60 protein-coding genes (2 of these 60 only partly in view) are annotated in these 54922 nt (G+C 62.6%); 20 read left to right on the forward strand and 40 right to left on the reverse strand.

The features are described from left to right. The 10 genes from ACODTY_RS07220 to coxB all read right to left on the reverse strand — a co-directional run. Positions 1-478, reverse strand: partial view of a homoserine kinase gene (locus ACODTY_RS07220; protein ID WP_488993615.1) — the start only. 488 nt of this gene lie to the left of the window's left edge; 478 of the gene's 966 nt are visible here — the first part of the coding sequence; the start codon lies at positions 476-478; the stop codon falls past the left edge of the window. A 3-nt stretch (positions 479-481) separates the two neighbouring features. Continuing rightward, positions 482-1516 carry a 4-hydroxy-3-methylbut-2-enyl diphosphate reductase gene (gene ispH / locus ACODTY_RS07225; RefSeq protein ID WP_488993712.1) on the reverse strand — a complete coding sequence of 345 codons (1035 nt, stop codon included), beginning with the start codon at positions 1514-1516 and terminating at the stop codon, positions 482-484. Positions 1517-1583: 67 nt separating this feature from the next. Continuing rightward, entirely contained in the window at positions 1584-2339 is a 756-nt protein-coding gene (locus ACODTY_RS07230; protein ID WP_488993616.1) for an SURF1 family protein, read from the reverse strand. Next, complete coding sequence (locus tag ACODTY_RS07235) at positions 2336-2722, reverse strand: DUF983 domain-containing protein (RefSeq protein WP_488993617.1); 387 nt, start codon at positions 2720-2722, stop codon at positions 2336-2338. Before ACODTY_RS07235 ends, ACODTY_RS07230 begins: the two co-directional genes overlap by 4 nt. Positions 2723-2806: 84 nt before the next feature. Further along, positions 2807-3691 (reverse strand): cytochrome c oxidase subunit 3, encoded by an 885-nt coding sequence (locus ACODTY_RS07240; protein ID WP_488993618.1) that lies wholly within the window; start codon positions 3689-3691, stop codon positions 2807-2809. A 1-nt stretch (position 3692) separates the two neighbouring features. Then, positions 3693-4319: a cytochrome c oxidase assembly protein gene (locus ACODTY_RS07245; protein WP_488993619.1), complete on the reverse strand. Its 627-nt coding sequence runs from the start codon at positions 4317-4319 to the stop codon at positions 3693-3695. Positions 4320-4326: 7 nt separating this feature from the next. After that, positions 4327-4485: a hypothetical protein gene (locus ACODTY_RS07250; protein WP_162249064.1), complete on the reverse strand. Its 159-nt coding sequence runs from the start codon at positions 4483-4485 to the stop codon at positions 4327-4329. 5 nt (positions 4486-4490) lie between these two features. Then, entirely contained in the window at positions 4491-5435 is a 945-nt protein-coding gene (locus ACODTY_RS07255; protein ID WP_488993620.1) for a heme o synthase, read from the reverse strand. 81 nt (positions 5436-5516) lie between these two features. Then, the gene (ctaD, locus tag ACODTY_RS07260) at positions 5517-7163 is read right to left on the reverse strand and encodes a cytochrome c oxidase subunit I (RefSeq protein WP_488993621.1); all 1647 of its coding nucleotides are present in this window, start codon (positions 7161-7163) and stop codon (positions 5517-5519) included. Positions 7164-7218: 55 nt separating this feature from the next. Further along, positions 7219-8088: a cytochrome c oxidase subunit II gene (coxB, locus tag ACODTY_RS07265; RefSeq protein WP_488993622.1), complete on the reverse strand. Its 870-nt coding sequence runs from the start codon at positions 8086-8088 to the stop codon at positions 7219-7221. A 343-nt stretch (positions 8089-8431) separates the two neighbouring features. On the opposite strand from coxB, the gene ACODTY_RS07270 reads away from it, so the two are divergent. Beyond that, positions 8432-8947 carry an invasion associated locus B family protein gene (locus ACODTY_RS07270; protein ID WP_056245204.1) on the forward strand — a complete coding sequence of 172 codons (516 nt, stop codon included), beginning with the start codon at positions 8432-8434 and terminating at the stop codon, positions 8945-8947. Positions 8948-9031: 84 nt separating this feature from the next. After that, entirely contained in the window at positions 9032-10444 is a 1413-nt protein-coding gene (gene tldD, locus ACODTY_RS07275; protein ID WP_488993623.1) for a metalloprotease TldD, read from the forward strand. 135 nt (positions 10445-10579) lie between these two features. On the opposite strand, the gene ACODTY_RS07280 is transcribed toward tldD, so the two are convergent. From ACODTY_RS07280 to aroC, 11 genes are all read right to left on the reverse strand, one after another. Continuing rightward, entirely contained in the window at positions 10580-11092 is a 513-nt protein-coding gene (locus ACODTY_RS07280) for an RES family NAD+ phosphorylase (RefSeq protein ID WP_488993624.1), read from the reverse strand. Beyond that, positions 11085-11456: an antitoxin Xre/MbcA/ParS toxin-binding domain-containing protein gene (locus ACODTY_RS07285; protein ID WP_056245802.1), complete on the reverse strand. Its 372-nt coding sequence runs from the start codon at positions 11454-11456 to the stop codon at positions 11085-11087. The genes ACODTY_RS07280 and ACODTY_RS07285 overlap by 8 nt, the downstream gene beginning before the upstream one ends. 76 nt (positions 11457-11532) lie before the next feature. Beyond that, positions 11533-12774: a class I SAM-dependent RNA methyltransferase gene (locus tag ACODTY_RS07290; protein WP_488993625.1), complete on the reverse strand. Its 1242-nt coding sequence runs from the start codon at positions 12772-12774 to the stop codon at positions 11533-11535. Further along, positions 12771-13535: a TlyA family RNA methyltransferase gene (locus ACODTY_RS07295; protein ID WP_488993626.1), complete on the reverse strand. Its 765-nt coding sequence runs from the start codon at positions 13533-13535 to the stop codon at positions 12771-12773. Before ACODTY_RS07295 ends, ACODTY_RS07290 begins: the two co-directional genes overlap by 4 nt. Before the next feature lie 122 nt (positions 13536-13657). Further along, positions 13658-15571 (reverse strand): 1-deoxy-D-xylulose-5-phosphate synthase, encoded by a 1914-nt coding sequence (gene dxs, locus ACODTY_RS07300; protein WP_488993627.1) that lies wholly within the window; start codon positions 15569-15571, stop codon positions 13658-13660. 96 nt (positions 15572-15667) lie between these two features. After that, positions 15668-16588 (reverse strand): pirin family protein, encoded by a 921-nt coding sequence (locus tag ACODTY_RS07305; RefSeq protein ID WP_488993628.1) that lies wholly within the window; start codon positions 16586-16588, stop codon positions 15668-15670. Between the two features lie 111 nt (positions 16589-16699). Continuing rightward, complete coding sequence (locus ACODTY_RS07310; protein ID WP_056245226.1) at positions 16700-16951, reverse strand: exodeoxyribonuclease VII small subunit; 252 nt, start codon at positions 16949-16951, stop codon at positions 16700-16702. Positions 16952-16954: 3 nt separating this feature from the next. Then, complete coding sequence (locus tag ACODTY_RS07315; RefSeq protein ID WP_488993629.1) at positions 16955-17881, reverse strand: histone deacetylase family protein; 927 nt, start codon at positions 17879-17881, stop codon at positions 16955-16957. Positions 17882-17951: 70 nt separating this feature from the next. Then, on the reverse strand, positions 17952-18935 hold the full coding sequence (locus tag ACODTY_RS07320; RefSeq protein WP_488993630.1) for a hypothetical protein: 984 nt from the start codon (positions 18933-18935) through the stop codon (positions 17952-17954). A gap of 80 nt (positions 18936-19015) precedes the next feature. Beyond that, positions 19016-20113: a 3,4-dihydroxy-2-butanone-4-phosphate synthase gene (gene ribB / locus ACODTY_RS07325; RefSeq protein ID WP_488993631.1), complete on the reverse strand. Its 1098-nt coding sequence runs from the start codon at positions 20111-20113 to the stop codon at positions 19016-19018. A gap of 130 nt (positions 20114-20243) precedes the next feature. Then, positions 20244-21341, reverse strand: a complete 1098-nt coding sequence (gene aroC / locus ACODTY_RS07330; protein ID WP_488993632.1) for a chorismate synthase — start codon at positions 21339-21341, stop codon at positions 20244-20246. Positions 21342-21525: 184 nt separating this feature from the next. Here aroC and ACODTY_RS07335 point away from each other — a divergent pair, with 184 nt between their 5' ends. Further along, entirely contained in the window at positions 21526-21789 is a 264-nt protein-coding gene (locus ACODTY_RS07335; RefSeq protein ID WP_056245241.1) for a DUF1344 domain-containing protein, read from the forward strand. A gap of 12 nt (positions 21790-21801) precedes the next feature. Here the strand turns inward: ACODTY_RS07335 and ACODTY_RS07340 are convergent, their stop codons facing one another. The 4 genes from ACODTY_RS07340 to ACODTY_RS07355 all read right to left on the reverse strand — a co-directional run bounded on the left by ACODTY_RS07340 (position 21802) and on the right by ACODTY_RS07355 (position 24856). Continuing rightward, entirely contained in the window at positions 21802-22389 is a 588-nt protein-coding gene (locus ACODTY_RS07340; protein ID WP_488993633.1) for a histidine phosphatase family protein, read from the reverse strand. A gap of 48 nt (positions 22390-22437) precedes the next feature. Beyond that, a complete protein-coding gene (gene fabI, locus ACODTY_RS07345) occupies positions 22438-23256 on the reverse strand; it encodes an enoyl-ACP reductase FabI (protein WP_056245811.1) in 819 nt (272 codons plus the stop codon). A gap of 99 nt (positions 23257-23355) precedes the next feature. Beyond that, positions 23356-24291: a DnaJ C-terminal domain-containing protein gene (locus ACODTY_RS07350; protein ID WP_488993634.1), complete on the reverse strand. Its 936-nt coding sequence runs from the start codon at positions 24289-24291 to the stop codon at positions 23356-23358. Positions 24292-24394: 103 nt separating this feature from the next. After that, the gene (locus ACODTY_RS07355) at positions 24395-24856 is read right to left on the reverse strand and encodes an RT0821/Lpp0805 family surface protein (protein WP_488993635.1); all 462 of its coding nucleotides are present in this window, start codon (positions 24854-24856) and stop codon (positions 24395-24397) included. Positions 24857-25134: 278 nt separating this feature from the next. On the opposite strand from ACODTY_RS07355, the gene ACODTY_RS07360 reads away from it, so the two are divergent. The 3 genes from ACODTY_RS07360 to pdxH all read left to right on the forward strand — a co-directional run bounded on the left by ACODTY_RS07360 (position 25135) and on the right by pdxH (position 26577). Then, positions 25135-25569, forward strand: coding sequence for a hypothetical protein (locus tag ACODTY_RS07360; protein ID WP_488993636.1), 435 nt, complete (start codon positions 25135-25137; stop codon positions 25567-25569). Between the two features lie 2 nt (positions 25570-25571). Continuing rightward, positions 25572-25751: a hypothetical protein gene (locus ACODTY_RS07365; protein WP_488993637.1), complete on the forward strand. Its 180-nt coding sequence runs from the start codon at positions 25572-25574 to the stop codon at positions 25749-25751. A 220-nt stretch (positions 25752-25971) separates the two neighbouring features. Next, on the forward strand, positions 25972-26577 hold the full coding sequence (pdxH, locus tag ACODTY_RS07370) for a pyridoxamine 5'-phosphate oxidase (protein WP_488993638.1): 606 nt from the start codon (positions 25972-25974) through the stop codon (positions 26575-26577). Positions 26578-26611: 34 nt separating this feature from the next. On the opposite strand, the gene ACODTY_RS07375 is transcribed toward pdxH, so the two are convergent. Further along, complete coding sequence (locus ACODTY_RS07375) at positions 26612-27367, reverse strand: crotonase/enoyl-CoA hydratase family protein (RefSeq protein ID WP_488993639.1); 756 nt, start codon at positions 27365-27367, stop codon at positions 26612-26614. Between the two features lie 28 nt (positions 27368-27395). Beyond that, positions 27396-29171: an acyl-CoA dehydrogenase family protein gene (locus tag ACODTY_RS07380; RefSeq protein WP_488993640.1), complete on the reverse strand. Its 1776-nt coding sequence runs from the start codon at positions 29169-29171 to the stop codon at positions 27396-27398. Positions 29172-29694: 523 nt separating this feature from the next. Between ACODTY_RS07380 and ACODTY_RS07385 the strand changes: the two genes are divergently transcribed. After that, positions 29695-30837 carry a glycoside hydrolase family 25 protein gene (locus ACODTY_RS07385; RefSeq protein ID WP_488993713.1) on the forward strand — a complete coding sequence of 381 codons (1143 nt, stop codon included), beginning with the start codon at positions 29695-29697 and terminating at the stop codon, positions 30835-30837. On the opposite strand, the gene arsC is transcribed toward ACODTY_RS07385, so the two are convergent. Then, positions 30834-31247, reverse strand: coding sequence for an arsenate reductase (glutaredoxin) (arsC, locus tag ACODTY_RS07390; RefSeq protein ID WP_488993641.1), 414 nt, complete (start codon positions 31245-31247; stop codon positions 30834-30836). The two genes, ACODTY_RS07385 and arsC, sit on opposite strands and share 4 nt — an antisense overlap. Continuing rightward, a complete protein-coding gene (purD, locus tag ACODTY_RS07395) occupies positions 31244-32524 on the reverse strand; it encodes a phosphoribosylamine--glycine ligase (RefSeq protein ID WP_488993642.1) in 1281 nt (426 codons plus the stop codon). The genes arsC and purD overlap by 4 nt, the downstream gene beginning before the upstream one ends. Before the next feature lie 138 nt (positions 32525-32662). On the opposite strand from purD, the gene ubiA reads away from it, so the two are divergent. After that, positions 32663-33646: a 4-hydroxybenzoate octaprenyltransferase gene (ubiA, locus tag ACODTY_RS07400; RefSeq protein WP_488993714.1), complete on the forward strand. Its 984-nt coding sequence runs from the start codon at positions 32663-32665 to the stop codon at positions 33644-33646. Between the two features lie 150 nt (positions 33647-33796). Here ubiA and ACODTY_RS07405 read toward each other — a convergent pair whose 3' ends face one another. The 3 genes from ACODTY_RS07405 to ACODTY_RS07415 all read right to left on the reverse strand — a co-directional run bounded on the left by ACODTY_RS07405 (position 33797) and on the right by ACODTY_RS07415 (position 36957). Continuing rightward, positions 33797-34363, reverse strand: a complete 567-nt coding sequence (locus ACODTY_RS07405) for a DUF6101 family protein (RefSeq protein WP_488993643.1) — start codon at positions 34361-34363, stop codon at positions 33797-33799. Positions 34364-34544: 181 nt separating this feature from the next. Beyond that, positions 34545-35975, reverse strand: a complete 1431-nt coding sequence (locus tag ACODTY_RS07410; protein WP_488993644.1) for an FAD-binding oxidoreductase — start codon at positions 35973-35975, stop codon at positions 34545-34547. A 10-nt stretch (positions 35976-35985) separates the two neighbouring features. Next, positions 35986-36957 (reverse strand): L-threonylcarbamoyladenylate synthase, encoded by a 972-nt coding sequence (locus ACODTY_RS07415; RefSeq protein WP_488993645.1) that lies wholly within the window; start codon positions 36955-36957, stop codon positions 35986-35988. 153 nt (positions 36958-37110) lie between these two features. On the opposite strand from ACODTY_RS07415, the gene ACODTY_RS07420 reads away from it, so the two are divergent. Together ACODTY_RS07420 and ACODTY_RS07425 are read left to right on the forward strand one after the other, a co-directional pair. Then, complete coding sequence (locus tag ACODTY_RS07420; RefSeq protein ID WP_488993646.1) at positions 37111-37653, forward strand: hypothetical protein; 543 nt, start codon at positions 37111-37113, stop codon at positions 37651-37653. 84 nt (positions 37654-37737) lie between these two features. Further along, positions 37738-38121, forward strand: a complete 384-nt coding sequence (locus ACODTY_RS07425; protein ID WP_488993647.1) for a hypothetical protein — start codon at positions 37738-37740, stop codon at positions 38119-38121. Between the two features lie 23 nt (positions 38122-38144). On the opposite strand, the gene glyS is transcribed toward ACODTY_RS07425, so the two are convergent. Together glyS and ACODTY_RS07435 are read right to left on the reverse strand one after the other, a co-directional pair. Beyond that, positions 38145-40487 carry a glycine--tRNA ligase subunit beta gene (glyS, locus tag ACODTY_RS07430; RefSeq protein WP_488993648.1) on the reverse strand — a complete coding sequence of 781 codons (2343 nt, stop codon included), beginning with the start codon at positions 40485-40487 and terminating at the stop codon, positions 38145-38147. Continuing rightward, entirely contained in the window at positions 40488-41414 is a 927-nt protein-coding gene (locus ACODTY_RS07435; RefSeq protein WP_488993715.1) for a glycine--tRNA ligase subunit alpha, read from the reverse strand. On the opposite strand from ACODTY_RS07435, the gene ACODTY_RS07440 reads away from it, so the two are divergent. Beyond that, positions 41415-41882 (forward strand): hypothetical protein, encoded by a 468-nt coding sequence (locus ACODTY_RS07440; RefSeq protein ID WP_488993649.1) that lies wholly within the window; start codon positions 41415-41417, stop codon positions 41880-41882. Positions 41883-41915: 33 nt separating this feature from the next. Here ACODTY_RS07440 and ACODTY_RS07445 read toward each other — a convergent pair whose 3' ends face one another. After that, a complete protein-coding gene (locus ACODTY_RS07445) occupies positions 41916-43691 on the reverse strand; it encodes a tetratricopeptide repeat protein (protein WP_488993650.1) in 1776 nt (591 codons plus the stop codon). Positions 43692-43976: 285 nt separating this feature from the next. Between ACODTY_RS07445 and ACODTY_RS07450 the strand changes: the two genes are divergently transcribed. Next, on the forward strand, positions 43977-45416 hold the full coding sequence (locus ACODTY_RS07450; RefSeq protein ID WP_488993651.1) for an FAD-binding oxidoreductase: 1440 nt from the start codon (positions 43977-43979) through the stop codon (positions 45414-45416). Positions 45417-45465: 49 nt separating this feature from the next. On the opposite strand, the gene ACODTY_RS07455 is transcribed toward ACODTY_RS07450, so the two are convergent. Continuing rightward, entirely contained in the window at positions 45466-46284 is an 819-nt protein-coding gene (locus ACODTY_RS07455; protein ID WP_488993652.1) for a cation efflux transmembrane domain-containing protein, read from the reverse strand. A gap of 66 nt (positions 46285-46350) precedes the next feature. Between ACODTY_RS07455 and ACODTY_RS07460 the strand changes: the two genes are divergently transcribed. Then, positions 46351-46782, forward strand: coding sequence for a MerR family transcriptional regulator (locus tag ACODTY_RS07460; RefSeq protein WP_488993653.1), 432 nt, complete (start codon positions 46351-46353; stop codon positions 46780-46782). Positions 46783-46797: 15 nt separating this feature from the next. On the opposite strand, the gene ACODTY_RS07465 is transcribed toward ACODTY_RS07460, so the two are convergent. Further along, positions 46798-47814, reverse strand: coding sequence for a polyprenyl synthetase family protein (locus ACODTY_RS07465; protein WP_488993654.1), 1017 nt, complete (start codon positions 47812-47814; stop codon positions 46798-46800). Between the two features lie 183 nt (positions 47815-47997). On the opposite strand from ACODTY_RS07465, the gene ACODTY_RS07470 reads away from it, so the two are divergent. From ACODTY_RS07470 to moaB, 7 genes are all read left to right on the forward strand, one after another. Further along, positions 47998-49644 carry an alpha/beta hydrolase gene (locus tag ACODTY_RS07470; RefSeq protein WP_488993655.1) on the forward strand — a complete coding sequence of 549 codons (1647 nt, stop codon included), beginning with the start codon at positions 47998-48000 and terminating at the stop codon, positions 49642-49644. A 69-nt stretch (positions 49645-49713) separates the two neighbouring features. Then, positions 49714-49938, forward strand: coding sequence for a putative signal transducing protein (locus ACODTY_RS07475; protein ID WP_488993656.1), 225 nt, complete (start codon positions 49714-49716; stop codon positions 49936-49938). Then, positions 49935-50729: a tRNA1(Val) (adenine(37)-N6)-methyltransferase gene (locus ACODTY_RS07480; protein ID WP_488993657.1), complete on the forward strand. Its 795-nt coding sequence runs from the start codon at positions 49935-49937 to the stop codon at positions 50727-50729. The genes ACODTY_RS07475 and ACODTY_RS07480 overlap by 4 nt, the downstream gene beginning before the upstream one ends. 59 nt (positions 50730-50788) lie before the next feature. Next, entirely contained in the window at positions 50789-51646 is an 858-nt protein-coding gene (locus ACODTY_RS07485; RefSeq protein ID WP_488993658.1) for a S49 family peptidase, read from the forward strand. Between the two features lie 83 nt (positions 51647-51729). After that, complete coding sequence (locus ACODTY_RS07490; protein ID WP_488993659.1) at positions 51730-51915, forward strand: hypothetical protein; 186 nt, start codon at positions 51730-51732, stop codon at positions 51913-51915. A 17-nt stretch (positions 51916-51932) separates the two neighbouring features. Continuing rightward, positions 51933-52832, forward strand: a complete 900-nt coding sequence (locus ACODTY_RS07495) for a 4-(cytidine 5'-diphospho)-2-C-methyl-D-erythritol kinase (protein WP_488993716.1) — start codon at positions 51933-51935, stop codon at positions 52830-52832. Beyond that, positions 52819-53367: a molybdenum cofactor biosynthesis protein B gene (gene moaB, locus ACODTY_RS07500; protein WP_488993660.1), complete on the forward strand. Its 549-nt coding sequence runs from the start codon at positions 52819-52821 to the stop codon at positions 53365-53367. The genes ACODTY_RS07495 and moaB overlap by 14 nt, the downstream gene beginning before the upstream one ends. Before the next feature lie 36 nt (positions 53368-53403). On the opposite strand, the gene ACODTY_RS07505 is transcribed toward moaB, so the two are convergent. From ACODTY_RS07505 to ACODTY_RS07515, 3 genes are all read right to left on the reverse strand, one after another. After that, complete coding sequence (locus ACODTY_RS07505; RefSeq protein ID WP_488993661.1) at positions 53404-54264, reverse strand: C40 family peptidase; 861 nt, start codon at positions 54262-54264, stop codon at positions 53404-53406. 25 nt (positions 54265-54289) lie between these two features. Next, positions 54290-54640 carry a MarR family transcriptional regulator gene (locus tag ACODTY_RS07510; protein WP_488993662.1) on the reverse strand — a complete coding sequence of 117 codons (351 nt, stop codon included), beginning with the start codon at positions 54638-54640 and terminating at the stop codon, positions 54290-54292. A 175-nt stretch (positions 54641-54815) separates the two neighbouring features. After that, on the reverse strand, positions 54816-54922 hold the end of the coding sequence (locus tag ACODTY_RS07515; protein ID WP_488993663.1) for a leucyl aminopeptidase family protein. 1258 nt of this gene lie beyond the right edge of the window; the window shows 107 of its 1365 coding nt (coding positions 1259-1365); its start codon lies off the right edge, out of view — the gene reads right to left on this strand; it ends in the stop codon at positions 54816-54818.

The following is a 54922-nucleotide window of genomic DNA, read 5'->3' on the forward strand; positions in this document are numbered from 1 at the left end:
CGGCGCGATCACGCGCCTTTTCCCACAAAGGTCGCCAGCCATCCACTGTGAGGCCGTTCTTGCGCCGGAGCGCAAAGTCCTGTCCGGCCAGATGCATCGCGGCAAGGGCTGCTCCAACTTCACGACAATGCTCAACCGTTGGCCGCCGCATCCACATACCTTCGAGGAAAGTGACGATCGCGGCAGGGCGTCCAGCCAGTTCCCCGATGATTTCGCCGTCGCTGCGCTTGACCGGCAAAGGGCAGCGAATGCCCTTGTCGGAAAGATGCTGCATCAGCCCAAGAAAGAAGGGCAGATCGTCGCGATTTACCCGCTTCTCGTAAAGCGTCAGGATGTAGGCCGCGCTGGTGGCATGGAGCAGGAAGTTCGAGTTTTCGACGCCTTCGGCGATGCCCTTGTAGGAGAGCAATTCGCCGATGTCGTATCTGGCGATGAACGCCGATAACTCGACTTCGGAAATGTCGGTATAGACCGCCATCGGCTAGCGGGTCCCGTTGACGAAAGCCATGTCGGCCTTGGTCAATTCGACATCGCGCAGAACGCGCATCACCGGGAAATCCTCCGTCTCCGTTGCCGTTATCGCGAGTTCGACGGATACGTCGAAACGTGCGCGAAATGCGTCGATGATCTCGTCGACGATGATCTCCGGAGCCGATGCGCCAGCTGAAAGTCCAAGCGTCGAAATGCCCTCGATCTCTTGCCACGGAATGTCCGTCGCGCGCTGTACGAGAAGCGACATGCGCGCGCCGGCCCGTTCCGCGACCTCGACCAGGCGACGCGAGTTGGACGAATTGGGAGCACCAACCACAAGATAAAGATCGGCACCCGAAGCCGTCTCTTTCACAGCCTCCTGCCGGTTCGTGGTAGCGTAGCAGATCGATTCCGCGGCAGGCGCCTGCAAAGCGGGAAAACGCTCCTGCAACGCCTCGATAACATGAGCCGTGTCCTCGACCGACAACGTCGTCTGCGTAACGAAACCGAGCGCATCGGGATCAGCCGGCTCGAAACTTCGCGCATCGTCCGCCGTTTCGACCAGGGTCACCGCCCCGTCCGGTAACTGGCCCATTGTGCCGATCACTTCCGGATGTCCGGCATGACCGATCAACAGCACATGGCGGCCGAGGCGCTGGTGGCGCATGGCCTGCTTGTGAACCTTCGAAACCAGCGGACAAGTGGCGTCGAGATAAAACAGGTTTCGCGCCACCGCATCGGCTGGAACAGACTTCGGCACGCCGTGAGCGGAAAACACCACAGGGCAATGATGATGCCCGTCGGGGATTTCGGAAAGCTCTTCGATGAAGACCGCGCCAAGGTTTTGCAGCCCCTCGACCACATAGCGATTATGCACGATCTCGTGGCGCACATAGACGGGGGCACCGTACTTCTTCAAGGCAAGCACGACGATCTGGATCGCCCGATCGACGCCGGCGCAAAAGCCGCGTGGCTGGCAAAGCCTGATTGTCAGCGGTGGCTTGGTCTCGGTCACGTCGGTCTCGGCAAGTCTCTTCTGCAGCATGAATTCCGTATCATCTGTGATGCCCGACATGGGGCGTGCATCCCTGCCCTGTCAAGGTCAGTGGGTTTCACTCCACCTTTTTCGGCCGCCGCAGCGAAAAGAGCAGAACCCCGGCCAAAGCTGCCGCTAGTCCATACCAGGTGATGGCGTATTGCAGGTGGTTGTTGGGCAAGTCGATGAGCGTGACGCCACCCATCGGCAAATGGCCGGGATTGGGCGTGGCGTCGGCATCGATGAAGATCGGCACCATTTGGTAGCCTGCCGGCAGGCCAGCACTCGCCGCCATGGCATCGCGATCCTTCCAATAGAAGATGTTCTTTGCCGGATCGTTGTCGGGCAACATTCCCGATGGCTTCACCGCAAGTGGATTTCGAGCAAGGCCGGTCAGGGTCACAATGCCCGCAACCTGCCCTTCAGGGCGCTTGGCCGGATCCTTCATGTCGTAAGGGACGAAGCCGCGATTGACGAAGACAAGACGCCCATCGTCCAGCTTCAGGGGCGTGAAGACATCGAAGCCTGACTGCCCCTGCCAGGTGGCAAAGAAGTGACGTTCCGCCTCATGCAGGAATGTCCCGGTCACCGTTACCGGGACGTAGTCGACGTCGCCTTCCGCAGCGAACTTCTTCTCGACATCAGCCAGCGGCTGGGGTGCCGCGTGCATGCGCTGGTCGATGGTCTGTAGGATCGCTTCCTTCCAGTGAAGGCGCTGCACCTGCCAGGTTCCAAGCGCCAGGAGGACGGCTATGCCGGCCAAACCCAGCACGAGCGCGAAAACGGTGCGGCGGCGCGACGGCGCGCCAACCGATACTGACTGATCTGTCATTGGCTATTGTCCAGCCTGCCTTCGGCGGCCTTGTTGCGGTACTGCAGGGTCAGGAGCACGCCCTTGATCAATCTGAGCGCAGTCAGGCACAAGACAATGAGCAGCGGTACCCAAAGGGTGAAATGCAGCCACAGCGGTGGGCCGTAGGACACTTCAGTCCACAACGCCAATCCGACCACGACAAATCCGATGATGAGGATGACGAAGACGGCGGGACCATCGCCTGCATCCGCATATGAATAGTCCAGGCCGCAATTGTCGCAGCCCGAACCCACGGAAAGAAAACCGGAAAACAATCGCCCTTCTCCGCAGCGCGGGCACCTGCCGGCGAGGCCGGCCTGGATCGGATCGATGGGCGGCCAGATGGCCTTGTCATCATTCATGGGCGTCACACTACCAGCAAGCAGCCCCAAAAGATAAGGCGGCCACGTTGCCGCAGCCGCCTCATTTCTTATTCGAAACCCGGATCAGTGGCCGGCGGCGATCGTTGCCCCGGAAGATGCCCAAACGTAGATCGAGGCAAAGAGGAACAGCCACACCACGTCGACAAAGTGCCAATACCAGGCGGCGGCTTCGAAACCGAAGTGCTGCTTCGGCGTGAAATCGCCGCGAACCGCGCGGATCAGGCAGACGATCAGGAAAATCGTGCCGATCAGGACGTGGAAACCATGGAAGCCGGTAGCCATGAAGAAGGTCGCGCCGTAGATGGATTCCTTGAACGCAAACGGCGCGTGCATGTACTCGTAAGCCTGCACGAAGCTGAACAGGATGCCAAGGCCAACGGTCAATGCCAGGCCGTTGATCAGGCCCTTGCGGTCACCGTGGATCAGCGCATGGTGCGCCCAGGTCACCGTCGTGCCGGAAAGCAGCAGGATGATGGTGTTGTAGAGCGGCAGGTGGAAGGGATCGAGCACTTCGATGCCCTTCGGCGGCCACACGCCACCGGTGAACTCGGTGCGGGCGTACTGGTGCACCTCGTTGGGGAACAGGCTGGCGTCGAAGAAAGCCCAGAACCAGGCAACGAAGAACATCACCTCGGAGGCGATGAACATGATCATGCCGTAGCGCAGGTGCAGCGAGACAACGCGCGTATGGTGGCCTTCATGCGCTTCCTTGATGGTGTCCGACCACCAGGAGAACATCGTATAAAGAACGATCAGCAGGCCTATGAAGAATATCCACGGCGTCGCCAGGTTTATGCCGAACAGGTGGAACTCGTTGCCCTTGAGGTACTGCATCCAGCCCACGCCACCGATAGCCATGACCAGCGCGCCGACCGAGCCGATGAACGGCCACGGGCTAGGATCGATGATGTGGTAGTCGTGTTGCGGTTTTGCGTGCGCGTCTGCCATGTCAGCCCCCGAGTTTCCCTTCGGTATTCGAAACTGTCTTGCCGTCGTCTTCGACCGGTGCCGAGGCCACCGGCTTGTCTCCCTCAGTCGGGAACATCGTATAAGACAGCGTGATCGTCTTTACATCTTTCATTTCCGGCAAATCGACAATGTCGGGATCGACATAGAAGACCACCGGCATGTCCAGCGTCTCGCCGGGCTTCAGCGTCGTATCGGTGAAGCAGAAACACTCGACCTTGTTGAAGTACGCGCCGGCAAGCTCCGGCGTGACGTTGAACGTGGCCCGGCCGGTAACCGGCTTGTCGGATAGATTGGTTGCCGTGTAGTGCGCCTGCGCCGTCTCGCCGATCTTGATCGTCATGGCGCGGGCAACAGGCTCGAACTGCCACGGGATACCGGCCGTATTGGCATCGAAGCGGATGGTGATGTCGCGGTCGAGCACCCGGTCGGAATACTGCGTCGTGCGCTGGGTGGTGCCGCCATAGCCGGTCACCTGGCAAAACAGCGAATACAGCGGAACCGCGGCATAGGCCATTCCAACCATCCCGCCAAAGAAGGCCACGCAAACCGCCGCGACAACGCGATTGTTCTTCTGCCTTGCCCTGTCTATGTCAGGATTGACGCTCATCGCCTCCTCACATCGGCCGGTTGAGGATGGCGGGACCGAACTTCGCGATGGTCGCCACGTAGAAGATGACGACAAGTGCCGCCAGAGCCAGCCCGATCGCGATGGAACGGTTGCGCCGGGCTTTTCTCTGGCGTTCGGTAAGGGTCACAAGTTCGAGATCGTCCATCGCCGTCACACTCCGCCAAGGTTCAAGGCGTGTTCGACGAGGCGATCACCCAGATAGACAGCAAAGATCGCGAACAGATAGAGCAGCGAATAGCCGAACAGCGCCTTGGCAGGCTTCATCGCACGGTCGGCATCGCTCATGCGCAATACCTTCCACGAGTACCAGACAAAGCCAGCGCCGAGCAGCAAGGCAACAATGCCGTACACGGCGGTCGTATAGCCAAGACCCCAGGGCAGCACGCCGATCGGCGCAAGCACCAGCGCATAGGCGAATATCTGCCGGCGCGTCGACGCCTCGCCTGCAACGTTCGGCATCATCGGAACGCCGGCGCGCTGGTAGTCGTCGGACTTGAACAGGGCAAGCGCCCAGAAATGCGGCGGCGTCCACAGGAAGATGATCAGGAACAGGATCACGCTTTCAAGGCTGATCGAACCAGTAGCGGCAGCCCAGCCGATCATGGGCGGGAAGGCGCCAGCCGCACCGCCGATGACGATGTTCTGCGGGGTCCAGCGCTTCAGCCACATCGTATAGATGACGGCATAGAAGAAAATCGTAAAGGCGAGCAGCGAGGCCGAGAGCCAGTTGACCAGCACGCCGAGCGTCATCACCGAAAGCGCCGAAAGCACAAGCCCGAAGCTCAGCGCCTCGCCGGGCGTTACCTTGCCAGAGGGCACAGGCCGGGTGGCGGTGCGGGTCATGACGGCGTCGATATCGGCGTCATACCACATGTTGAGGGCGCCGGAGGCTCCTGCGCCAATGGCAATCGACAAGATGGCGATCACCGCGATGAACGGATTGATCGTCACCGGCGCAGCGATCAGGCCGACGAACGCCGTGAACACGACCAGCGACATCACGCGCGGCTTCAGAAGCGCGAAGAAATCGCCAGCCGTCGCTTCCGACATGCGGAAGTCAGCGTCCTCGATGCTTGTATGGTCAACCAGGGCCATGCGTACTCAAAAGTCCGATCATTCCGTTTGGCCAAAACCGCCGGCCGTAGCCGGCGATTTCGATTTCAATTGCCTACCCGCCTACTTGATGCGGGGAAGCTGTTCCCACTGGTGGTAAGGCGGCGGCGAAGGAAGCTGCCATTCCAGCGTCGTCGCACCTTCACCCCACGGGTTGGCGCCGGCGATGCGCTTCTTCGAAAACGCCTCGAAGACGCCCACGAGGAAGATCAGCACGCCGAATGCCGAGATGTAGGATCCGTAGGAGGAAACCATGTTCCAGCCGGCGAACGCATCCGGATAGTCGATGTAGCGGCGCGGCATGCCCGACAGGCCAAGGAAGTGCTGCGGGAAGAACACCAGGTTGACGCCGATGAACGTGACCCAGAAATGGGCGCGCGCGATGAACGGCGAATACATGTAGCCGGTCATCTTCGGGAACCAGTAGTACCAGCCGGCGAAGATGGCGAACACCGAGCCCAGCGACATCACGTAGTGGAAGTGGGCGACGACGTAGTAGGTGTCGTGCACCGCGCGGTCGAAGCCGGCATTGGCGAGCTGGACGCCGGTAACGCCGCCGACCGTGAACAGGAACACGAAGGCGATCGCCCACAGCATCGGCGTGCGGATGGTGATGGAACCGCCCCACATGGTGGCGACCCAGGAGAAGATCTTCACGCCCGTCGGCACCGCGATCACCATGGTGGCGAAAGCGAAGTAGCGCTGGGCGTCAAGCGAGATGCCGGTGGTGAACATGTGGTGAGCCCACACGACGAAGCCGACCGCGCCGATCGCGACCATGGCGTAGGCCATGCCGAGGTAGCCGAAAACCGGCTTCTTGGAGAAGGTCGAGATGATGTGGCTGATGATGCCGAAGCCCGGCAGGATCAGGATATAAACTTCCGGGTGACCGAAGAACCAGAACAGGTGCTGGAACAGGATCGGATCGCCGCCGCCGTCCGGCGTGAAGAACGTCGTGCCGAAGTTGCGGTCGGTGAGAAGCATGGTGATGCCGCCGGCGAGAACCGGGAGCGACAGGAGAAGCAGGAAGGCGGTGATCAGCACCGACCAGGCAAACAGCGGCATCTTGTGCAGCGTCATGCCAGGAGCGCGCATGTTGAAGATCGTGGTGATGAAGTTGATCGCGCCAAGGATCGAGGAAGCACCCGCCACGTGGACCGAGAGGATGGCCAGATCCATCGCCGGACCGGGCTGGCCGGTGGTCGAGAACGGCGGATACATCGTCCAGCCGCCGCCGATACCATAGGAACCGGGAGCGCTCGGCACGAAGAAGGACAGAAGCAAAAGGATCAGCGCCGGAGGCAGCAGCCAGAACGAAATGTTGTTCATGCGCGGGAAGGCCATGTCCGGCGCACCGATCATGATCGGCACCATCCAGTTGGCAAACCCACCGATCAGGGCAGGCATGACCATGAAGAAGATCATGATCAGGCCGTGCATGGTGGTGAAGGCGTTGTACATCGCCTTGCCGCCGTCGACGGCAGCGTCGCCCTCGAAGCCGTAGACCATCTGGGCAAAGCCCGTGAAGATCTGGATGCCCGGCTCGGCAAGCTCCATGCGCATCATGACGGACAGGAAGCCGCCGATGATGCCCGCGATGATTGCGAATATCAGGTAGAGCGTACCGATATCCTTGTGATTGGTCGAATAGACCCAACGCACCCAACCTTGCGGGTGATGATGATCGTCATGTGCTGCAGCGTGTGCCATGTTCGGTTCCGTTGCCTTGAATTCCCTGGGTATAAAGCCTTAGGCCTGCGACGAATTAGTTTCCAGCCGAAGCTACGTTCTGCTTGGCAGCGATTTCGGCCATCAGCGCCTTGTTGGCGCCCGGCAGATCGGCCTTGGCCGCTGCAAACCACGTATTGTACTGCGCTTCGGAAACGACCCGGATGGCGATCGGCATGAAGGCATGGTCCTTGCCGCACAATTCGGAGCATTGGCCGTAATAGATGCCTTCCTTCTCGACCTTGAACCAGGTCTCGTTGGTGCGGCCCGGCACCGCGTCGGTCTTCAGCCCGAATGCCGGCATCGCGAAGGCATGGATCACGTCGGAAGCCGTGACCAGGACCCGAACCATGGTGTTGACCGGAACGACGAGTTCGTTGTCGACAGCGAGAAGACGCGGGTAGACCGCCTTGTCTTCCTTGCCGAGAGCGGCGCGGTCCGCGTCGCCCAGAACGGCGGAGTTGAAGGAAAGCGGCTCTTCGGTCTGGTATTCGTAGTCCCAGTTCCACTGGTTGGCCGTCGCCTTGAGCGTCAGCTTGGCCTCTTCCGGCGGCGAATACTGAGCCGTCAGGAGCTGGAACGAAGGCACGGCGATGAACAGCAGGATGAGGACCGGACCGACGGTCCAGATCACTTCGATCAGCGTGTTGTGGCTGGTGCGCGAGGCAGTCGGGTTCACGCTCGCACGGAACTTCATGATGCAGTAAGCGAGCAGGAACAGGACCAAAAGCGTGATCGGGACGATGAACCACAGCGTGTAGTGCTCGAACCAGGTTATCTGGTGCATTATGCCTGTGGCGGCAGGCTGGAAGGTCATTTCCCAATCCTGCGGCTGGGCTGCCTGGGCGGATGCCCCAGCAAGCAAAGTAGCGGCAGCGCTGAAGCCCCCTGCAACGATCTTTCTCATCGCCCTTATCATCTCCCCTGCCTCGCAGCGCGGCTGCGAGAATATCCAATGCGCGCCGGGACGGGAATCCCGGACACTCCGTTGCTGGTTCAAACCATACTCTTTGTTCTACCGCAAGGAAGGAGGTCCGCCAATCATGCGGCATTTTTGCGCGCAACGGGGTGCGGTTGGGCACGGAACCATCGGTGGAATATGAGGCCCGCACCCACAAGCGACACCCCGGAGCGCAAATTTCACTTGAAAAACCCCAATATCGCCGCAGTCAAAAGCAATTGAACGCCGTAGCGTCCTTTTCCTTGGCTTCGGCGCGGCCTAAAGTGTCGTGATTCGTAGTGGAGTCGTCATGAACTCTTGGGTTTCGAGAACCTTGGCAAAGGTCATCTTTCTCGCCGCCTTGTTGTGCGCCGGCTCAAGCCTTGCCGCACAGCCAAGCGGCAGCGTGAAGTCCACCCACGGGGCGTGGTCGATCATCTGCGACACGCCTGCGGGCGCCAGCGCCGAACAATGCGTGATGATGCAGAACGTCGTCGCCGAGGATCGCCCCGAAATGGGCCTTTCGGTCGTCGTCCTGCGCACCGCAGACAACAAGGCCGAAATCCTGCGTGTCCTGGCCCCCTTGGGCGTGCTGCTTCCGAACGGCCTCGGCCTCAATGTCGACGGCAAGGACATCGGCCGCGCCTATTTCGTGCGCTGCTTCCAGGACGGCTGCTACGCCGAGGTCATCCTCGAGAAATCCCTGCTCGATACGCTGAAAACGGGCACCGCCGCCACCTTCATCATTTTCCAGACGCCGGAAGAGGGCATCGGCATCCCGGTCGACCTCAAGGGTTTCGCCGACGGCTTCGCTGCGCTGCCCTGAGTATCGTTTCAGCAAGGTGCATTGCCGAGCGGCCCTTGCGCGCCTACATCGGGTGCAAAGATTTGCCTCGAAGGTAGCCGCGTCATGACCAGCCTCATCAGCCAGTTCGATATTTCCGACGACCGCATCAAGAATATCGTCGCCGACACGCTGAAAGGCGCCGACGACGGCGAGCTTTATCTCGAATACAGCGAGAGCGAAGCGCTGATGTTCGACAATGGCCGGTTGAAGACGGCGAACTTCAACACCGACCAGGGCTTTGGCTTGCGCGCTGTAGCCGGCGAAGCGACCGGCTATGCGCATTCCAGCGAATTGTCCGAGACAGCGCTCCTGCGCGCCTCGGATGCCGTATCGGCGGTAAAGGGCGGCTATTCGGGAACGCTCGCTGCAGCGCCGCAGCGCACCAACCGCCATCTCTACAGCGACGAGAACCCCATTCCCTCGCCGTCGTTCGAAGCCAAGTCGAAGCTCCTGCAGGAAATCGACGCGTGGCTGCGCGCGGAGGACCCGCGCGTGCGCCAGGTCACCGCCTCGCTGGCATCGTCGTGGCAGCATGTCGAGATCCTGCGCGGCGACGGCCAGACGGTGCGCGACATCCGCCCGCTGGTCAGGATCAACGTCTCTGTCGTCGTCGGCGATGGCGACCGCCAGGAAAGCGGCTCCTTCGGCATGGGCGGCCGCAAGGGGTTCGGCGAATTCCTGGTCGAAGACAGCTGGAAGCAGGCTGCGAAGGAGGCGCTGCGGCAAGCATTGGTCAATCTCGAGGCCATCCCCGCCCCCGCCGGGACCTTCGATATCGTGCTCTCAAGCGGCTGGCCGGGCGTCATGCTGCACGAAGCGGTCGGCCACGGGCTGGAAGGCGACTTCAACCGCAAGAAGACCTCCGCCTTCGCCGGACTGATGGGCCAGCAGGTTGCGGCGAAGGGCGTCACCGTCGTCGACGACGGCACCATGGCCGAGCGGCGCGGCTCGCTCACCGTTGACGACGAAGGCACGCCCTCGGCCCGCAACGTGCTGATTGAGGACGGCAAGCTGGTCGGCTACATGCAGGATAGGCTCAACGCGCGCCTGATGGGCATGGCCGCCACCGGAAACGGCCGGCGCGAAAGCTATGCCCACCAGCCGATGCCGCGCATGACCAACACCTACATGACCGCCGGCGACATGGAACCGGACGAGATCATCGCTTCTGTGAAGAAGGGCATCTACGCCGTCTCCTTCGGCGGCGGCCAGGTCGACATAACTTCCGGCAAGTTCGTGTTCGGCTGCACCGAAGCCTACATGATCGAGGACGGCAAGGTGACCCAGCCGATCAAGGGCGCCATGCTGATCGGCAACGGGCCGGACGCGATGCATCGCGTCACCATGATCGGCAACGACATGAAGCTCGACACCGGCATCGGCATGTGCGGCAAGGCCGGACAGGGCGTGCCGGTCGGCGTCGGCCAGCCGCATCTGCGCATGAACCAGATGACGGTCGGCGGCACACAGGTCTGACCGAAGCAGCTTCCCGAACTGATTCACCGAAAAGTGCCAACCGATTGTTTTCGCGAGCAATCGGTTGCACTTTGGTTCCTTGATTTCATGCATGTCTTTGTCCCGAAACCGGTGTCCACTTTCGGGAGACACGCATTAGACCCACGAAGCCGGCGACTTAGGCAATCTGTGGTCGGGATCGATGATATCGAGGCGCGGGCCGTCCTTGTCGTTCCAGCGCCACAGCGCAACGCAGGTACCGCCCGGCGACATGAAGGACGGGTAGACAACGCCGTGCGATCCGTCCTTCATCAACCGCTTGCGCAGCTTGTGGGTTTGCGGAACTTGCTTGCGATCGAGCGCATCGCGCCACTCGCATTTGTGGACTGTTTCGCTGACACCCAATTTGGCAAGCGCCTCTTCGTCGGTCAGGTCGGCCAAGCGAGCGCCCGACAGTTCCAATTGCGCGATCAGGGCCGGGTGCTGGACGAAACCCTGATTGTACTCCGCCCACGCCGTGGAAAGCTCGCGGGCCGCGTAGATAGTCGGCGCGCCGACAGGATTCCAGCGCCCGCCGAAGCGCGCAGCACCCTCGCCCGACAAAGGCAGATGCGCCCACTGCGGCACGAAGGCGCGCCACAGCGTCAGCTTGGAAGGAGCGTCAGGCATAGACGCCGGAACGCACAGCCTCCAGATAGGCAAGCACCTTGTCGGCCTTGCCCTCGCCTACGAGATCGTAGGCGGTCTTGCCCGCCCAGCCGGGGATCGGCTGGTGCTTGAACCAGATCGCCGCGCGCTGCTCATCGCCCGCCATTTCGCCTGCCATCGCCAGGATGCGGACGACAGGGCTCAGTGCGGCGTCAACCTTGCGCGCGCCGGCCTTCGCCGCCAGCGTGTTGCGGGCGACGCCGATCAGGCCGGCCAGTTCGCTCAGGTTCACGCCAAGCAGTTCGGCCACGCGCCGCGCCGACAAGAATGGCGACTTGCCTTCGCCAAAGCGCGAGGCCGGAATTTCAAGGACTGCGGAGGTCATGACGACATCTCAATGCTCAAATTGACAATATAGTGTCAAAATATGCGCAAAGCCCGCTCAATTCAAGCGCAAGCGCTTATCTTCGCTTCCTCGGCTTTTCCAAGAGCGCCACCGCCTCGACATGTGGCGACCATAGGAACTGGTCGATCGGCGTCACGCTCTTCAACTGGTAACCGCCGGCGATGAGGATGGAGAGGTCGCGAGCGAGCGTCGTCGGATTGCACGATACGGCGGCAACGAAGGGCACATCCGACCGCGCAAGCTGCTTCGACTGGTCTTCCGCTCCGGCACGCGGCGGATCGAAGACGACGCCATCGAAAGCGTTCAATTCCTTGAAGGTCAGCGGTCGCCTAAACAGGTCGCGGCGCTCCCCGGTCACGCGTTTCAACCCAGAGGCAAACCGGAATGCCTTGTCGAGCGCAGAAAGGGCGGCCGCATCGCCCTCCACCGCATGCACCTCCGATTTCGCAGCAAGGCGCAGCGCGAAGCTCCCGCAACCGGCAAAGAGGTCAGCAACCTTCTTCGCCCGCGAAAGGTGTGGGCCAACCAGATCAATCATCGCCTGCTCCGCCGGCTCGGTCGCCTGCAGGAACGAACCTGGCGGGACGGCAACGGCGACGGTGCCGAACATCACCACCGGCTTCTTCGGCTCGACGATGATTTCGCCTTCAACCGATAGCCGCGCCAACCCTGACCGAAGGACAAAGTCCGATGCCGAACGGCGTTGGCGCTCATCCATCTTGCCCGATCCTGCAGCCGCGACATCGAGCCCGGAGGCCGTCGCAGTGACGGACATGTGGAACGAGCGCGGCGTGGCGCAGATTTCTCCCGCCAATTTGCGCAGCATGTCGAACGCGCCAACGATCTCGGGCAATGTCACCGGGCATTCGTCCAGCGGAACGATCTCCGCCGACAGATGGCGGTTGAAGCCGAGCAAAATGCCCTTTTCGGTGCGGCGCGCACTCAGCGTCACCCGGCGGCGCGTGTGTGGAGAGCATGGCACAAGTTCGCCAACCTCGCAGTCGATCCTCACCGCCTTCAGCGCCTGAACAACCTTCTCACGCTTCCATGCGCGATAGGCGCTTTCTTCCAGATGCTGGAGAGCACAACCGCCGCACTCGCCGAAATGACGGCAGGCCGGCTCGACCCTCAGCGGCGACGGTTCAAGCAGCGCCATCAGTGTTGCGCGATCGCGCTCACGCGCAGCGGTTACCACCTCGCCCGGCAAGGTGAAGGGAATGAAGACGTGACCGCCGTCCATCTCCGCAACGCCATCGCCTTGCGCGCCGAGCCTCTGAACCGTGAAGCGCGTGCTCATCTGTCCTTGATGCCCCCAAGCAGGAATTCGCGGTTGCCGTCACCGCCTTCGATGGGTGACGGGCAAAGCCCCAGCGCGCGCCAATCCGGCAATGTGTCCAGCCACGCCTGCAAATCCGCAGCCACCCGCCCGGCATCCGCCGCATCCTTCAAAAGCCCGCCCTTGCCGATGGCGTCTTTGCCGGCCTCGAACTGCGGCTTGACCAGAAGCAGCGCCCGCGCACCGGCCTTGGCCAAGGAAAGCGCCGGCGGCAGCGCCAGTTTCAGCGAAATGAAGCTGACATCGGAAACAATGAAATCGGGTGTCCGACCGCCAAGTTCAACCGAGGTCATGTCGCGCGCGTTCAGACCCTCGATGGATGTCACACGCCGGTCATTGGCGATGCTTTCATGCATCTGGCCGTGGCCGACATCTATCGCCGTGACATGGGCCGCGCCGCGCTCCAGCAGCACCTGCGTGAACCCACCGGTCGATGCGCCGACATCAAGCGCCTCGCAACCCGAAACATCGAAGCGGAAATGATCGAGGCCGGCGATCAGCTTCAGCGCAGCGCGCGACACATAGGCCTGCGCGGGATCGTCCACGGAGATCGGCACGTCGGGCAAAACAGCTTGGCCCGGCTTGCGAACCACCGAGCCTTCCACGCTCACCGTGCCGCGCTCGACGGCGTCGCGGGCACGCGAGCGACTGGCGAACAGCCCACGATTGACGAGCAGTTCGTCAAGCCGCTGGCGCGCACTGGCTGGCTGGAAAGGCTTCATCGGCCTTCATTGGCGAAAGCCGACGACGAAGGCAAGCGCCATCTCAATGGAACAAAATCGATTCGAACCAGAGGCTTAGATTGCCGTGCTGGGAAACCGATTCACCGGCTTAATCCGGTGAATCAGGCACGCTGCGCGCCAACGGAACGTCCAAGCGCTGCAAACACGGCCTGCACGATGCCCGCCGCGTCAAGGCCGGCTGCGGCATACATCTTTTCCGGCTTGCCGTGGTCGGTGAACTCATCGGGCAGCACCAGCGGGCGAACCTTGAGGCCGCTTTCGAGCAATCCTTCATGCGCGAGGAAGTGCAGCACATGGCTGGCGAAGCCGCCAATGGCGCCCTCCTCCACCGTCACCAGCACATCGTGCGAGCGGGCAAGCCTGCGCACCAGATCCTGATCCAGCGGCTTAGCGAAACGCGCATCGGCAACGGTGGTCGAAAGCCCTGCCGCACCCAGTTCCTCGGCTGCCAGCAGGCAATCGGCAAGGCGCGTTCCGAACGACAGCAGCGCAACCCTGGTGCCTTCCTTGACGATACGGCCCTTGCCGATTTCCAGCACCGAACCGCGTTCGGGCATCTCGACGCCGACACCATTGCCGCGCGGATAGCGGAAAGAAATGGGGCCTTCGTCATAGCTCGCGGCGGTGCGCACCATATGACGCAGTTCGGCTTCATCCGCCGCAGCCATGACGACGAAGCCCGGCAACGACGCCAGGAAAGTCGTGTCGAACGCGCCGCAATGCGTCGCGCCATCGGCGCCGACATAGCCGGCCCGGTCGATGGGAAAACGCACCGGCAGTTTCTGGATCGCCACGTCGTGGACAACCTGATCGTAGGCGCGTTGCAGGAAGGTCGAGTAGATGGCGGCGAACGGCTTGTAGCCCTCAGTCGCCAAGCCGGCGGCAAAGGTCACCCCGTGCTGTTCGGCTATGCCGACATCGAAGGTGCGGCTTGGGAAGACTTCGCCAAACAGGTCGAGGCCGGTGCCGCCCGGCATGGCGGCGGTCACGGCGACGATGCGCTCGTCCTCGCGCGCTTCCTGGATCAGGCTTTGGGCAAAAACCTTGGTGTAGCTCGGCGCATTGGCCGGTGCCTTGGCCTGCGCGCCGGTGATGACGTCGAAGCGGTTGACGCCGTGATACTTATCGGCCGCTGCCTCGGCCGGCGCGTAGCCCTTGCCCTTCTGGGTCACGACATGGATCAACACCGGTCCCGTGCCGTGGTCGCGCACGTTCTTCAGCACCGGAACGAGGTGTTCCAGATTGTGCCCGTCGATCGGGCCGATGTGGAAGAAGCCCATCTCCTCGAACAGCGTGCCGCCGGTGACATAGCCGCGCGCATGTTCGACCGCGCGGGTGATCGCCCTGTCCGCACGCTCGCCGAGATAGCCCGTCAGCTTCTTGCCAAGTTCGCGAAAGCCTTGATAGGTCCGACCCGACGCGAGCCGCGCCAGATAGGCGCTCATCGCGCCCACAGGCGGTGCAATCGACATCTCGTTGTCGTTCAGGATGACGATCAGGCGCGAACCCAATGCACCGGCGTTGTTCAAGGCTTCATAGGCCATGCCCGCCGACAGCGCGCCGTCGCCGATGACGGCGATGACATTGTTCTTGCCGCCGGAAAGGTCGCGCGCCACCGCCATGCCGAGACCGGCAGAGATCGAGGTGGAGGAATGGGCCGCGCCGAACGGATCGTAGTCACTCTCGTCGCGCTTGGTGAAGCCTGACAGGCCGCCCTCTTGCCTCAGCGTGCGGATGCGGTCACGCCTGCCGCTCAAAATCTTGTGCGGATAGGCCTGGTGGCCGACATCCCAGATGATGCGATCCTGTGGTGTGTTGAAGACGTAGTGCAGCGCCACCGTCAGTTCGACGACACCCAGGCCCGCGCCGAGATGGCCGCCGGTCTGGGAGACCGCGTCGATCATCTCCGTGCGCAATTCGGCGGCCAGTTGCGGCAACGCAGTTTCAGGCAGGCCACGCAAATCCGCCGGAACGCTCACCTTGTCCAGAAGCGGGGTGTCGGGTCTAGGGTTCACGTCGGCAGCCCATCCATATTCCTGTCGATGACAAGGGGGATATGCCGTGCGGGCTGCAATGTAAATGCGCCGTGACGTCTCGCGGCGCTGAACGCCTCAGCCTTCCGGCAGCGGTATATATTCCTCTTCGTCACCAGGCACGATGTCGAAGCGTCCGGTTTTCCATTCTTCCTTGGCCTGCTCGATGCGTTCTTTCGAAGACGACACGAAATTCCACCAGATATAGCGCTTGGAACCGATCGAAGCGCCGCCGAACAGCATGAAATGCGCACCGTGTTCCGAAGATATCACGATCTCGTCACCCGGCTTGAACACCAGCAGCCGTTCGCCCGGAAAGCGGTCGCCTGAAATCGAAACTTCGCCTTCCAGCGTGTAGATCGCGCGCTCCTCCGCATCGGCGGGAATCTGCACCTTCGCTCCCGGCGCAAGCCTGATGTCGGCAAAAAGCGTTTCGGATGCCGCATGGACCGGCGATTTCAGGCCGGAAAAGCCGCCGATGACTATGCGCCCGCTCACCCCGTCGGCATCGAATTGCGGCAAGGCTGCGCTGGCCGTGTTCTCAAACAGCGGCGCAACCTCTTCCTTGCCATCCGGCAGCGCAAGCCATGTCTGCAAGCCGGACACCGACATCGGCGCGCCGCGCAATTCCTCCGGCGTGCGCTCGGAATGGACGATGCCGCGGCCAGCCGTCATCAAGTTCACGTCGCCCGGCTGGATCACCATCTCCGTGCCGAGTGAATCGCGGTGCCTGATCTTGCCGTCGAACAGGTAGGTCACCGTCGAAAGACCGATATGCGGATGCGGGCGCACGTCGAGCGCCTGCCCCGCCCTCAGGATTGCAGGCCCCATGCGGTCGAAGAAGATGAAGGGACCGACCAGCCGCCGCTTTGCCGTCGGCAAGGCCCGGCGCACCTGAAAGCCGTCAATATCGCGGGCGTTCGGGATCACCATCAGTTCGATGGCGTCGCAGGCGAAGGCATCGCCGATATTCGGATCGTTTCCGGGAAAGAAGCTCATCGTGCGGCTCCCTGTTTCAGCACATGCAAGCCACTCTATGCGCCATGTGCGACCCGGGAAAGCAGCAAAGCCGCGACGGACTGTTTACCCGCCGTAGCTTGAAAAATCGCTCTACTCGCCGTCCAAAGGTTCGGTGCCCACGGCCTTGCCGTCGCGGGACAGGCGGATTTTCTCGACCTTGTCCTCGGCTGCCTTCAGCAAGCGGTCGCAATGCGCCTTCAGCGCCTCGCCGCGTTCATAGATGCGGATCGACTGGTCGAGCGCGACATCGCCGCGCTCCAGATCGACCACGATCTTTTCCAGCGCATCGAGCGCCTGCTCGAAGCTCATCGCCTTGACGTCCTCGTTCGCCTCGCCGGCCATGTCCTATCCCTTCATCAAGCGCGCGACATGGGCCGCGGTCGAAAATGCCAGTCCCTGCAGATCGTAGCCGCCTTCCAGCAGGCTGACGAGACGGTTGCCGCTGTAACATCCCGCGCGTTCCATCAACTGGCCGGTTGCCCAGTCGAAGTCGTCCTCGTCCAGGTTGATCTCGGCCAGCGGATCACGGTGATGCGCGTCGAAGCCGGCGGAAATGATGATCAGGTCAGGCGCGAATTTGTCCAGCGCGGGCAAGACGCGCGTGTCGAACGCCTCTCGGAAGGTCTCCGATCCGGTTTGCGGAGCAAGCGGTGCGTTGACGATATTGCCAGCACCCGTCTCATTCTTCGCGCCGGTGCCCGGATAAAGCGGCATCTGGTGGGTCGAACAATAGAGCACGCTCGGATCGTCCCAGAAGATGTCCTGCGTACCATTGCCGTGATGCACGTCCCAATCGACGATAGCGACGCGCTCCGCGCCATGCTTCTTCTGCGCATGGCGAGCAGCAATGGCGGCGTAGTTGAAGAAGCAAAAGCCCATCGCCGTGGTCTTTTCGGCATGGTGCCCCGGCGGCCTTGCCGCGACGAACACATTGGCAGCCCTGCCCTCGAACACATCGTCCACGGCAGCGTTTGCCGCGCCAATCGCCGTCAGCGCGGCCTGCCAGCTTTTCGGGCTGGCCGTGGTGTCGGCATCGATGCGGGCGATACCGGTGTCCGGAATGGCGGCCCGCACCCTGTCCACGAAGTCGGCTGGATGCGCGTAGAGAATTGTCGCATCGTCGCCCTCGGGCGCCTGCACGCGATCGAGTGCGGCAAAGGCCTCGTCGTCCAGCGCACGCTCAATGGCGCGCAGCCGGTCGGGGCGCTCCGGATGACCGGGCGGCGTTATGTGCTCAAGATAGATCGGATGAGTATAAAGGCGCGTGACCATGCCCCGATATAGGCGCGAAGGCTGCTCATTGCCACGCCTTCACGCCGTTACGGCGCAACGATCAACAGAATCAGATGCCCTGCGCGGGTCTCGTCCCCGATCCGGCTCCGAACGACCCCATCGCCTTGTCCTTCAACTGCCGGAACTTCGAGGAGGCGTCCGCCAGTTTGCGGTCCCATTCGGGATTGGGCACCTGCCCTTCTATCGTGCGGAAATAGACCTGCATCAGCGAGGCGATGGCAAACGGCTCGATCAGTGCTGCCTTGAACGCCCATGCGAACACGATGGCGAAGACAAACGCCCAGCCGCCAAGCTGGCCCGGCATGAAGTAGAGGAGCGCTCCCGCCGGCGCGATCATGAACAGGAAGACGAGGAACGACACCACCCACATGATCACCGCCAGCCAGATGGCATTCTTCAGCATCACCTTGCCGTTCTGCGCGTAAAGCACGACGCCCTGGCGCGCGCTTTCGAAGGGAGACGAAGAATTCACGCGGATGTTGTAGCCAAGGATGATCTCGTCGACATAGGTCAGCGAAATGCGCACCACCGTGTTGGCGAAACGCACCAGCCCGTCGAGGCCGGGTATCGGCAGAAAGGCCGCAATGCCGCCGATCAGGCCGGTGATTGCCCGGATCGCCCCCTTCACAAGCTGGTCCACGACAAAAAGCACGTTTGCCTCGGCAAAGCGCTGCGTGACCACTCCCCTTGCGTAGCTGATCTGGCTCTGGCCGCCCGGAACCTCGCGCCCGTCAACCAGATGCACCATCACGGCAATATGGCCCGCCTTGACGATATAGAGAATGTATTCGCGGACCCAGTAGACGGCGATCGACACAAGGCCAAAGCCGACAATGCCGCCCCATACGGCAAAGGAAGTCGGCCCGTCAGGGTCGGAAGAGATATGGCCGACGCCATAGCCGACGCCAGCGCCCGATCCCGTCGCCAGAATATAGGCCAGCGTGATGCCGAAATAGACGACCATGCGCAGCAGGATGAACGGCCACGTCCGCGCCATGATGGACAGTGAGGTACCGACGCTGAAATCCCACATCGACCGATTCTCTCCTCGCCAGCGGCGGGAGGATGAAGACAATGCTATTGCGGGTCAACAGGCCGGCGCTGGGCTGGCCTTTACGCGATCTCGGTGCTGGCGATGTGGATGCCGAAGCCTTCCAGCCCGACATAATGCCGTTCGCGCGACGCGATCAGCTTGATCGAGGAGATGCCGAGATCCTTGAGGATCTGCGCGCCAAGCCCGATCTCGCGCCATTCGTTCTCGCGGCGGCGGGCTTCCTCATGATCCTCATGGTCAGCCGAAGGCCGCTTGCGATCCTGATGCGCAACGCCGACCGAACCCTCGCGCAGATAGACGATGACGCCCCGCTTCTGCTCGCCCATCGACCGCATGATGTCGTCCAGCCGATGGCGGGTGCCGAAAACATCGGTCACCACATCTTCGGGATGCAGGCGAACCGGCACGTCCACGCCGTCGCGGATATCGCCGAAGACAATCGCCAGATGCTGCATCGGGTCCCACGGCAGCGTATAGGCATATAGCTTGGCCTTGCCGCCGGTCGTGTCGATATCGGTGCAGGCAACGCGCTCGACCAGAGTTTCCTGGCGCTGGCGATAGGCAATTAGATCGGCCACCGACACCTGCTTCAGCCCATGCTGTTCCGCAAAAGCCGCCACCTGCGGGCCGCGCTTGACCGTGCCATCGTCGTTGACCAGCTCGGAAATCACGCCCACCGGTGGCAGACCGGCAAGCTTGCAAAGGTCCACTGCCGCCTCGGTATGGCCGGAACGCATCAGCACGCCGCCTTCGCGAGCGATCAGGGGGAAGATGTGGCCGGGGCGGACGAAATCCGCGCCGCCGACATTGCCATTGGCCAAATTGCGCACGGTCAGCGTGCGGTCATCCGCCGAAATGCCGGTTGTGGTGCCATGCTTGAAATCAACGCTGACCGTAAAAGCGGTGGTGTGCGCGGAATCGTTGTCCGCCACCATCGGCGCAAGGTTCAGCCGCTTGGCATCTTCGCGCAGCATCGGCGCGCAAACGATGCCCGAGGTATGGCGCACGATGAAGGCCATCTTCTCCGGCGTGCAGTGAACGGCCGCAACGATCAGGTCGCCTTCGTTCTCGCGCCCGTCATCGTCCATCACCACGACGATTTCTCCGCGCTCGAAGGCGCGCAAGGCTTCAACGATTTTCTTCTGGTCGTAAGGCATGGTGCGCTCGCTTCGCTCGCAGGGCAGTAAGGGAACAGGGCAGTAGGGCAATAGGAAATTGGAGCGCGGGGAGCAAGTACCAGCAGTCGCTTACCGCCTTACCGCCTTACTGCCCTATTCCCCTAATCCCTTATCTTCCCGTCTGGCCGCGATGGCGCAGATAGTGATCCGCGATGGCGCAGGCAACCATCGCCTCGCCAATCGGCACCGCCCTTATGCCGACGCACGGGTCATGCCGTCCCTTGGTCATCACGTCGACGTCGTTGCCGTCCTTGTCGATCGACTTGCGCGGCGTCAGGATCGAGGACGTCGGCTTGACCGCGAAACGCGCAATCACCGGCTGGCCGGTCGAGATGCCGCCAAGAATACCACCGGCATGGTTCGACAGGAACACAGGCTTGCCGTCATTGCCCATGCGCATCTCGTCGGCGTTCTGTTCGCCGGTGATGGTCGCCGCCTCGAAGCCGTTGCCGATCTCGACACCCTTCACGGCGTTGATCGACATCAGGTTCGACGCAATGTCCTGGTCGAGCTTGGCATAGATCGGTGCGCCAAGGCCTGCCGGAACGCCGTCGGCGACGATCTCGATCACCGCGCCGACCGACGACCCGGCCTTGCGGATGCCGTCGAGATAGGCCGTGAAAACCGGCACCGAAGCAGGGTCCGGCGTGAAGAACGGATTTTCGGCGTCGCCAATGAAATTCCAGTTCCAGTTCGCACGGTCGATCTTCTTTTCGCCCATCGAAACAAGCGCGCCGCGCACCACCAGCCCGGGCACCACCTTGCGGGCCAGCGCTCCCGCCGCCACGCGCGCCGCCGTCTCGCGCGCCGAGGAGCGGCCGCCGCCGCGATGGTCGCGCAGGCCGTATTTGACGTCATAGGTGTAGTCGGCATGGCCGGGACGATACTGGCGCGCGATCTCGCCATAGTCCTTGGAACGCTGGTCAACGTTTTCGATCATCATCGAAACCGGCGTGCCGGTGGTGATCATCGTCACGCCGTCTTCGTCGAACACGAAGCCCGACAGCACCTTCACCTCGTCCGGCTCACGTCGCTGCGTCACGAAACGCGACTGGCCCGGCCGCCTGCGGTCAAGCTCGGTCTGGATGTCGGCAAGCGTGAAGCGGATGCCGGGCGGGCAGCCATCGACCACGCAGCCCAGGGCCGCGCCGTGGCTCTCGCCCCATGTGGTCACGCGAAAAAGATGACCGAAAGTGTTGTGAGACATAAAAACAGGCCCCGCCCGACGGCTGATCGGTTCTTCTGCGCCTTCTATTGGCGTTTTTTGCAGTGGTCAAACTGTGATCGTGCCTGTCCAAGCTTTGACACATTGGGCTGGTTTCTGCTCTCTTCGCTGAGCCCCAAATCGCCCGCAGTAAATCAGCCGGGCGCAAGAAACCAAGAGGACGACAATGCTTACCCGGATCGGGCGTACGCTCCTTGGCGCAATTGCCGCTGTGCTTTTCATTTCAACCGCTGCCTTTGCAGGCCAGACGGAAGGCGTGATCAAGAAAGTCGATAAGGAAGCGATGACGCTGACGCTGGATGACGGCAAGGCCTACAAGCTGAATGCCGAAATGGACGTCGATTCCCTGCAGCCCGGCATGGATATCGTCATAGCCTTCGACGTCACCGACGCCGGCAACGTCATCACCGACATGCAGTTGCCGGAATAGGCAACGCCTGGATCACAGCCATTCGAGATGGCCGTCCTGCCAGCGCAGGATGCGGTCTTGCGGGGTATCCAGCGACCCGGCCTTGGCCTTCGGAACCTTTTCCACAAGCCTGAACAGCGCCCGGATCACCCCGCCATGGGTCACGCACACGGTCCGGCGTTCTAGAGCCTCGAAAAACGGGCGCACCCGCTCCAGAAGCATCTGGTAGCTTTCGGCCGCATTACCCGGCGGCCTGAAGTCCCACTTGTCCAGCACACGCCCCCGCGTGGAGCCCGGATAGCGCTCCTCCACCTCGGCGATCGTATAGCCTTGCCAGTCGCCGAAGTTCATCTCCATCAGGCGCGGATCGGTGGTGTAGCCGGAAGCGGGAAGCCCCATCGCCTGCCGCACCAGTTCCATCGTATGGCGGGTGCGGATCATCGGGCTGGCGACAAAATCGAAATCCTGCGGGTCGGCAATCAGCTCGGCCAGCCTGCGGCCATTGCCCGTCGCCTCGCCACGTCCCTTGGCATTGATGTCGATGTCGGCCTGCCCCTGCAGGCGCTCTGCCACGTTCCAGTCGGTCTGGCCGTGGCGCACGATGTAGACAAGCGGAGACATGGCGTCCGGCACTCGTTCGCGTAGCGGGACAGGGCCCGGATTTGGGATCTAGTCTTTTACGGTCGAAATATCCGGCGCATCCACCGCTTTCATGCCGACGACATGATAGCCGGAATCGACGTGGTGAACCTCGCCGGTAACGCCGCGCGACAGGTCGGACAAAAGATAGAGCCCTGAATCGCCAACTTCTTCCGGCGTCACGGTGCGCTTCAGCGGCGAATTGTACTCGTTCCACTTCAAGATGTAGCGGAAGTCGCCGATGCCGGAAGCGGCCAGCGTCTTGATCGGGCCGGCAGAGATGGCGTTGACGCGGATGCCGCGACCGCCCAGATCGACGGCCAGATAGCGCACGCTCGCCTCCAGCGCCGCCTTGGCAACGCCCATGACGTTGTAATGCGGCATGACCTTTTCGGCGCCGTAGTAGGTCAGGGTCAAAAGCGAGCCGCCGTCATTCATGATCGCCTCGGCGCGCTTGGCGATGTCGGTGAAGGAAAACACCGAGATTTCCATCGTGCGGTTGAAATTGGCGCGCGTCGTCTCGACATAGCGGCCGTCAAGCTCCTCCTTGTCGGAAAAAGCGATGGCGTGGACGAGGAAGTCGATCTTGCCGAAATGGCCGGCAACATCGGCGAACACCGCGTCGAGGCTCGCCGGATCGGTGACGTCGCAATGGCCGCTGACATGCGCGCCCAGTTCCGCCGCCAAAGGCTCGACGCGCTTCTTGAACGCCTCGCCCTGATAGGTCAGCGCAATCTCGGCGCCCTGGTCGACGCAGGCCTTGGCAATGCCGAAAGCGATAGAGCGATTGTTGGCGACGCCCAAAATAAGGCCGCGCTTGCCGGCCATAAGGCCCTGTCCACCCGCCATTTCAGCGTTCTCCGCACGTTTTTGCTTGGGAGGTGCCCTATCGCACAGCCTTACAGCGGCTTCAAGCACCCAAACGCCTGCCCACAACGTGAAGTCGCATCACTTGTTCCGCAGCAGGGCCTCCAGGTCCTTGTCGCCGCCTTCCGGCAGCATGATGCGCACATGGACGTAGAGATCGCCGTGGCCGCCGGTCTTTTCCGGCAGACCCTTGCCCTTGAGACGCAGCACCTTGTCCGAACTCGACCATTCCGGCACGTTGAGCGCCAGCTTGCCGGCCGGCGTCTCGACGGGCAGCTTCGCGCCGAGAACAGCGTCCTTCAGCGACACCGGCAAGTCCGCATGCAGGTCGCGCCCTTCGATCCGGTAACGCGGATGACGGCGGAACCTGATCTTCACCAGCGCATCGCCGACGCCACCCGGTCCCTGCTCGCCCTGCCCTTTCAGCCGGATTGTCTGGCCGTCCTCGACATAGGTCGGCAGTTTCACCGCGACCTTGCGGCCATCGGGAAACTGCGCGGTGACCTTTGGCGCAGTGGCAGCCTCTTCAATGGTGATGTCCAACACAACGTTCAAATCAGCACCTGGCGGCGATGGCCGGCGGCGATCCGCACCGGGCCCTTGCCGCTGTCCGCCCGCTTGCTGCTGGCCGAAGGCGCCTCCGAATATCTGGCTGAAAATGTCGCTGTCGAATCCCTGCGGCCCGGCACCGCTGCTGCGGAACTCGAAATGCGGCCCTCCGGGTCCTTGCTGGCGACGGAACCCGGCAAACGGATCACCGCCACCGGCAGCTCTTTCGAAGCCCTGGAAGCGCGGCTTGCCGTCGGCATCGATCTCGCCACGGTCGAAAGCGGCGCGCGCCTTCTCGTCGCCGAGGATCTCATAAGCCTGGTTGGCGGCGGCAAAACGGTCTTTCGCCTTGGGATCGTTCGGATTCTGATCCGGATGATCCTTCTTGGCGAGCTTGCGGTACGCCGATTTTATGTCCTTGGCCGAAGCGTTCTTTGCAACGCCCAGCACCTCATAGGGGTCGCGCATCAATCCTGCCTGCTAGCGAGAGGGGTTAGGGTCTGATGGTATATGCGCTTCAATAGGAAGAAATTCCAGTGCTGCACGAAAACTGGCCAGTTCAGGGACCGGGCTACGCCGCCTTGAAATCAGCGATACGCCAGACGCCGGCACCGACCATGCAGATGCGTCCGTTGTAAAGGGCAATGCCGTCAAAGCTTTCGCGCGTTGCGGCGAAGTCCCGGCACAATTCGCCCTTGTTGCGGCTTTCCGTCAGCCCGGTTATCGATCCGCGCGAGCCTGTATCGGCATTTGCCCAGGACAGCGAGCGGCCCGCGCTTTCCTGGAGGTCTGCCGACGACACCGCGTTGCGGATGGTCAACTGGTCGGCGACCATGCCGCCATCGGCCACAGTCGCGCTTGCCTGCACATTGCTGGTGACGATCGCGCGGTCGACCTCGGCCTTTTCCAGGCTGAATCCGCCCACTCCACACCCTGCCAGCGCGGCAAGACAGGCCAAGCTCATGATCTTCACGCCGAACGACGCGATAGTGCGGTACTGCCAACTGTCAAAAGGCTGCGCGCTACGCGACAATCGGCAGTCTCCCGGCCCGGAAATAAAGTTTGAATAAACTATGAACGACTGCGGGTTAACAGAAGATTGCCGCACGAGGTCTTGCGCAGGATCAAGAGGAAAAACAGCCCGAGTCCGAGCCATTCAAGCACTTGTGAACCTTATTTCTGCCAAACGGCCCCAGCGGCAACCGGGACTCAAACAAACCTGTTGTAAATTGGATACTTTAGGATGTAGCACTAATCTAGATTAATTTTGGGGAGGCTGCATCAGGCAAGTGCGCCTGTTGCAGAGGTGGAATGCTAAAATATGCGGTGCTGGCTGCCGCTGTGTTCGTTTCGGGCACGGCAGACGCCAGAGCCAAGCCCTGGGCCTACAAGGCAGGGGTTGTGGTGAGCAATGCGGGCAGCGGCCCCTATTCAATCTGTGACACGATCGCGGACCTCGACCGGTTTCTCGGAATGGCGAAACTGCGTGCCGTGGAGGCCATGGCGCAGTACCCAAATTGCGTCATCAGCACGCAATCGCTGACCGCGGTCGTGCTGGAAAGCAGCGGCGACTATGTGCGCGCCATGTCGACCACCGATGACGGCGCCACGCACGAATTCTGGTTCTACCGGGGTCATCTGCGCTCGAGCAAGGACTATCAGGCGGAAGCCTGCCGTCTTGCCGCCATCGACAAGGGCGCGCTTGGCCAACAATGCTACCCGGACCGGGAAAGCTGGACTGACTGAAGATGCCGACATCCGTCATCGTCACCTTGAGAATTTGCGTCGAGATCGATGACGAATACCGGGCTGCTGATCACATCGACAACATCGTTGAAGTCGCCCAGCGAACCTTCCCGGTCGCCAGCGTCGAAATGCTCGGATCCGATGTTTCAGGCGGCCCGGACGGCGAGGGCGAGCCAATTTAGTAGCGCTTTGACCGAACAGCATGGCCGATCGACAGCTGCCCGCACCTCTACGGACAACTGCGAAACAACACCAAATAGCTATAGGTCCAGTTGGCGAATCCGGTTTGCCTGACAGCAGCGCGTGCGGCTAGGGTATGGCGATCAAGCTGGCGCATTGAATGCGCATACAGACGCAACCGGTCCCACCGCTCACCGGACCCTCTTCGAAGGCAATGCAGAATTGACGTCGCAACCAGATTTCACCGAATCCGCCGAACCCTACCGCCTGTTCGCTGAATGGCTGGACGACGCCACCAAGTCCGAGCCCAACGATCCGAACGGTGTCGCGCTGGCCACGGTGGACGCCGACGGCCTGCCCGATGTGCGCATGGTGCTGCTCAAAGGTTTCGACGAGCGCGGCTTCATTTTCTACACCAATTTCGAAAGCGCCAAGGGTCGCGAAATCCTCGGCAACATGAAGGCGGCGATGTGCTTCCACTGGAAATCGCTGCGGCGGCAGGTGCGTGTGCGCGGCCCGGTCGAGATCGCCAGCGACGCGGAGGCCGATGCCTATTACGCGTCCCGTCCACGCGGCAGCCGCATCGGCGCATGGGCTTCGAAGCAGTCAAGACCACTCGAAAGCCGGTTCGCGCTGGAGAAGGCGGTCGCCGAATACACCGCCCGCTATGCGATCGGCGAAATCCCGCGTCCGAAACACTGGTCGGGCTTCCGCATCATGCCGCAAACCATCGAGTTCTGGCACGACCGGCCATTCCGCCTGCATGACCGCATCGTGTTTACCCACCAACCAGACGGTGGGTGGGGCAAGACCCGGCTTTATCCCTAACGAAGGAACGGCGGACCAGAGTTCGGACTGCTCCTTACCCCGCCTTCTTGCGGCTCATGAAGGCTGACAGGGCCGCATGAGCCTCCGCCGACTTCAGCCGCTGGCGGAAATGTTCGGCTTCTTCCCGGATGCGGGCCACCAGCTCGTCGCGCGGGCCGCGCATCAGGTCGCGCGCGATCTTGAGCGCTTCGGGCGGCTTCGCGGCGATATCTTCCGCCGCGGCCAGCACAGCACCCTCAAGGTCGTCCTCCCCGACCACGTCGTAGATCAATCCCACCCGCTTGGCATGTTCAGCCGAAATCCCCTCACCCAAGCCGAGCAGGGCAAACGCCCCTTGCCGGCCGAGTATCTGCGGCGCAAGCAGGCTTGAACCAGCTTCCGGCACAAGCCCCAGGTCGACGAAGGGCGTGCGGAACACGGTGCGTGGCGTGGCAAACGTCAGATCGCAATGCAAATTGAGCGTCGTGCCGATACCCACCGCAATGCCGTCCACGCCCGAAACCATCGGCTTTTGCGAATTGGCCAGCGCCATCAGGAAATCCCAGACCTCATTGCCGCCTTCCGCGCCGGTTGCGACAGCGAGGAAGTCGGCAAGGTCGTTGCCCGCGGAAAACGCGCCCGGCACACCAAGGAAGACGTGGACGCGCACCGATGGGTCGGCATCACCCTTGCCGAGCGCCGCCGACATCGCGCCATACATGGCGCGCGTCAGCGCATTCTTCTTCTCCGGCCGGTTCATGCGGATGATCTGCACCGCGCCGCGCCGTTCGATCAGGATATGGTCTGTCAAAATCTTTGTGCCTCTGGATGGAACGGTTTCAGACTGAAATCAGCGTCTTGCCGGCCTGGATAAGGCTCGAAGCCCCTTCGATGACCCGGTCCTTGAGCGCCGCGACCTCGGCCAGCATGTTCTCGGCAAAGAAGCGGCACAGAGTGAGCCGGGGTTCGGACGGGTCGGCAATCGCCGCACGCGCCAGATAGGCGCCGCCGGCGGCAAGCGAAAACAGCCTTAGATAGGGCGTCGCCCCAGCGAGCGCCTCCTCGACTTGCCCTTTTTCGAGCTGGTACTGCAGGAACCGCGTGGCCTCGGAAAGATCGTCCAGCGCCTGGTCGAGCAGGTCTGCCGTCTGGCCGAAACCGCCCTGCCCGGACGTGCGCACCGCACTCGCGATTGCAACAAGGTCGTCGATGTAACTGTGCACTTCCTCGCCTTCGCGCAGCGGCAGCTTGCGCGCAACAAGATCGATCGCCTGGATGCCGTTGGTGCCTTCATAGATCGGCGCAATGCGCGCATCGCGATAGAGCGCCGCCGCGCCCGTTTCCTCGATAAAGCCCATGCCGCCATGCACCTGGATGCCGAGCGAAGCGACATCGACACCGGCGTCAGTCGAGAACGCCTTGGCCAGCGGCGTCAGCAGGTTGGCGCGGTCGAGCCACTTCGCGCGGGTTGCGCCGTCGGACACCCGCGCCATGTCGATGGCATGGGCGCAGCTATAGCTGATGGCGCGCGAAATCTGCGTCAGCGCCTTCATGGTGAGCAGGTTGCGCTGCACGTCCGGATGATAGACGATCGGCGCCATGCCGTTGCCGGAATAGCCTGCGGCCTTGCCCTGCCTACGCTCGTTGGCAAAGGCGAGCGCCTTCTGGAACGCCATCTCGGCGATGCCAACGCCCTGCATGCCGACATTGAGGCGCGCGTTGTTCATCATGGTGAACATGCAGGCCAGGCCCTTGTTCTCCTCGCCGATCAGCCAGCCGACAGCGCCCGGCTTGTCGCCGGCAAAGCCGTCGCCATAGATCATGGTGCAAGTCGGCGAACCATGAATGCCGAGCTTTTCTTCCAGTCCCGAGCAGAACAAATCGTTGCGGGCGCCCAGCGAACCATCCTTGTTGACCAGGAACTTCGGCACCAGGAACAGCGAAATGCCGCGTGTTCCGGCCGGCGCATCGGGCAGGCGCGCCAGCACCATATGCACGATGTTGTCGGTGAAATCGTGCTCGCCATAAGTGATGAATATCTTCTGGCCGAAAATGCGATAGGTGCCGTCGCCGGCTGGTTCGGCACGGGTGCGCAGCGCCGCCAGATCCGAACCGGCCTGCGGCTCGGTCAGGTTCATGGTGCCCATCCATTCGCCGGAAACCAGCTTGGCGAGGTAGGTCTGCTTGAGTTCTTCGGTCGCGTGCTTGTCCAGCGCCTCGACCGCGCCCATCGTCAGCATCGGCCCAAGGCAAAACGCCACCGACGCCGAATTCCACATTTCGAGAACGGCTACCGAAAGCATCATCGGCAGGCCCTGCCCGCCATATTCCTCCGGTGCCGCCACCGCATTCCAGCCGCCCTCGGCCCAATTCTTATAGAGGTTGCGCCAGCCCGGAGGCGTGGTCACCGCGCTGTCTTTCAGCACGGCACTCTTTTCATCGCCCGCCTTGTAGAGCGGCGCGATTTCTTCCGATGCGAACCGCCCCGCTTCGTGCAGTACGGCGTCGATCAAATCTTCGCTGAGGTCGCCGAATGCACCCGCCGCCAGAGCTTCCCTCAGGCCGGCGACATTTTTCAATGTGAAGGCAATTTCCTCGACGGGTGCGCGATACATCCGCTCATGCTCCTGTGGCTGCCATCATTTTCAGGTGCCAACCGATCAAAACGCTACGGCCAGCCTTGTTGGACTGCACTTTACGTAAACGTCAATAATTGTCACGCTGATTTTATAAATCCGCCTCTTGTGCGATACATACAGGATTGCGAAAGACATCGCCATGCTCGCTCGATCAGACCATTGTATTGAATGCGGCCGGCCGTTTCGGGCCGAGGGATTTGCATATTACGAAGGCAGGCCCGAGAATGGCCCGGCCTATTGGTCGGATCGCGGCCTGCTCTGCTCGGCCAAATGTTCGCTGGTCCATCACAAGAAGCGGCTCTCGGAAGGCAGCGTACAGCAGCAACCGGCCCCCGAACCGTTCATGCCCGCCGGCAAACGATGAGCCATCGCATGGCTGGCTCGGCCATTAATTAGCCCTGCAAGCAATTCGTTAACCATAAATCTCCAGTATTTGCGCCAAATGATGAGGGAATCAGGCTTGGGATTTCCGTGGCGACCTTTCTTGCGGGCAGCACTGATGGCGGCAGCGGCAACGCTTGCCACGCTTTTGCCTGCCAAGGCGTCCGATTTCTCCGAACCGTGGAAGAAGCCCAACCGGGCGCTGGTCATCGACGCCTACGAGTACAACTCCATCGACTGGAACGCGCTGGCCTCCGACAAGCGCATCGTCGCCTTCATCAACAAGGCCTCCGACGGTTTGCCGCCGCCTTACGCCTGCTCCGGCGACGAAGAAGCCGTCAAGCTTTGCAAGGCACTGTGGAAACGCCATGCGGTGGCGCGCGAATTGTTCCACACCCGCCGCACTGTAGCGAAGGCGCTCGGCCTGGAATGGGGCGCCTACCATCTCGCCCGCCCCGGCAATCCGGTCGATCAGGCCAACAACTTCATCGATTTCGCCGAACCGGCGCCCGAGGACCTGCTTGCCCTCGACATCGAGGACAACGATCCCGATCAGTGGATGTCGCTGGACGACGCCGAGGAATTCGTTCGCCAGGTGCATCGCCGCATCGGCCGCTTTCCCATTCTCTACACCAACGGTTCGACTGCCAAGCACATCGCCGACAACCGCTATCGCTATCGCCTCCTGTCGCGGCTGCCGCTCTGGTATGCCCGCTACAAGCCCGACATCGACATGCATTTCCCGAAAGGCAATTGGGATAGCTACGCGCTCTGGCAGTTTTCAGCGCAGGCCAACTGCAACAGCCGCCGTTGCCCCTATCGCCCACCCGGCACCCCGCTGGACATCGACGTGAACGTCGCCCCGATGGCGGCGGATGAATTGCGCACCGCCTGGCCGTTCGGCCATCTCATCGATGTGCCGACCGACTATCTGGCCAGCGTCCCCGTCCCGATCTCACGCAGCGAAGGTCTCAAGGGCAAGGTCGAAATCACCTATGCGGCGGTTGCCACGCCGCCGACTGTCGGAGAGCTTGTCGCGGCAGTCAGCACCGGCTGGGCGAAGTTCCGGTCCGGCTGGACGCTACCCAAAGTGGCGGTGAAGCCGGCCAAGGAAAATCCTTATCCGTACGGCATGGCGGAATATGCTTTGGCCAGCCAAGAAGCCCGGACGACGCAGGTTGCCAAAGCCGATGCCGCCCCTAGTGTAGACCCTATCGCGACCGGATCGATCAAGAAGGACGCGCGACCTTACTGGCCCTAGGCAATCCGTCGAGCTTTGACGACCTCACCGTCTTCCTTGGTGAAATCACCGATATCTGGATTGGCAAGCAGGTCGAGAACGGTTTCCGAAGGCCTTGTCAGCGCCGCGCCCTTGTCCGTTATGACAATAGGACGCTCGATCAGGATCGGATGCGCCATCATGAAGTCGATGATCTCGTCGTCACTCCACTTCGGATCGTCCAGTCCATGCTCCGCATAGGGCGTACCCTTCCTGCGCAGCAGTTCGCGCGGCTTCATGCCCAACAGCGCAAGCAGTTCGACCAGCCTTTGCCGCGACGGCGGTGCCTTCAGATACTCGATGATTTCCGGCTCCTCGCCCGAGGCACGGATCATGGCGAGTGTGTTGCGCGAGGTGCCGCAGGAAGGGTTGTGGTAGATGGTCACGCTCATTTCACGAATTCCCTGTCAACCGCGCGCCAGCCGATGTCACGGCGGCAGAAACCCTGCGGCCAATCGATAAGGTCAACGGCGGCATAGGCCTTGGCCTGCGCTTCGCCGGCAGTCAGGCCGGTTGCCGTCACGTTGAGAACACGTCCGCCATTGGCAACAAGTTCGCCATCCCGCAAAGCCGTGCCGGCATGGAATACCTCCACGCCCTTGCCTGCCGCTGCCTCGACATTGCGGATAACCGAACCCTTTTCCGGTGAAGCCGGATATCCGTTCGCCGCCATCACCACCGTCAGCGCCGTCTCATCGCGCCAGCGCGCCGACATGTGCGAAAGCTGCCCATCCACCACCGCGTTCAGCAGCGTCAGCAAATCCTCCTTCAGCCGCATCATCAGCACCTGGCATTCGGGATCGCCGAAGCGGGCATTGAACTCGATCAGTTTCGGCGCGCCCTTGCCGTCGATCATCAGCCCCGCGAACAGCACGCCGGAAAACGGCATGCCTTTCTCGGCCATGCCGTGCATGGTCGGCTCGATGATCTCGCGCATGGTCCGTTCGACCACTTCAGGCGTCATCACCGGCGCCGGCGAGTAAGCGCCCATGCCGCCGGTGTTCGGCCCCGTGTCGCCCTCGCCAACGCGCTTGTGGTCCTGCGCAGTTCCGAATGGCAGCGCGGTTGCGCCATCGCACAGGCAAAAGAAGCTCGCTTCTTCGCCCGTCAGGAATTCCTCCACCACGACCTCAGCGCCTGCGCTGCCGAACGAGCCGTCGAAACAGGCTTCGAGCGCTGCAATCGCCTCGGCAAGCGTCATCGCAACGGTCACGCCCTTACCTGCGGCAAGCCCATCCGCCTTGATGACGATCGGCGCACCCTTTTCCTCGACATAAGCCCGCGCCGCAGCGAGACTATCGAAGCGGCCATAGGCTCCGGTCGGAATGCCGTATCGCGCGCACAGATCCTTGGTGAAGCCCTTCGACCCCTCGAGTTGCGCCGCAGCCTTCGAGGGGCCAAAGACGCGGATGCCCTTGGCGCGCAAGTCATCGGCAATACCTGCCACCAGCGGCGCTTCCGGCCCGACGACGACCAGGTCGATCTTCTTCTCTTGGGAGAACCGCGCCACCGCTGCGTGGTCGGCAACATCAAGCGCAACCAGTTCCGCCTCTTTGGCGATGCCGGGATTGCCCGGCGCTGCATAGAGCCTGGTCAACATCGGCGAAGCAGCAAGCCTCCAGGCCAGCGCATGCTCGCGGCCACCCGAGCCGAGAAGAAGAACGTTCATGCTGGCTGCACCTCGCTGTCCAATCCGATGGCGAAACTTCCGGTATGGGTCCGCAGCCCCTCGGTCAAGCTTTGGCAGAGCTTATCAAGGGCAATTCGTCGTCTTGACTGCATCGCCCGGCGCTGCCACTCCAGCGTCATGGAAACCATTCAGTCGAAAGCAGCCCAGGGGCGCGTCGCGGATGCGCCAAGCGGGCACTGGGTCTACCGGGTGCTGCCGCGCTGGCTGTGGCCCTATGCGCAGCTTGCCCGCTGGGACCGGCCTATCGGCTGGCAGTTGCTGCTTTGGCCGTGCTGGTGGTCGGCGGCACTTGCCGCCACGGCCTATGCCCGCCCGACCGATCCGATCCTGACGCTCTTGCCGCAGCCCTACACGCTTGTGCTTTTCCTCATCGGCGCCATCGCCATGCGCGGCGCGGGCTGCACCTACAACGACATCGTCGATGAAGACATCGACGTCGCCGTCGAGCGCACCCGCTCGCGCCCGCTGCCATCGGGAAAAGTCACGCGACGGCAGGCGTGGGCCTTCCTTGCCATCCAGGCGCTGATCGGGCTTGGCGTGTTGTTGCAGTTCAACAGCTTCGCCATTGGCCTCGGCATCTCGTCCTTGGTGATCGTCGCCATCTATCCGTTCATGAAGCGATTCACCGACTGGCCGCAACTCGTTCTCGGCCTTGCCTTTTCCTGGGGCGCGCTGATGGGATGGGCCAACGAGTTCGGAGACATCGATGCGCCCGCCATCATGCTCTATGTCGGCTCGATCCTGTGGGTGATCGGCTACGACACCATCTACGCGCATCAGGACAAGGAGGACGACGCTATCGTCGGCGTGCGCTCTACCGCGCGCCTGTTCGGCGACAACACCAAGGCATGGCTGGCCGGTCTCTATGCCGGTGCGCTTATGTGCTTTGCGGTAGCCTTCGCCAATGCGCAGGCGCCTGTGCCGGTCATGGCAGGGCTAATCGCAGCCGGCGCGCATATGGCGCGCCAGATCTCCACGCTAGACATCGACAATCCCGACCAGTGCCTGCGCCTGTTCAAATCGAACAATCAGGTCGGCTGGCTGGTCTTCCTTGGCATTGTCGGCGGCGCGGCATGGGCGGCGCTCAAGCCGCTCCTTTAGCGGCCCGCCCTCGGCTTGGGCAGCGCCCAAGATTCAGGTCAGGTCGAGCCGAGAATGTTGACTTTCGAGAACCGGAGCGGAGTGTACATATCGGTACATGAGCACCGGAAGCGCAGAAAGGCGGCATTCGCAGGCCGCCCTCACCTGAATCTACTCGGCGGCGATGATTTCCTCGCCATCGACCACCAGCCTGAGGCCGAGGTCTCCCGCGCGGCGGCGGGCGAGGAAGCGAGGCCGCCTCTGCATGGAAACGCGGCCCTTGCGACGGTCCTGCGGCGGCAGCGTCTTCAGTGCCGCGCCAAGGGATTCCTCCAGCGTGCGCGCCTCGCCATCCGCCTCGATCAGCAGCATCGGCAGCCTGTAGGCGTCGGCCCACGCGCGCCAGTCGGCGGCAACATCGTCAAGATCGTCGGCGACAAGCAGCGGCACTGAAAGCATCGGGTCGTTGTGCAACAGTTCCAGCGTCACGGTGACGTTTCCGTCCTCGTCTTCCATGGCGCGCGCAGCCACGCCGCGGAAGGCATTGGCCGGCAGCGCGATTATGGCGGGAAGACCGCTCATCTCCAGCGTGCGGCGGATGACGGCGCCGCGATGATCGATTGTGGAGGTCACGTCACCGCTGTCGTCGCGGGTCGCGTAGCTCACCACTTGCGGCAAGCGGAACGGGTCGAGGCGCATGTTGCGTCCCGCCCAGACTGGCTTCAGTCCAGATTTCATCAGTGCCTTCCTGTCTCTCCTGAGAGCCGGTTTTCCGGTTCTCCCCGGGCCGTTTTCCAGCCTCGTTATGGATCAGACGGTAGCGTGCGCACCTTACCGGCGGGCTTAAAAAAGTCGGTTAAATTTTGCTGATCTGCCAGATGGTTAGCGGAATCCGACCGGCCCCGCGAATTGGAAAGGATCAGATAACCTTACCGGGATTCATGATGCCTGCCGGATCGAAGGCAGCCTTCACCCGGCGCATCAGGTCGATTGCCATCGGCGGCGCTGTCGCGATCAGCTCGTCGCGCTTCAACTGGCCGATGCCATGCTCGGCGGAGATCGATCCGTCGAGCGCCCGCACCACGTCATGCACGGCCTTGTTCATCGCATGATAGAGGTCGAGGAAGGCTTGGTCGTCGCCGCCCTCAGGGCGCGAGATATTATAATGCAGGTTGCCGTCGCCCATATGGCCGAAGCAGACGATGCGCGCGCCGGGGCTGACGGAAGCCACCGCCTTTTCCGCCCGCTCGATGAAAGTCGGTATGGAGGAAATCGGCACCGAAATGTCGTGCTTGATCGACGCGCCTTCCGGCTTCTGCGCTTCCGGCAACAATTCGCGGAAATTCCAGAAGGCCTGCGCCTGCGCAAGGCTGGAGGCGATCACCGCATCGCCAATGATTTCCGCATCGAATGCCGCAGACAATATGTCTTCGATGAGGGCACGCGCGTCCTCCGCCGAGCGTCCGGAAGAAATCTCGGTCAGCACATACCAAGGCCAGTCGCCTTCCAGCGGGCGCACCACGCCGCTCGCATGGGCAAGCGTGAAATCGTAAGGGCGCTTGCCAATCAACTCGAATGCGGTCAGCGCGCTGCCGGCACGTGCACCAGCCGCTCCAAACAGGGCAAGGGCCGCCTCAGCCGATGGCAGGCCGACAAAGGCCACCTCGCGGCCCCTCGGCTTCGGGAACAGCTTCAACACCGCAGCCGTGATCACGCCCAGCGTGCCCTCTGCCCCGACGAACAGGTTCTTCAGGTCGTAGCCGGTGTTGTCCTTCTTCAGCTTGCGCAGATCGTCGAATACCTCGCCGGTCGGCAGCACCACTTCAACGCCAAGGCACAGTTCGCGCGCATTGCCATAGGCCAGCACATTGGTGCCGCCTGCATTGGAGGAAAGGTTGCCGCCGATCTGGCATGAGCCCTGCGCGCCCAGCGAAAGCGGAAACAGCCGGTCCACGCCATCCGCCGCCTGCTGAAGCGTCTGCAGGATGACGCCCGCCTCTGCCGTTACCGTATTGGACTGGACATCGATCTCGCGGATGCGGTTCAGCCTGGACAGCGACAGCACCACTTGCCTGCCGCTCGCGTCCGGTACCTGTGCGCCGACCAGCCCGGTATTGCCGCTTTGCGGCACCACCGGCGTGCGTGTCTCCGTGGCAAGCCTGAGGATCCGGCTCACCTCGTCCACGCTGCCCGGCCTCAGCACGAGCTGGCTGCGGCCATGCCACAGCCCGCGCGGCTCGATCAGATAGGGCGCGATGTCGTCCGGCGCGTGCAACGCATATTTGTCGCCGACAATTTTGGCAAAACGCTGGACAAGGGCGGGATCGAGTTGAGTGACGGCATCGTTCATGCGCGCAAACCTATTCCCCGGCCTCGGCCATGTCACGCGGCGCAGCCGCCCGCGCCAGCCGGTCGTTGATCGCTTCGCCCAAACCCTGCGTGGGAACAGACTCGACGGCGATGACGCCCGCGCCGCTGGCGTCCAGTTCGCGCATGAAGGAAAACAGGTTCGTCGCCGCTTCGCGCAGATCGCCGGTTGGCGACAGATTGAGCGTCATGGCCGCGTGATCGGCCCCCTTGGCGCGCGACGGCCCGAAGGCGAGCAGCGCCTCGCCTTGGCCCACGCTTACCGCATTGAGCCGCATCGCCGCGTTCGGCGCATAATGCGATGCCATCATGCCCGGCGCCTGGATGCCCTTCGCACCCCGTTCCAGCTTCATGCCAATGGCGGCCTCGATCTCTTCGGCCGCAATGCCGCCCGGCCGCAACAGTTTCAGCTTGCCGTCGTCCACCCTGACGATTGTCGATTCCACGCCGACGGGCGTTGCGCCACCATCGACTACCAACTTGATGCGCTTGCCGAGGTCAGCCGCCACCGCCTCCGCCGAGGTCGAGCTTATGTGGCCCGAACTGTTGGCGCTGGGTGCCGAAAGCGGCCTGCCAAGTGCTGCGATCAGCCTGTTGCCGAAGCCGCGCGGCATGCGTAGCGCAATCGTGTCGAGGCCGGCAGTCGCCAGCGGATGGATGCCAGCATCGGCCTTCAGCGGCACCACAAGCGTCAGCGGTCCGGGCCAGAACAGTTCGGCCAGCTTGCGCGACAAAGGATCGAACACGCCTACACGCTCGGCCATTTCCAACTCGCAGACATGGGCGATCAGCGGGTTGAAGCGCGGCCTGCCCTTGGCTTCATAAATGCGCGCGACAGCCTCGCCATTGGTGGCGTCGCCGGCCAGCCCGTAGACCGTCTCGGTCGGTATGGCGACGACCTCGCCCGCCTGAAGCAGCGCCAGCGCACGGTCCAGTGCCTTGTCGGCAGGAAGTATCTCAGCCACGGGCCAAACCTTTCTGGCGCCTGCCTACAGCGGCAGGCGGAAAGCGGCAAGCGTCGTCGGCAAAAGCCAATTCATTAAAATGCAAAGCGTGCTCACAAGCGGATATCAACGCTCCCGCACTATGGTCGTGGTGAAAGCTGGGGGAACAAGCTCTTGTCCTTGCGTATCATCACGATTGGAATGATTTCGCTTGCAGCCATGACGGGCAGCGCGGCGGCCTCGTCATTCGTCACTTTCGGCGAGCCCGCACCGGCCGCTACGCCGTCCATCGTGGTCATGGGCGCGCCGGACCCCATCAAAGTCGCGGCAACCGATTCCGCCAAGCCCGAGACCCCCGCCGACCCGTCCCAGCAGGCGCTTGGCCAGATGACGCCGGGCAGTTGGCAGCAATTGCCTTCCACGGCATCCGTCGAACCGGAAGTCATCAGCCCGTCCATCGTCGCCTATGGCACGCCGTGGCCGCCGGTAACCTATGAGAAGGTGGCAGCTATTCCGAAGAAGACTTCGTCCAAGGCCCACTTTGCGCCGATGGTCATCCGTGGCGGCCTCGTCGGCGACGTGTTCGCACCGGCAACAGCCAGCGCCCAGCCTCAGCAGGCTTCCGCTGATGGCGGTGCCACTGCGCCCGCTGATGCGCCTGCAACTTCGGCCCAACCCATGGCGGCAAACCGCAACCCTGCCCCGCAAGCGCGGTAAACCACGTCCTTTTGCATGAATTGCAATCGGTTGCCGCACAAGGCAGCCTGCCCCCAATTGCCAGAACGTGAGTGGGGGGACGTCATGCACTGGATCTTGAAGCCGTTCGCGGCCACCGTCTTGCTTGGTTTTTTGACACTGCCAGCAATGGCCGACACGTTTCTCGGCAGCTATGTCGCCCGCATCTCGCAAGACGACCATTTCGCCAGCGACGGCTATCCGCTCGACAGCGCGGCGCAGATGGTGAGGCAAGATCGCGCCAACTGGCATCGCTTCGGGCAGGTCGATCCCGAGGACGAAAGCGACCGCTGGTTCAAGACCAATCAGCAGCGTTCGCGTCTCCAGAAGATGCTTGAGCAACGCGGCGCAATGGACGCCGCCACGCGCCGCGCCATCACCAATGGCCGGTCGCTGATCCAGGTCGACGTCTACACAAGTCGCGTGCAGGTCATCCTACTGGAGCGCTGACCTGCCAGCACTACCGGCCCGGCCTATCCAGCGATCTTGGAGAAATCCGCGACCTGATCGGTCGCTGCGCGGATGCGCGTCAACAATGCAAGGCGGTTTGCCCGCACCGCCAGATCGTCATCATTGACCAGCACCTGTTCAAAGAATGAATCAACCGGTTCACGCAAAACGCTAAGCGCCAGCATGGCGCCGGAAAAGTCTTCCTTTTGAATCGCTTCGCCAGCTTTGTTCTCCGCCTGATTCACCGCGTCAAACAGCTTTTTCTCCGCGTCTTCCTTGAACAGCGAAGGCTCGACGGCGTCCGCAACCGCGGTGCCCTTCTTCTCCTCGGCAGCGAGGATGTTGGCCGCGCGCTTGGTGCCGGCCAGCAAGTTCTTGCCGTCATCCGTTTCAAGGAATTTGCCCAGCGCCTCGACCCTACGGACGATGGTGAGAAGGTCGTCGGATTCAGGCGTGATCACCGCGTCGATCAGATCGTGACGTGCACCCTGATCGCGAAGATAGACCTTCAGGCGGTCGTGGAAGAAGGAAAGGAGGTCGGCGAGTATCGCTTCGTTCCGTTGAAGCAGCGCAGCCTCGCTTGCGCCTTCGTCGGCATCGACCATCCGATAGGCAAGGCCTTTCGCTTCGTCAGCGGATAGGACGTTTTTGATCGTTCCCGTGAAAGCTGCCGAGCCTCTAGCCCTGAATTCCTCTCCCTTGAGCATCACAAGTAATGCTAGAGCGCTACGCTCTACAACGCGGCTTCTCAACCCGCAGCGCACCCCATTCTCGACCAACATCCGCACCACGCCCAGCGCGGCCCGTCTCAACGCAAATGGGTCCTTCGAGCCGGTAGGCTTCTCGTCGATGGCCCAGAAACCCACCAGCGTATCGAGCTTGTCGGCCAGCGCCACGGCGACCGAAACCGGATCGGTCGGAACGCGGTCGGAAGGCCCTTGCGGCTTGTAGTGATCTTCGATTGCCGCCGCGACCGAGGCATCCTCGCCTTGCAGCAGCGCGTATTTGCGGCCCATCGCTCCTTGCAGTTCGGGGAACTCGCCGACGATTTCGGTTGTCAGGTCGGCCTTGGCCAGCACCGCAGCGCGGGCGGCGAGATCAGGATTTGCACCGACAATCGGCGCAATCTCGCGCGCCAGTTCGCGAATGCGCTCCACCCGCTGCCCTTGCGTGCCAAGCTTGGCGTGGAACGTAACATTCAAGTGGTCGAGGCGCGCCATGCGCTGGTCGAGCGGCTTTGAAAGATCCAACCCGAACTTGTCGGCTGAGCCCTTCAACTGGTCGAGGTCAGGCACATTGGCCTGGTCGGTCTTCCAGAAATGCACCGCATCGGAAAGCCGTGCCCGCACCACCTTGCCGTTGCCGTGGGCGATCTCCTTGCCGCCGTCCTTCGCCTCGATATTGGCGACCAGCAGGAAGCGGTTGGCGAGCGCTTCGCCTTCACCTTGCGGGCGCGAGACAAAGCACTTCTGGTTGGCGCGAATGGTCAGCCGGATCACTTCCGGCGGAATGGCGAGGAAGTCCTGTTCGAACTCGCCAAGAAGCACCACCGGCCACTCGACCAGCCCGGACACTTCTTCCAGCAGGCCCTCGTCCTCGACAAGGTCCAGCCCGTTGGCAAAGGCAAGGTTCTTCGCATCCGACAGGATGATTTCCTTGCGCCGGTCGGCGTCGAGTACGACCCTTGCCGCTTCGAGCTTGGTCACATAGTCATCGAAGCGCTTGGCGGTGATTGCGCCCGGCACGTGGAAGCGATGGCCGTAGGTCACGTTGCCGGAACGGATGCCGTCGACCTCGAAGTCGACCACCACCGGCTCCTCGGTTTCCGGTCCAAACGTGCACAGGATCGATTGCAGCGGCCGCACCCAGCGCAGCGCGTCGCCGCCGCGCCCTTCGACGCCGCGATAGCTCATCCCCTTCGGACCGGACGCCGCGCCCCACCGCATCGACTTCGGCCATGGGAAGGACTTGATGATGCCGGGCATCAAATCGGCGATGATCTCTTCGGCCGCCCTGCCCGGCTTCGAGACATGGGCGACGTAGAAATCGCCCTTCTTCGGATCGGTATGGACGTGCGCCTCGTCAATCGAGTTCAGTCCGGCCGACCGCAGAAAACCCTGGATCGCCTGTTCGGGCGCCTTCGTGCTCGGCCCCTTGCGCTCCTCGTGAATGTCCTTGGAACGCGCGGTCAGCCCGCGAATGTCCAGCGTCAGCCGGCGCGGCGTCCAGTATTCGCGCGCCGCCTCGTAGGTCAGCCCGGCATCCACCAGCCCGTCCGTCACCATTTTCTTCAGGTCGCCCGCCGCCTTGCGCTGCATGCGGGCGGGGATTTCCTCGGAGCGAAGTTCAAGCAGAAGATCGGGCATTTATGCAGCCTCCCCGACCAGGGAAAACCCGCCGGCGTCGGTCAGAAGGAACGCCTCGCCACAGGCCTTGGCGAGGTTGCGCACGCGCAGGATGTAGCTTTGCCGCTCGGTCACCGAAATGACGCCGCGGGAATCGAGCAGGTTGAAGCAATGCGAGGCCTTGATGCACTGGTCGTAGGCCGGCAGCACCATGCGATGCGGGCCGCCATCGGTCGGCGCACCGGCCGCCAGCAATGCAAGGCATTCCTTCTCGGCATCGACAAAGTGGCGGAACAGCCGCTCCGTGTCTGCGAACTCGAAATTGTGGCGCGAATATTCCTGCTCGGCCTGCAGGAAAACCTCGCCATAGGTCACCTTTTCGGCGCCCTCGCGGCCGTTGAAATTGAGGTCGTAGACGTTGTCGACGCCCTGCACATACATGGCCAAGCGCTCCAGACCGTAGGTCAGTTCGCCCGCCACCGGAGCGCATTCGATGCCGCACACCTGCTGGAAATAGGTGAACTGCGACACTTCCATGCCGTCGCACCAGCACTCCCAGCCAAGCCCCCACGCGCCCAGCGTCGGGCTTTCCCAGTCGTCCTCGACGAAGCGGATATCGTGCAGCAGCGGATCGACGCCGATTGCGTTCAGCGAACCGAGGTAAAGCTCCTGCAAATTGTCCGGATTGGGCTTCAGGATCACCTGATACTGGTAGTAGTGCTGCAGCCGGTTCGGGTTTTCGCCATAGCGCCCGTCCTTGGGCCGGCGCGACGGCTGCACATAGGCGGCGTTCCAGGCCTTCGGGCCCAGCGCGCGCAGCGTCGTCGCGGGGTGGAAAGTGCCCGCGCCCACCTCCATGTCGTAGGGTTGCAGCACGACACAACCGTAGTTGGCCCAGTAGTTGTGCAGGGTCAGGATCAGCCCCTGGAACGAACGGCTGGGATGCATATGGGCGGGAAGATCGGCGCTCACGGGAATGGCCTCGGCGGCAATGGCAGGATGCGGACTTCCCTAGTGCCCCCGTCCATAGGCGTCAAGGCAATCGGCCTCGGCCACGTGCTGCAAACCTCACCGCGGTTTTCCCACACGTTTACGAATATCGACTATTTTCCGGTTCGTATGCCGGGGGCGCCGTTGGTCAAAGCAATCGTCGATATTCTTTTCACAGTGCTCAACGTCCTCAATTGGCTCGGATCGTTGCTGGCCCTGTTGCCGCTGATCGGCATGATGACGAATGCCAACGGCTTTCTGTCGGGGGGATTTTTCGACTATGTCCTGCTGACGTTCTTTCTCTCGCTGCCGGTCTGCGCGGCAACGTCAATGTTTATCTACAAAAAGCTCGAGAAACATACGACCGGGCTGGCGATCGCAGCCATACCCGCCTTCATCGCCTTGCTGATCATGTCCGCCGGCTGACGCGCCGACGGACCGTCGCAGTCGCTGTCTAACCTAGCCCTTCGGCTCGGTGGCCGGCTTGGGCTTTTCGGGCGGCGTGTCCTGTGCGGTGTTCGCCTCGATCGGCGGCAGGCCCTTGGCGAGTTTTTCCTGCACCGATGCAAGCACGTCTGGATCGGGCTTCAGGTCGCGGGCGTAGCTCCACTGGAAGGTCGCTTCCAGCTTGCGGCCAACGCGCCAATAGGCGTCGCCAAGGTGGTCGTTCAGCACCGGGTCTTCCGGCTTCAGCGAAACGGCGCGCTCCAGTTCACGCACCGCGTCCTCGAAGCGGCCAAGCTTGTAATAGGCCCAGCCCAGCGAATCGACGATGTAGCCATCGCTCGGCCTAAGGTCGACAGCCTTCTGGATCATCTCCAGCGCTTCCTTGAGGTTCATGTTCTTGTCGACCCAGGAATAGCCGAGATAGTTCATCACCTGCGGCTGGTCCGGGTTGAGTTCCAGCGCCTTGCGGAAGCTCGGCTCGGCCTTCGGCCAATCCTTCAGCCGCTCATAGGCGATGCCGCGCTGGTAGAAGATGTTCCAGTTCTCCGGCTGCGGGTTGGTCAGGCGCTCGGCCGCCTTGTCGTAGAGATCGGCGGCAGCTCGGAAATCCTCCTTCGAGGCGTAGACCCCGCCCAGCGCGATATAGCCGCGCATTTCGTCGGGCCGCGCCTCCACCAGCTTCTTCAGATGCGCGATCGCCTCGTCGTTGCGGTTGAGGTCGGCAAGGTTCAGGCCAAGCTGCAACTCTGCCACTTCCTTCAGCGGCGAGGTCTCGGGAATGCGCTTGTAGAAGCTGATCGCGCGTTCGCCGTCGCGCTGCTGTTCGGCCACCGCCGCAAGCTGCACCAGCGCGGTGTCGCTGTTCGGCTTCAGCGCCAGCGCATATTCGAGATAGAGCCGCACAAACGGCTCGCCGCCGCCACGGTTCAGAGCGGTCGCCAGGTTGATCAGTATTTCGGCCGCACCCTCGGCCGGATTGGCCACCAGCGGCTCGATCTTGTCGCCTTTGCTGATCTGCTCGCGCAGCGCCGAGATCTCGATCTTGCCGGAAACGAACGTCTCGGCCTGGTCGAGCGCTTCCAGCGCCTTGTCCTTCTCGCCATTGCGGGCAAGGAAGCGGGCATAGGATTCCACGCAGCGCAGCCATGTTTCGGGTGCAGCACCCGCCGCTGCCGAATTCTTCACCGTCGCTTCATAGGCCTCGCGCGCCTTGTCCTTCAGCCCGCTGGCGTCGGCGATGAGGGCGCGATGATACGACTTGAAAAGGTCGAACCATTCCGGCCCCTGCAGCTTGTCGACATAGGCCATGGCGTCAGCGCCGTCACCTGCCCCGGCACGCGCCCAGCCAGTCATCACGCCGGCAATCAACCGATCCAGATCGGCCTGCAGCGACAGCTTCAGCCAATACTCCGCCTTCGGGTAATCCTTCTTGCGGAATGTATCGACCGCCAGCGCCAGGCGCGAGAAGCGCTCGACGTCCGGCACCTCTTTCAGCTTGTCGGCATAGGGCAGCGATTCGTCGAAACGGCCTTGCGCGATCAGCGAAAGCATCAGGCTTTGCTGCAGCGTCGTGTCGTCCGGCGCGAAGGCCAGCGCCTGCTTGTAATAGGTGATCGCGTTGTCGAGGTCGTTGTCGCCTTCAGCAACGCGGGCAGCCAGGAACGCACCGGAAAACGAAGTTATTTCAATTGGTTTTGCTGCTTCCTGGGCAACAACAGCCTGACCCGGAAACACCAGCCCGGTCATCATAGCCAGGCCCGCGAGCCAGCGAACGCGTCTTTGCCGCATCGTATTCCTTTCAGACGAAATCGCCCCGACAACCTGCCGGGGCCCGCCGCAAAATCTCATGTCGCTGCAAAGCATGGCCTTTTTGCGATGCAGCTTCAATCCGCTAGCTGTCACAATCAGGTCACTCGCAATTCCACCGCCATTTCGAACCCGCTCGTGAGCTTACGGCGCGGTGCCGCACAAGCCGCGCGACACAGTGATTTACTTGTGAGATTGCTAATATAGGCGCACAATCCGCCGGGCAACAAAGAGGGGGGCATTCCGCAGTCAAATCGGGAGGAACCCATGAAAGATTTGACCCTCACAACCCTCGAGTTCGGAAAGACAAGCGTAAATGCCGCGGCTCTCGAAGCGCTCTCGACGCAATTGCGCGGCACTCTCTTGCGTAAGGAAGATGCTGCCTATGACGAGGCGCGCTCGATCTGGAACGCCATGATCGACCGCAAGCCGGGGCTGATTGTGCGTTGCGTCGGTGCCTCCGACGTCATCAGCGCCGTCCGCTTCGCCCATGACAACCACCTGCTGGTCTCGGTGCGCGGCGGCGGCCACAACATTGCCGGAACCGCAGTCTGCGAAGGCGGCATGATGATCGACCTGTCGCCGATGAAGTCCGTGCGTGTCGACGTCGCCGGCAGGCGCGCCACCGTTGAGCCCGGCGCAACGCTTGCCGATGTCGACAAGGAAACGCAGGCCTTCGGGCTGGTCGTGCCAACCGGCATCAACTCCACCACCGGCATTTCCGGCCTCACCCTCGGCGGTGGTTTCGGCTGGACGACGCGCAAGTTCGGCCTGACGCTGGACAACCTTCATTCTGCCGATGTGGTCACGGCCAAGGGCGAGCTTGTGCGCGCCAGCGTGGCGGAAAATCCGGACCTGTTCTGGGCATTGCGTGGCGGCGGCGGCAATTTCGGCATCGTAACGGCCTTCGACTTCCAGCTGCATAAATTCGGCCCGCAAGTCCTGTCCGGTCTCGTCGTCCATCCGTTTGCAGATGTCGAAAACGTCATGCGCGAATACCGGGCAGCCCTGGAAAAAGCCCCCGACGAACTCACCTGCTGGGTGGTCATGCGGCAAGCGCCGCCGCTGCCCTTCCTGCCTGCTGAATGGCACGGCAAGGAGGTGGTGGTTCTGGCCATGTGCTATGGCGGCGACCTAAAGGAAGGCGAAAAGGCAATGGCGCGCCTGCGCGGCATCGGCAAGCCGATCGTCGATGTCGTCGGCCCCAATCCTTTCACCGGCTGGCAACAGGCGTTCGACCCGCTGCTCACGCCCGGCGCCCGCAATTACTGGAAGAGCCACGACTTCATCGAACTGCCGGATTCGGCGGTCGGCGTGCTTGCTTCGGCCATCCGCAAGCTTCCGGGTCCCGAATGCGAGATTTTCGTCGGCCATGTCGGCGGTGCCGCCGGTCGCGTGCCTCCACATGCCACGGCATTCCCGCAGCGAAGCTCGCATTTCGTCATGAACGTCCATGCGCGCTGGCGCGAGGCCAGCATGGACAAGACCTGCATCGGCTGGGCACGCGGCATCTATGAAGCGGCCAAGCCTTTCGCAGCTGGCACCGCCTACATCAACTTCATGCCGGAAGACGAAGTGGATCGCGTCGAAGCCGCCTATGGCGCCAACTACAGGCGGCTGGTCGAGATCAAGCGCCGCTATGATCCGATAAACATGTTCCGGATGAACCAGAACGTGAAGCCAATGGAAGGCAAGCGCGCAGCCTGATCGGTCCGGCGACCGGCGGGGCAGACAGCCAGCCCCGCCGGTTGCGCCCTTATTCGGCGGGCAGCGCGGCCTGTTGGTTTTCAACCCGATACTCGGCCCAGGCCTGGCGAAGGATCTGCACCGAAGACGTCAGGAAAAGGCCCGCCATCATCGCCGCGACCGCAAGGTCCGGCCATGCCGACGAGGTTCCCCAGACGCCAAGCGCCGCCGCCATCACCACGACATTGCCGATGGCATCGTTGCGCGAGCAGAGCCAGACCGAGCGCACGTTGGCGTCGCCATCCTTGTAGGGCAGAAGGAACACCACCGAGGCAACGTTGGCGGCGAGCGCAAGCAAGCCGATGAAGCCCATCACTTGCGCACTCGGCACGCCCAGTATCAGCGTCTGGTAGACGGTCGAGCCGAACACCCACACTGCCATCAGGCTGAGCGACAGGCCCTTGAACAGGGCGGCAGTCGCCCGCGTGCGCAGGCTCGCCCCGATCACGGCAAGGCTCAGGCCGTAGGTTACGGTGTCGGCGAGGAAGTCCAGCGCGTCGGCCTTCAGCGCCTGCGAACCGGCAAGCTGCCCTGCGGTCATCTCGGTCAGGAACATCGCGCCGTTGATCGCGATGACCGCCCACAAGATGCGCTTGTAACGGCTGTCCATGCCGTCGAAAACCGGCACGCCGCCGGAGCAGCAGGTGTGGCCCGAATCCGCCGCAACCGGGTGCTTGTCCGCATGGGAATGCCCGTGATCATGCGCGCATGAATGGCCATCTTCGTGCGCATGGGCATGGTTGTGGTCATGGTCGCAAGTACTGGAATGGGAGTGGGAATGCGGCGCCTTCCCATCCGCGTGATCATGGCCGCAACACTGTTCGCTCATCTTTGGTGACTCCATTTGAAAATCACCGTAATCTCTCTAGTCACTAGAGGATCAAGAGGAATTTTCATGGCCTTTTCAATTGGTGAGCTGGCGCGGCGCGCGGACCTCAAGGTGCCGACGATCCGCTACTACGAGCAGATCGGCCTGATGCCGGAGACGCTGCGCACCGAGGGCCAGCAGCGCCGCTACGGCCAGCCCGCGGTGGCCCGCCTCGCCTTTATCCGGCACGCGCGCGAACTCGGCTTCGAGGTCGATGCAATCCGCACCCTGCTTTCACTGCAGGACAAGCCCGACCATTCCTGCGCGCAAGCGGACCACATCGCCAAGGAAAGGCTGAAGGAAGTGGACCAGCGCATCGCCAGCCTCAAGGCGTTGCGCAAGGAGTTGCAAAAAATGGTCGAGGAATGCGCGCAAGGGCGCGTCGGCGATTGCCGCGTCATCGAAACGCTGGCCGACCGCTCCCATTCGCACAAGGATTGGAAAGAGGCCGTCGGGTGAACCGACGGCGATTGCCTAGTTCACGCGGCTGATGCAGAAGTCGATGACATCGATCAGCGCCGACTTCTGCGGCGTGGCTTCCAGCGGCGCCAGCGCATCGCGGGCGATTTCGCCGAAGTGTCGCGCCCTGCCGATGGTATCGGCAATCGCGCCGTGGCGCGCCATCAGGCCGATTGCCTTTTCCAGGCCGGCGTCGTCGGCAACATTGTCCTCGATCGCCTTCTTCCAGAAAGCCCGCTCGGCAGCCGAACCGCGCCGGTAAGCCAAGATCACCGGCAGCGTCACCTTGCCTTCGCGGAAATCGTCGCCGACATTCTTGCCGAGGTCCTGGCTCGATCCGCCGTAATCCAGCGCATCGTCGATCAACTGGAAGGCGAGGCCGAGATTCATGCCGTAGGAGCGCAATGCGGCGCGGTCGGTGCGGGACGCATTGGCAATCACCGGCCCGACTTCGGCGGCGGCTGAAAACAGCGCGGCGGTCTTGGCCTTGATGACGGCGAAATGCTCGTCCTCGGTGGTCTCCAGGTTCTTGGCAGCGGCAAGCTGCATGACCTCGCCCTCGGCGATGATCGATGCGGCCGACGACAGGATGTCGAGCGCATCCAGCGATCCGACATCGACCATCATGCGGAACGCCTGCCCCAGCAGGAAGTCTCCGACCAGCACGCTTGCCTGGTTGCCCCAGATCATGCGCGCGGTCTTCTTGCCGCGCCGCATGCCGCTCTCATCCACCACGTCGTCATGAAGAAGCGTTGCGGTGTGCATGAACTCGACGCTGGTGGCGAGCTTTATGTGGCTGTCGCCCGAGTAGCCGAACATCTGCGCCGCAGCCAGCGTCAGCATTGGGCGCAGGCGCTTGCCGCCCGATGAAATCAGGTGATTGGCAACCTCGGGGATCATCTGCACGTCCGAGCCGGCCTTGGACAATATAAGCTCGTTGACGCGCCCCATATCCGAAGCGGTCAGATCGATCAGATCCTTGATTGAAGCGGCTTCGCGCTTGCCGCCTTCGAGATTGACAACAATACCCAACCAGAACTCCCGTCCGAAAAAAGCCTGCGACGGCGCTTACCCACCGCGCCAGACTCTAGGGAGATGGCGCAAATACGGCAAGTGGCGAATTGGCGCGGCGTCCGCGCCAAGGGTTTCCCTTTGCCCGATGCACCATTAGGTTGGTGACATGGCAGCCCCCTCCCGGATCGCGAGAGCCACAGCATGATCAAGAACCTCGCTTCACGGCTGTGGTGGTCGTTTTCGACGACTGGCCTGCTTTTGGGCACGCTGTTCTTCGCGGCCTCCTTCACCCCTTCGCTGATCCCGCGCGCCTATCTGGTGCAGGGCGTCCTGGCCGGCTTCTCATTCGGCGCCGGCTACGGCATCGGCGTCTTTGCGTCGTGGCTGTGGGCTTATTTGGAACTGCCGCAACCCAAGGGCAACGCCGGCGCGTGGATCAAGCAAGGCGCTTCGGCAATCTGCGCGCTGGTCGCGCTGGTGTTCCTGTGGAAGGCAACCGGCTGGCAGAATTCGATCCGCGACCTGATGGGCATGGAGCCGGTCGACAGCGTCTATCCGCTCAGGATTGCGCTGATCGCGCTTGTCACATTCGCGCTGCTTCTTGTCGTCGCCCGCCTGTTCGATCTCACCCTTCGCGTCATCGCCGGATGGCTGCGCCGCTACGTGCCGCGCCGCGTTGCCAACGTCATCGGCGTCGCTGCGGCGCTCGCCATCTTCACCAGCCTGGCCAATGGCGTGCTGCTGCGTTACGCGCTGCACGTCGCCGACAGTTCCTACCGCGCCTTCGACGAACTGATCGAAACCGACGCGGTGCAGCCGACCGACCCGACCAAGACCGGAAGTGCAGCCTCGCTTCTGGACTGGAACGACCTTGGCCGCGCAGGTCGCGAATTCATCGCCTCAGGCCCGTCAGCCAAGGATATCGGCGCATTCCTCGGCCACGAAGCGCGCGAGCCGATCCGCGTCTATGCCGGCCTCAATTCCGCCGAAACGCCCGAAGCGCGCGCCAGGCTGGCTCTGGACGAATTGAAGCGCGTCGGCGGTTTCGACCGTTCCGTCCTCGTCATCGTCACGCCGACCGGCACCGGCTGGGTCGATGCGGCGGCTATGGATACGCTGGAATACCTGCGCGGCGGCGATGTCGCCAGCGCCGCGATCCAGTATTCCTATCTCGCAAGCTGGCTCTCTTTGCTGGTCGAGCCGGGCTACGGCGGCGAAGCCTCGCGCGCGCTTTTCCACGAAATCTACGGCTACTGGACAACGCTTCCCAAGGACCACCGGCCCAGGCTCTACCTCTACGGCCTCAGTCTCGGCGCGATGAACACCGAGCGTTCGAACGAGCTGTTCGAGGTTCTGGCCGATCCCTACCAGGGCGCATTGCTGAGCGGCCCGCCCTTTTCCAGCAGCATCTGGCGCTCGATCACCAACCGCCGCAACGAAGGCTCGCCGTTCTGGCTGCCGCGCTTTCGCGACGGCTCCTATGTGCGCTTCACCAGCCAGCAAAACGCGCTTGCTATCCCCGGCGCGCATTGGGGACCGATGCGCGTGGTCTATCTCCAGTACGCCAGCGATTCCGTCACCTTTTTCGATCCGCTCTCCCTCTATCGCGCGCCGGAATGGATGAACGAACCGCGCGGGCCCGACGTCTCGCCGTCGCTGCGCTGGTATCCCGTCGTCAGCTTCCTGCAATTGCTGGTCGATATGGCCACCGCCACCACCGCCCCCATCGGCCACGGCCATGTCTACGCGCCGCAGCACTATATCGACGCATGGATCGAAGTCACCGACGTCAAGGACTGGTCCGCCGCGGACATCGACAGGCTGAAGGCGCATTTCCAGTCGAAATGACCGAGGCGCGGCACTGGCGCTCGGCCCCGCTTGCGTTTACATCGGCGCGGCAACCTGCGAACCTGCGCCATGATTGAACTTGTCCGCACCAACGACGCCGTCATCATCTCCTTCGTGGAGTCCCTGATGCGCGACGCCGGCATTGCCTTTCTCGTCGCCGACCAGAACATGAGCGTGCTCGACGGCTCGCTCGGCATCCTGCCGCGCCGCATCCTGGTCGATGCCGAAAAGGCCGATGCCGCACGCAAGATCCTCGTCGACGCCGGCATCGCCAACGAAATCCGCGAACCATGAGCACCGAGGCCGATCTCGACGTGATGCCGGCCCACACCGTGGATGCCTTCCATCGCGGGCGGTTCTGGCTGGTGCAGCCGGCCAAGAGCGGCCACCGCGCCGGCATGGACGCCATGATGCTGGCGGCGGCAGTTCCCTCCGGTTTCGCCGGACGGCTGGCCGATTTCGGCGCTGGCGCGGGCGCCGCCGGCCTTGCCGCGCTCACCCGCTGCTCCAACGCCAGCGCCGTCTTGGTCGAGCGCTCGCACGAGATGGCCGCCTTTGCCGACGCCACGCTCGCCCATCCCGCCAATGCCCATCTCGGCCACCGCGCTTCGGTGCTGCGCGCCGACGTCACGCTCGCCGGCAACGCCCGCAACGCCGCCGGCCTTGCCGACAATTCGTTTGATTTCGTCATCATGAACCCACCCTTCAACGCCGCCTGGGACAGGGCCACGCCCGACGATCTCAAGCGACAGGCGCATGTCATGGAAGACGGCCTGTTCGAAAGCTGGGTGCGAAGTGCGGCCGCCGTCACGCGCCCGCGCGGCGGCATCGCCATCATCGCGCGGCCGGAATCGCTGCGCCCCATCCTCGATGCGCTATCCGGCCGTTTCGGCGACACCGAGATCCTCGCCGTGCATCCGCGCGCCGATGCCGCCGCCATCCGCATCGTCGTCCGCGCCATCCGCGGCGCGCGCGGCAAGCTCTCCATCTGCCCGGCCCTTGTCCTGCACGACACGCCCGGAGACGGCTTTTCCCAGCACACCGACATGATCAACAACGGTCTGGCGTCGCTTTTCGGCGATTGACGGCATTGCCGTTGCCATCTGAATCCCTACATGCCTCGCAGGACCATGGAGACTTTTCATTGAAGCGCCTCATCAATCGCCTGCTGCCGAAATCCTGGCGTTCCACCATCGTCACCATCCCAGTCGTGCGGTTGCACGGCGCCATCATGTCGGGCGGCGGCCCGATGCGATCCTCGCTTTCGCTCGCCTCCAGCGCCGGACTGATCGAGAAGGCCTTCGCCTTCGACGCGCCGGCCGTCGCGCTCTCCATCAATTCGCCGGGCGGCTCGCCGGTGCAGTCGCGCCTCATCTTCAAGCGCATCCGAGACCTCGCCATCGAGAAGAATAAGAAAGTGCTGGTGTTCGTCGAGGATGTCGCAGCTTCCGGCGGCTACATGATCGCGGTTGCCGGTGACGAGATCATCGCCGACCCCTCCTCCATCGTCGGCTCGATCGGCGTCGTCTCCGCCTCTTTCGGCTTTCCAGAACTGATGAAGAAGATCGGCGTCGAGCGCCGCGTCCACACAGCCGGCAAGAACAAGTCGGTTCTCGATCCCTTCAAGCCGGAAAAGAAGGAAGACATCGACCGGCTGAAGGCGCTGCAACTCGAAATCCACGACACCTTCATCGATCTGGTTCGCACCCGGCGCGGCGCAAAGCTGAAGGACGATCCCGACATGTTCACCGGCCTGTTCTGGACCGGCAAGAAGGGCCTGGAACTCGGCCTCGTCGATGCGCTTGGCGACATGCGCTCGGTTCTCAAGGAACGCTACGGACCTAAGACCCAGCTCAAGCTCATCAGCGCCCAGCGCGGCCTGCTGTCCCGCTTCTCGCCGTTCGGTTCGAGCATCGGCGCGGCGCACATCGCGGCATCGGCAGCCGATGGCTTGATCGATGCGGCACAAGAACGCGCGCTTTGGTCACGCTTCGGCCTTTGAAAAGACGCGGGAAACCATTACGATGACAAGCTACCCGACCCAATCGGCCTCGCATGCCGACATAGTGCCGGAGGAGTTTTGACATGCCGCAGATCATTTTCTTCGCCATCGTCGGCGTCGTTGCCTATGTAGGCTATCGCACCTTCGTCAAGGAGGCCGAGCGCGTCACCGCAAAAATCCGCCGCGCCGAGAAACAGGCCGCAAACGGCACTCACGGCACGCTGGTCAAGGATCCTGAAACAGGCGAATACCGGCTGTCCAAGGATTGAGTGCGCTTCAGCCTATGATGACGCCGGCTGAGCCGCTGGCCGAGGCTGTGCTCGCGCCTGCCAAGGTCAACCTTGCATTGCACGTTACCGGCCGTCGGCCCGACGGCTATCACACCATTGAAAGCCTCGCCGTGTTCACCCGCTTTGGCGACCGGCTCCATCTGGAACCGGCGGCCGCGGATGCGTTTTCGATCACCGGCCCGTTCGGCCCCGGCCTGCCTGACGACGAGACCAATCTCGTCCTGCGCGCCCGCGATGCGTTGAGGCTGGCCAGTGCGTCCAACCTGCCGCCCATCTCCATCCGCCTCGAAAAGAACCTGCCCGTCGCCTCAGGCGTCGGCGGCGGTTCAAGCGATGCGGCTGCCGTCCTCAAGGCACTGAACCATATCTGGAATTGCGGGCTCGGGCAGCGTGAACTGGCCGAGATCGCCCGTTCTCTGGGCGCCGACGTGCCGATGTGCCTGTCAGCCAAGCCGTTGATTGCGACCGGCATCGGCGATGTGGTCGAGCCCATATCAGGCTTCCCGGCGCTGGCGCTGGTGCTGGTCAATCCGGGCGTTGCGGTATCAACCCCCGACATTTTCCAGAGACTTGAGCGGCGCGACAATGAAAGCCTGCCGCCCCCACCCTCGAGGATCGATTTTCATTCGCTCCGCAACTGGCTCGAGACGACACACAACCATCTCGAACCCACTGCGCGCGGCATCCAGCCAACGATTGGCGAAGCGCTTAAGGCGCTGGACAAGGCCGGTTCGGGATTTTCACGCATGTCCGGTTCCGGCGCGACCTGTTTCGGCCTTTTCGAAACCGGCAACGTCGCCAAGCGCGCCGCCGTTGCCATCAGGGCCAGGCACCCCGGCTGGTTCGTCGCTGCAACGCGCAGCATTGCATGGGAGGGCAACGATGGCGTCAGCTAACCAGGGCCGCGCGTTCATTCCCGTCGGCATCGCCCTGCTGACCGTTTCGGATACCCGCACGCTTGCCGATGACAAGTCCGGGCAGACGCTCGCCGACAGGATCGTGGAAGCCGGCCACATCCTCGCTGCCCGCGACATCGTCACCGACGACAAGGACAAGATCCGCGACAAGGTTCTCGCATGGTCGAAGGATGACGGCATCGACGTCATCATCACCACCGGCGGAACCGGTTTCACAGGCCGCGACGTCACGCCGGAATCGCTGGAACCGATCTTCGAAAAGCGCATGGACGGCTTCTCGGAAGTCTTCCACCGCCTGTCCTACGACAAGATCGGCACGTCCACGATCCAGTCGCGCGCCACCGGCGGCGTCGTCAACGCCACCTTCGTCTTCGTGCTGCCCGGTTCGCCCGGTGCATGCCGCGATGCGTGGGACGGCATCCTGAAAGCCCAGCTCGACTACCGGCACATGCCGTGCAATTTCGTGGAAATCATGCCGCGCCTCGACGAGCACCTGCGCCGCAGCGGGAAGTGAAACCACTCAACTTCGCGGTGATCGACCGACGCGTCGTCAGGGCCTTCTGAACCCGGTCGGCCCACCATAAAGATAGCCGATGCGGTCGATGGCGTCGCGCAGGCCCTCCCGCGACACGAGCATGGTATGACCGTTGGCGTGGATCATGTTTTCACCATCGGTCATGATGGCGACGTGACCCTTCCAGAACACCAGATCGCCCCGCCGCAGGCCGGAAAAATCCGCGCCCGGATCGAGCGGCGCGCCAAGTCCTGCCGCCTGCATGTCGGAATCGCGCAGCACGTCGCGGCCCGCCATGCGCATCGAAAGCTGGACGAGGCCGGAACAATCGATGCCGAAGCCGGATACGCCGCCCCACAGATAGGGCGTGCCAAGGAAGGTCTCTGCCACCGCAACATAGTCGGCGGCGCGGTCCGCCACCGGCATCAGGTGCTTGGCGATCACCGCCTGTCCATTGGCCAGAACGGCATATTGGGTGCCGCGCGTTTCGGCTGCACCCGTCACCGTCACCGCCGAACCCATCGACAGTTCGCCTGCCCTTGGAAAGCGCAGGTCCGGGCCGGGATAAAGAAAGGTGCGCGGCACAGACACTACATGCGTCGGTTCAACGTCGCGTCCGGCTAGATCGCTTTCCCGGACATAACCGACATAGCCGTCGCGTTCGGCCTGCACCCAGGCAAAGCCGCCGGCCTTTTCAAAGACAAGCACGTCGTCGCCGAAAAGGAACTGCGTGTTGATGCCGGAATCAGGCCGCGCGGCCTTCAGCACATCGGCAACCGGTACGGCGATCCTCGCCGGCGCCCCTGCCACGAAGCGCTCGGCAATGACCTCACCTTCAAGGCGGGCATCGGCCAGATCGGGACGAAAGGCATGCAGGCGGGTGTCGCGAACGGTCAAGAGAATCTGCCTTCACAAAGGACGATCATAGGGGGAGATCAAGGGCCTTGGCGATGATATCATCGCCGAAGCGCTCGACATAGAGCGCGCCTTCCACGGTGCGGCGGATCAGGACGTTGCGCTTGTCCTTCTCGTCGCGATGGCGCGACACAAGCTTCATTGCCCCCATCGTGTCCAGCGCGCGCGTAATCACCGGCTTGGTGACGTTGAGCTTGGCGGCCAGCCCGCGCACCGTATGCGGCGGCGCGTCGAGATAGATGGTGAACAGGATCGCCATCTGGCGCATGGTCAGGTCCGGCGCATCGTCCTGCACCGCGTGCAGCGCCACCTGCTGCCACAGTCGCAATGCCTGGATCGGACGGATGGTAATCGCCATGCGCCCATCATCGCCGGAAATTGTTTCGGTTCCGTTTCATTCCAATGGGCCGCCGCAATTCAGGTCAGGACGAGCCGAGAATGGCGTCTTTCGAGAACCGGAGCGGAGTGTACATTCAGTACATGAGCACCGGAAGCGCAGAAAGACGCCGTTCGCAGGCCGTCCTCACCTGAACTTACCCGAAGCGGTCCACAATCACCTTTTCCAGCGCACGAATGCCCTGCGCCTCGCCGCCAGCGGGCCCATGCGGGCGATCGACCGGGTTCCAGGCAAAGATGTCGA

This window comes from Mesorhizobium sp. FG116 (assembly GCF_057809835.1).

Excerpts from the sequence above, each read along its gene's own strand:
- ispH (WP_488993712.1), bottom strand. The coding sequence starts at position 1,516 with ATGCTGCAGAAGAGACTTGCCGAGACCGACGTGACCGAGACCAAGCCA.
- ACODTY_RS07230 (WP_488993616.1), bottom strand. The coding sequence starts at position 2,339 with ATGACAGATCAGTCAGTATCGGTTGGCGCGCCGTCGCGCCGCCGCACC.
- ACODTY_RS07235 (WP_488993617.1), bottom strand. The coding sequence starts at position 2,722 with ATGAATGATGACAAGGCCATCTGGCCGCCCATCGATCCGATCCAGGCC.
- ACODTY_RS07240 (WP_488993618.1), bottom strand. The coding sequence starts at position 3,691 with ATGGCAGACGCGCACGCAAAACCGCAACACGACTACCACATCATCGAT.
- ACODTY_RS07245 (WP_488993619.1), bottom strand. The coding sequence starts at position 4,319 with ATGAGCGTCAATCCTGACATAGACAGGGCAAGGCAGAAGAACAATCGC.
- ACODTY_RS07250 (WP_162249064.1), bottom strand. The coding sequence starts at position 4,485 with ATGGACGATCTCGAACTTGTGACCCTTACCGAACGCCAGAGAAAAGCC.
- ACODTY_RS07255 (WP_488993620.1), bottom strand. The coding sequence starts at position 5,435 with ATGGCCCTGGTTGACCATACAAGCATCGAGGACGCTGACTTCCGCATG.
- ctaD (WP_488993621.1), bottom strand. The coding sequence starts at position 7,163 with ATGGCACACGCTGCAGCACATGACGATCATCATCACCCGCAAGGTTGG.
- coxB (WP_488993622.1), bottom strand. The coding sequence starts at position 8,088 with ATGAGAAAGATCGTTGCAGGGGGCTTCAGCGCTGCCGCTACTTTGCTT.
- ACODTY_RS07270 (WP_056245204.1), top strand. The coding sequence starts at position 8,432 with ATGAACTCTTGGGTTTCGAGAACCTTGGCAAAGGTCATCTTTCTCGCC.
- tldD (WP_488993623.1), top strand. The coding sequence starts at position 9,032 with ATGACCAGCCTCATCAGCCAGTTCGATATTTCCGACGACCGCATCAAG.
- ACODTY_RS07280 (WP_488993624.1), bottom strand. The coding sequence starts at position 11,092 with ATGCCTGACGCTCCTTCCAAGCTGACGCTGTGGCGCGCCTTCGTGCCG.
- ACODTY_RS07285 (WP_056245802.1), bottom strand. The coding sequence starts at position 11,456 with ATGACCTCCGCAGTCCTTGAAATTCCGGCCTCGCGCTTTGGCGAAGGC.
- ACODTY_RS07290 (WP_488993625.1), bottom strand. The coding sequence starts at position 12,774 with ATGAGCACGCGCTTCACGGTTCAGAGGCTCGGCGCGCAAGGCGATGGC.
- ACODTY_RS07295 (WP_488993626.1), bottom strand. The coding sequence starts at position 13,535 with ATGAAGCCTTTCCAGCCAGCCAGTGCGCGCCAGCGGCTTGACGAACTG.
- ACODTY_RS07305 (WP_488993628.1), bottom strand. The coding sequence starts at position 16,588 with ATGAGCTTCTTTCCCGGAAACGATCCGAATATCGGCGATGCCTTCGCC.
- ACODTY_RS07310 (WP_056245226.1), bottom strand. The coding sequence starts at position 16,951 with ATGGCCGGCGAGGCGAACGAGGACGTCAAGGCGATGAGCTTCGAGCAG.
- ACODTY_RS07315 (WP_488993629.1), bottom strand. The coding sequence starts at position 17,881 with ATGGTCACGCGCCTTTATACTCATCCGATCTATCTTGAGCACATAACG.
- ACODTY_RS07320 (WP_488993630.1), bottom strand. The coding sequence starts at position 18,935 with ATGTGGGATTTCAGCGTCGGTACCTCACTGTCCATCATGGCGCGGACG.
- ribB (WP_488993631.1), bottom strand. The coding sequence starts at position 20,113 with ATGCCTTACGACCAGAAGAAAATCGTTGAAGCCTTGCGCGCCTTCGAG.
- aroC (WP_488993632.1), bottom strand. The coding sequence starts at position 21,341 with ATGTCTCACAACACTTTCGGTCATCTTTTTCGCGTGACCACATGGGGC.
- ACODTY_RS07335 (WP_056245241.1), top strand. The coding sequence starts at position 21,526 with ATGCTTACCCGGATCGGGCGTACGCTCCTTGGCGCAATTGCCGCTGTG.
- ACODTY_RS07340 (WP_488993633.1), bottom strand. The coding sequence starts at position 22,389 with ATGTCTCCGCTTGTCTACATCGTGCGCCACGGCCAGACCGACTGGAAC.
- fabI (WP_056245811.1), bottom strand. The coding sequence starts at position 23,256 with ATGGCGGGTGGACAGGGCCTTATGGCCGGCAAGCGCGGCCTTATTTTG.
- ACODTY_RS07350 (WP_488993634.1), bottom strand. The coding sequence starts at position 24,291 with ATGCGCGACCCCTATGAGGTGCTGGGCGTTGCAAAGAACGCTTCGGCC.
- ACODTY_RS07360 (WP_488993636.1), top strand. The coding sequence starts at position 25,135 with ATGCTAAAATATGCGGTGCTGGCTGCCGCTGTGTTCGTTTCGGGCACG.
- ACODTY_RS07365 (WP_488993637.1), top strand. The coding sequence starts at position 25,572 with ATGCCGACATCCGTCATCGTCACCTTGAGAATTTGCGTCGAGATCGAT.
- ACODTY_RS07380 (WP_488993640.1), bottom strand. The coding sequence starts at position 29,171 with ATGTATCGCGCACCCGTCGAGGAAATTGCCTTCACATTGAAAAATGTC.
- ACODTY_RS07385 (WP_488993713.1), top strand. The coding sequence starts at position 29,695 with ATGGCGGCAGCGGCAACGCTTGCCACGCTTTTGCCTGCCAAGGCGTCC.
- arsC (WP_488993641.1), bottom strand. The coding sequence starts at position 31,247 with ATGAGCGTGACCATCTACCACAACCCTTCCTGCGGCACCTCGCGCAAC.
- purD (WP_488993642.1), bottom strand. The coding sequence starts at position 32,524 with ATGAACGTTCTTCTTCTCGGCTCGGGTGGCCGCGAGCATGCGCTGGCC.
- ubiA (WP_488993714.1), top strand. The coding sequence starts at position 32,663 with ATGGAAACCATTCAGTCGAAAGCAGCCCAGGGGCGCGTCGCGGATGCG.
- ACODTY_RS07405 (WP_488993643.1), bottom strand. The coding sequence starts at position 34,363 with ATGAAATCTGGACTGAAGCCAGTCTGGGCGGGACGCAACATGCGCCTC.
- ACODTY_RS07410 (WP_488993644.1), bottom strand. The coding sequence starts at position 35,975 with ATGAACGATGCCGTCACTCAACTCGATCCCGCCCTTGTCCAGCGTTTT.
- ACODTY_RS07425 (WP_488993647.1), top strand. The coding sequence starts at position 37,738 with ATGCACTGGATCTTGAAGCCGTTCGCGGCCACCGTCTTGCTTGGTTTT.
- glyS (WP_488993648.1), bottom strand. The coding sequence starts at position 40,487 with ATGCCCGATCTTCTGCTTGAACTTCGCTCCGAGGAAATCCCCGCCCGC.
- ACODTY_RS07435 (WP_488993715.1), bottom strand. The coding sequence starts at position 41,414 with ATGCATCCCAGCCGTTCGTTCCAGGGGCTGATCCTGACCCTGCACAAC.
- ACODTY_RS07440 (WP_488993649.1), top strand. The coding sequence starts at position 41,415 with ATGGGCGGGAAGATCGGCGCTCACGGGAATGGCCTCGGCGGCAATGGC.
- ACODTY_RS07445 (WP_488993650.1), bottom strand. The coding sequence starts at position 43,691 with ATGCGGCAAAGACGCGTTCGCTGGCTCGCGGGCCTGGCTATGATGACC.
- ACODTY_RS07450 (WP_488993651.1), top strand. The coding sequence starts at position 43,977 with ATGAAAGATTTGACCCTCACAACCCTCGAGTTCGGAAAGACAAGCGTA.
- ACODTY_RS07455 (WP_488993652.1), bottom strand. The coding sequence starts at position 46,284 with ATGAGCGAACAGTGTTGCGGCCATGATCACGCGGATGGGAAGGCGCCG.
- ACODTY_RS07460 (WP_488993653.1), top strand. The coding sequence starts at position 46,351 with ATGGCCTTTTCAATTGGTGAGCTGGCGCGGCGCGCGGACCTCAAGGTG.
- ACODTY_RS07470 (WP_488993655.1), top strand. The coding sequence starts at position 47,998 with ATGATCAAGAACCTCGCTTCACGGCTGTGGTGGTCGTTTTCGACGACT.
- ACODTY_RS07475 (WP_488993656.1), top strand. The coding sequence starts at position 49,714 with ATGATTGAACTTGTCCGCACCAACGACGCCGTCATCATCTCCTTCGTG.
- ACODTY_RS07480 (WP_488993657.1), top strand. The coding sequence starts at position 49,935 with ATGAGCACCGAGGCCGATCTCGACGTGATGCCGGCCCACACCGTGGAT.
- ACODTY_RS07490 (WP_488993659.1), top strand. The coding sequence starts at position 51,730 with ATGCCGCAGATCATTTTCTTCGCCATCGTCGGCGTCGTTGCCTATGTA.
- ACODTY_RS07495 (WP_488993716.1), top strand. The coding sequence starts at position 51,933 with ATGACGCCGGCTGAGCCGCTGGCCGAGGCTGTGCTCGCGCCTGCCAAG.
- moaB (WP_488993660.1), top strand. The coding sequence starts at position 52,819 with ATGGCGTCAGCTAACCAGGGCCGCGCGTTCATTCCCGTCGGCATCGCC.
- ACODTY_RS07510 (WP_488993662.1), bottom strand. The coding sequence starts at position 54,640 with ATGGCGATTACCATCCGTCCGATCCAGGCATTGCGACTGTGGCAGCAG.